We start from the raw sequence: 57,671 nt of genomic DNA, 5'->3' as shown, positions 1-57,671 counted from the left end.
CAGCATGCTTCTCGACATTCACGCTGAGGCCAGGATCTCGGCGGTCTGCAACGCCGAGATCAGGAAAGTGAAAAGCCTCAGACAATACTTCACCTGTGGCGATGTCGCTTAAAACGACGTGAGTCGCATCGTGAGCGCGTGGGCCGAAGCGATAGGCATAGGTCGTATCGAAGAACGCGCCCAAGAGAGCATTCGAGTTGATTCGCTCGACGCCCCGAGCGGGCAACATCATCTCGCACGAACCGCCCGCCACTTTGACTGCGCCATCGCGCAAGCAATTGAGCACCACACGGGCGCGGATGTCGTGCGCCGTTTCGTTCACGAGATGAAGATCGAGCCCGTCGAGGCCTTCGTCCGTGATTAGCACTTGCACCGGCTGAAGCACGCGAGCGAGGCCATGCAAAGAGCTTTTGGGAACGCCGTTTACATCGATGATTCCCCAACCAGCGCCCGGCCGCACATCCAGCAGATTCCATACGATGCCACCGCCACAGGACGAGCCTTTGCGTCGCCATTCCGAAAAGACTGCGCCCATCACGTCGGCGACAACGGCGCGCGACAACGTTAGATACCGCTCAGGGTCTTCGTACCGCAAACGCGCTACGTCGACGCCGTGGACCGTGCGCAAGTAGTGCTCACGCACGTCGTCGAAGTCCCATGCAGCGCCCGGATCGCGCGGCACGCCGGCCTTCCAACGCGGCTCATGCGGTCGCGAGGCGTTCGGCGCGAGCCGCAACGCGGCGTTATCGGGAACATTGGCGAATGCAAGGCATTCGCTTGCAAAGCGAACATCAGCACGGCGCACATCGTCGAAGGAACGCTGATATGCGCCAACGCCGTAGTAGTGCGTGATGCCGCCGCGCGTGCCGAAGGGCATCGACGACGTATCGCCGGGCGCGGCACTCGGTGAGTTCACCAGGTACGGTACGTCGGGACGCATAGCTGCGACGATCGACGGCAATTGTTCCGTAAAGAGCGGTTGCTGATAGGCGTCGAACGGAAGCCCGAGCATGGCCGCTTGCTGATGCACTTCACTTCCGCCGCATAACACGGCGAGCGACGCAAAGCGCCGTGTGCGCGCAAGGAACTGCTCGGCTTCCTGCTGCACGGCGCGCTTAAAGCGCTCGTCAGTCGGGTAATCGAAATTGGCGAAGGCAAAGTCTTGCCAGACCAGAATGCCGTATTCGTCGGCAAGCTCGTAAAACGTGTCTGACTCATAGAGCGTGGTGCCGCTCACGCGAATGATATTCAGTCCCGCGCGACGACATGCGTCGAAGATGGATGCGAGCTTCTCTCGCGATGCATCCAGTGCAACGATATCGGCGGATGTCCAGCACGCCCCGCGCGCAAAGATCGGCACGCCATTCACGACGAGTCGGAAGCCGGCCTTATCCGCACCACGGTCCACTTCAATCGTGCGAAAGCCGACCTCGCCCAAAGAGACGACGCCTGTCGATGCTCCGACGAGTTGCACTTTATAACGCGCAGGTTGTCCGTGCGTATGAGGCCACCATAAGCGCGCTCGTGAAACGCGCACGCGACCGGTCACGGTATGCGCGTCCTTCCAGATCAGCGTGGCCGACGCCTCGCCGCATTGCAGGCGCATATCATCCGGTGCTTGCGCGTGAAAGAACCGCACCGTTAGATCGACGACGCCATCGCCGTCTTCTACACGCGACGCTAGGTCGACTCGATCAATGGATTCAGGCGACTCGCCGATCAATTCCACGGGGCGCCAAGGCCCAGCAGGTTGCACTGGCGGACACCATCCCGGCATATGGCCGAGCAGGGTCGTACGGATGTTGCGCAGCGTTGCGGGTTGCGCAAGCCTCGGACGCCAGCGAGCTCGCCCGCGTTTCGCGGCAAGCGCAGACGTAATCGACCTAAAGCAAAGGTGGAGCGTGGCACTCCCTGTGAATTCGTAGTCGATGTCATGCGCGATGAACATCGAGTCCGACTCCAATAGCTTGCGGTCGTCGATCCAGACTTCGGCTATGGTGGCAAGTCCATTGAAGCGCAGGCGTCGCTTTCCTTCCGCGTGCAGCGTCAGACGATACCAATGGTCCGAGAGCGCGAATGGTTGGGCGAGTGCTTCGTCGTCCACGCCGGCTGCGCGATGCGCGGAAGCAACCGTGCCCGGCACTGGCGCATCGAGCCACTTCAAGCTAGCGTCGAGCGCCATGGGCGTCGTATATGCGCCCGCAGGCGTGCTGGCGCATTGCCACCCTGCGTCCAGGTGGCGAGGCGCGAGCGGGGAGCCATTCATATCACAGCCTTTGGGGATGAATGAGAACCTGTGCCGCGTCGACGCGCGGCACAGGTTCTAAAGAAGAAGCGAGGCGAGCGGCTCGATCACTTTCTCGTACGCCGCTTCGAGTGAGTCCAGGCAGTCGCTGCATGAGTCCGGACGCGAACGCATGCGTGCCCGCGCGAGCCGGAACTGCATTACCATCGCTTCGCTGGCAATGGCCTGTGCGTTGCTCCGAATGTCCTCTGGAATGGTTACGCCATTCTCACTCAACCAGGTCATATATTTCGACAGCAATTCGAAGTTCGAACCTAGCTGGCGCATGACGTTGAACGTGTACAGATGGTAATAGGCGACGTCGCGTTCGAGGAGTCTCTGCAAATGCTCGGGGAATTCAGTGCGCCATTGCGTGATGGGATTCGCGCCCGGCCGATCTACGAGACGCAGCTTGAGTAGTTCGAGCGAACGTTGCACCAATGCTTGTCCCTCGAGCGGCGGCCTCGCGCGCTTGACGAATTCGACGTACGGAAATAACGCAAGCACATCGCTCGCGAGATCCGGCATCAATCGAAAGACGCCGTCATAGTCCTCGCCCGATAGCGCGAAATAGCCCGCGTTATGAAAATACGTGAGGCGTTTTGCTTGGGCGTCGATCGAGTCGATCGCGATAGTCGTCTTCGAGTGCGTCTGACGATAAGCGGTGGCGCGCGTATCGGGCAGATAGTGCGCGTCGACTTCGGCGACCACTACATGCCCGCGTTTGGTCTGCTCGCAGACGTGTGCTTCGAGCGTATCGTAAATGGCGAGCTCTTGCGCTTGCAGGCCGTAAAGCCTGCCGATATCGTCGAGAGAGAATTTTGGAAACGTGAACTGGTCTCCCTCGAACGCTTGCGTCACCGTGAAGCCGAGCGCCGCGTGCGGATCACAGCCGAAGTGATGCAATAGCTCGATCCACAAATCGACATAGCAATTGGTTTCGAGCCAGACGCGCTCGCCGCGATGCAATGCATGGCGGCTTGCTTCGTCGTCCGCGCCAGTCAACGCTTCTGCAGGCGAGCGCGCGTTCATGCGTCTCGACCCATGTTGGCAAGGCCATTGGAGATGATCGGCGCTGCATCTCCCCAAAGCAATTCACGCACGGGCGCAGGCCATGCCTTGACATCGAGACCGTGATGGCGGAACAGGGCCAGCGTGGTGCGCTCCATGCCGAAGCCGACGCATGCCGTATGCGCGACGGCGTCGTCTGCCTGACGGATGTTCCACAACTCGCCGAAGTGTTCCATGTGATAGTTGAACGACAGGCATGCGGTCGGACGGTCTGGCGTCGCGACAGGAACGAGCAGTTCGAACTTCAATTGCTGCGCGCGCTGGCTATCCGCGACGATCTTGCCGCCGCGCCCGAAGAAAGGATCGTTGGCGAGATCGATTTCGAACGGCAACTGCAAGAGATTCACGAGCAGCGAGCCACGTTCGATCCATTTCTGGCGGAATGCCATGACCTGTTCCGGACTGCCGACGCGAATATATTCGCGCATGCGGAACATTTGCATGCGGCCCGGATCGATGGACGGCTCATGACGGAAGCAGTAGGAGAATGCGTCGAACGTCGCGCCGTCCTTCGCGAGGTTTCCGCGTTTGGCAACGAGCGGATAGATTGGATAGCAGGCGGCCGGGGTGAGTACGAGGCGAGTGGGTTTCTGCTGGTCCATCCATTCGTCGGAGCGTTCCTCCTCTTCGCCGATATGAACGATTTTTTCGAGCGCTTCCAGCAGGCGATGATGCCCGCGATCGCTGCCCTGGAACGAATGAATCGTACCGGCGAGATTCGGGAAGCTCTTCAGATACTCACTGTCTTCAAAGTCGCGGCGGCGCATGGCGGGCGGAAAACGCAGTACTTCTGCGTGCTGGTCCGCGCCCAGCAACGTAATCGCCTGATTCAGTCGTTCGACGATATCTTCGAAAATCGCACTGCGGCCATAGAGTCCGTCTTCGCCGGTATCGATGAGAATGCCCGCTTCGATCAGGCGGTCCCGCAACGTGACGTCCGACTTGTCGTAGTGTGTTTGCGTCGCGTTCGATTGGGTTTGCGCGGTTGCTTCGGCCGGCACGAGCGCGGCTTGTTCCGTCGGCATGTTCATGGTTAAAGGTCCCCGGTTGCGGCGCGCTGCGCGAGCAGCAGATTCGCCGTGTTCAATTCAATGCGGTCGTTGCTGATCATGAGCGGCGCGGAATGCAGGTCGCGCAAGTGCCGCCCCACGCTAAAAGGCGTGTCGTTTTTATAGCCGGCCATTCCACAGATCATCAGCGTCTCTTGCACCACATGCACCGCCGATTGTGAAATCGAGAGCTTGAGCATGTTGAGGTCCGATGCAAGGCCGATGGATGCGGTGAGCGGCGCATCGATGTCGTCTGCATGGCTTGCCTGACGTATCACACGTTCTCGCTGCGATGCTTCCACCGCCGCGAGCGATTCACGCAGGCGCGCCTGCATCATGCGAATGAGCGTGACGGCCTGTGCGAGCCGCGACGCCGACGGCGGCAACGCACCCGGCTTTCCACGCGCCTGATTGCGAAAGAATTGATGCGCGCGATTCACTGCATCCGCTGCAATGCCGATCCATACCGACGACCACAGCGTATGCGATACAGGCAGCATGCTTTCGTCGGCGATCTTTGAAAACGGTACGGGGAGAATCTGCTCTGCAGTCCCGCTTGCGACGAGCCGATGGCCCTCGCTGCATGTGCCGCGCATGCCGAGCGTGTCCCATGTGCCGCGCTGTTCGAGCGTACAGGTCTCGCGCGGCGCGACGATCAGTACCTGATCAGAGGGCGGGGCATCGGGATGACGGCGTGCGGTAACGAGAATGCAGTCGGCGTACTTGCCATATGAGATCGTCGGCGCGAGCTTCTCGATCGTGAACGCGCCATCGACGAGATCGACCGCGCACGCGCTCGTTCGCATATTGCCGCCGATCGTCTCCTCAGAGGTCGCGGAGGCGAGCAGCAATTGCTCGCTCACCATGCGTGTGAGGAAATCGCGCTGCCACTGCACATTCGCGCCGTGATCGACGATGCAGATCACCTGGCTCTGATGCATCGCATAGATCATGGCGGCGGACGCGCAGCCTTGCGCGAGCGTTTCGCACAGGCGAGCGACGCCTGAAAGCGAGAGGCCGTCGCCACCATGAATCACGGGCACCATGGCGGAGAAAAGCCGTTCGTCACGCATCGCGGCGACGGCCTCTGCGGGAAAGCGCGCTTCTTTGTCGACGGCGCTCGCGTGTTTCGCTGCAATCGCGGCGACGCGACGCGCGGCTTCGAGCAACTCAGTCTCGCTACGGGCGCCTGCGCTGCGATCGAGTTCGGCCAATTGCGACGCCTCGGCTTCCTGCGCGGCGGCGTTCATGCTGCCGCCTGCTGACGACGAAGTTCCTCCACGGCGGCCGCGAGCGAATCCACGCTGGAAAAGAGCCGGCGCGTAAGCATGTGGTCCGGGATTTCGACGCCGAACTCATCTTCGATCGCAAGCATCACGTGAACCGTGGCAAGCGAAGAAAGACCGGCGGCATAAAGATCGTCGCTGTCGGAAAGGGTATCGATGGGCACGTCGAGGCGTGCGGATTCGGAAAGGATGCGGCGCAATTCAGTTTTCATTATGTCTGGTCCCTTGTACCTGGCCAACGGTGCGACCGGCCAGTTAGGCGCTCAAGGGCATTCCCCTCAACGAACGCCATTTACGTTATTCAAACCGGGGCGTACGGGCGGCGGTGTATTCGCTCAATGAATGTCATTCGATCCACTGAACCCTCGCACTCGCCATCGAGGTTGTTTGATCGTATTTAACGGATTCCGCGGGGTGTACGTCCGTGCGATGGCGCACGGTGCCTTCGATGAGCGATGTCTTCGTCCTTGCGAAAGCGCTGTCTGTAATCAAACAGAAAGTCAGCGGTCCAAAGGGCGTTGATCAGAAGCATGCTTTGCATACGGGCGAGGGGAACGAGCACGAAACCTGCTCTAGGTCTCTCGGCGGTTCGGAAGGCGGCTCGTCGGCGGGTGTATTTGAACTCGCCACCGGCTCCGTCTTCTATCGCGAATTGCATGATGCGTGCTGCATGCCGCATAAAGAATGCAAAGAATCGACAGAAGCAGGCGCGTGACAATCAACCTCGACAAACGGAGCAAACGAGATGAGAACGAGCAGACTGGCAGGGCTGATCGCGTTGGCGGCCAGCATGGCGCTGGCCTCGGGCAGCGCAATGGCGCAGGCGGGCGGCAATGGCAACGGCGGCTCCGGCGGCGGCAACGCGCACGGGGCTGCGACCGCCGGGCCGACGGTGGGCGGAGACAATACGTCCGCACCGGGAAGCACGCACAAGGGCGGCTTCCATTTCAAGCACAAGAAGAAGGCGAAGCCTGCCGATACGACGCCGCAGTAGCCCCCGGGCCGAGCGCGGCGAGTCAGACCGCCGCGCTTTCGGCGTCGATATCGTCGGTGCCGAGACGCGAGAAGATGTCGCACACGGCACGCATCTCCGCTTCGTCGCGAATGCTGACGATGACTCGCGTCACCGTGCCGAGGCTTTCAGCGTGGCCGGCCACATCGCGATCACGAAAGTCCGGAAGAATGTCGGCGCATGGCGATTCGGCGCCGATCGTGTCGTCCTCGAAATACGGCGCATAACCGGCATGTTCGGCGGTGATCCATTGCGTGGGCGAACTGGCGCTGAGCGCGATCGACATCTGGATCTCCGCGTGGGGCTCCACGCAGGCCACGCGGATACGGTCGCCCGCAATGCCTTCGGCGCGCAGGTCTTCAAGTGCTTCGTCCAGCTTGCGCGGGCCGCAGAACGCCCCGGTTACTTCACGCATCATTGCTCGTCTCCTTGCCGTCCCGTATTGCTGATGCATAGCCCGCCAGATCATAGGAGGGGATGCGGACTGCCGGCCGCCCCGCGATCGCGCTAGTTCGCGCCTTAATGTTGGATGCAATTCACTGCGGCGGCCGAGATCCGCATCTGTCGATAGCTCGCGCGTGCGCGGAAGATGGCGAATCCAACGGATGCGGACATGGGATTCACGAGCCCCGAGAGAAAGCGAACAAGAGATGTGCGGTAGGGTCAGGAGCACATGGCGTTCACTTCATGCAGTACGTGAACTCTACGCCCCAACTTTCGGCATTTCAATGCGTAGTTTCAGACATCCATTACCGTCGTAACGATTGCACTTTGCATACAAGCGCGGCGGCAGAGGGCGCATGGCTGGTGTGCAATAGTCATCGTACAAGCGGGTCTGCGCCCTATAATGGGCCATTGGCCTTTCTACGACCGGTTCACTCATGTCTCCTGCACTCGCGCCTGGCGCGCTTCGCCGTTCCCGCAATCTCACCGAGGAGGTCGTCGCCGAACTGTCCGAGCGGATTCGCAGCGGGGCGCTTCAGCCCGGCGACAAGCTGCCCACTGAATCCGAGATCATGGCGCAGCTCGGCGTGAGCCGCACCGTCGTGCGCGAGTCGATTTCGCGGCTGCAGGCGGCGCGGCTCGTGCAGACGCGGCATGGCATCGGCACGTTCGTGCTGGAGGCGGGCGACCATGACCGATTCCAGATTGAAGCCGCCGGCGACCTGACCATCCGCGACGTGATGGCGATCCTCGAACTGCGCATCAGTCTCGAAGCGGAGGCCGCAGGGCTGGCGGCGATGCGCCGCACAGACGAGAACCTAGCGCAGATGCGTCGCGCGCTGGATGAGTTCGAACGGCACATCGCTTCCGGCACGGAAAACGCCGTTGCAGCGGACGTCGCATTCCATCTCGAACTGGCGAAGGCAACCGGCAACCGCTACTTCCACAGCATCCTGAGCCAGCTCGGCAATACGATCATTCCGCGCACGCGAGTGAATTCGGCCGCGCTCGCGCACAATGATCCGGGCAGTTACCTCGACCGCGTGAATCGCGAGCACGAGGATATCTACGATGCAATCGAGCGCCGCGATCCGGAGGCGGCGCGCGCCGCGATGCGCATGCACCTCTCGAACAGCCGCGAGCGGCTGCGGCGTGCGCAAGAGGTGTCGGCGAAGACTTCAGACGCCGGCTGACACCGAGTACTCCGGCTTTCCTGTCTGTAAGGCGAGACTCTTGCTGTTCGCGTTTTGCATGCTGCATGCCGCATGCATGCGTCTGCATGCAAAAAGCAAAGTATCGACCGAACCTTATCGAAAGGAGAAGCACGGATGCACTGGATCGACCCTGACTGCTTGCCGCAAACGCGCGGTACGGTCACGCGATTTCTGCTCAATCCCCACGGCGAGCTCGACGGATTCATTCTGGACGACTCGCGGCAAATTCATTTCCCGCCGCATCTGTCGAAGCAATTGGCGCGCAACGTGAAGATCGGCGATGCCGTCACGGTGCGCGGCATCAAGCTGCGTGGCGCGGACATGATCGCGGCCGTCGCCGTCATGACGAAGGCGGGCCGCACTATCCTCGACGAAGGCCCGGACTCGGACGGCAAGCATCATCCGCCCGAAGTCGAAATGCGCCAGATGGAAGCGTCGGGCGAAGTGCTGATCGCGCTCCACGGTCCGAAAGGCGAGCTGCGCGGCGCCCTGCTGGACGACGGCACGTCGCTGCGCATGCCGCCGCACGCGGCCGAGGCGCTGTCGGACTATCTGACGCCGGGCGCCCACGTGCATGCGTGGGGATATGGCGTGAAGAACCGGCTCGGCCGGACCATCGAAGTCGACGAGATCGCTCATCTGGTCGACGAAAACGCCGGGGAATAAGCGCCTGGGCGCGATGCGTCAGCGCGCTTCGAGTTCGTCGAACTGGATCTCGCCGCCCTTCATGACCAACGGTATCCGCTCGCCCTGTCCCAGCATGCAGGAAATGTCTTCGAGCGGATTGCCGTCCACCACGATCATGTCGGCCCACGCGCCCGGCGCGATGCAACCGAGCTTCCCGGGCAGGCCGAGCACTTCGGCGGCCGTCGTCGTGGCGGCCGCGAGCGCCGCCGCATTGCCGAGCACGTCGGATCGAATGCGAAATTCATCGCTTTGCAGCCGCTGCGAAGGTCCGAGCAAGTCCGAGCCGAACCCCATCTTCACGCCTGCCTCGCGATAGATTTCGAGCGATCGCAGACCCGCCTCGCGCACATCCTCGATCTTCGCGACGCTTTCCTCGCCGAGACCGTACTGCGCGCCCTCCGACGCCAGCGCTTCGTAGGTGACGAGCGTCGGCACCACGTAGGCGCCGTGTTCGGCCATCAGCTTCGCGGTGGGCGCATCGATCAGGTTGCCGTGCTCGATCGTGCGCACGCCCCAGCGCACGACTCGCGCGATGGCATCCGCCGTGTACGCGTGCGCCATCACATACGTATTGCGGGCGCGCGCTTCCTCGACGATGGCACGCACTTCGTCCTCCGCATAGCCGTATGCGCCGACAGGATCGGTAGGCGATGCCACGCCGCCCGACGCCATGATCTTCAGATGATCGGCGCCCATCTGCAATTCCTCGCGCGCCGCGCGGCGCACCTCGTCCACGCCGTCCGCGACGCGCGCGAGCGCGCCCACGCGCACGCAGCATCCGCACGGCGCGCTGTCGCCCATATAGTCGGACCGGGCGCGCATATCGCCGTGGCCGCCGGTCTGGCTGAGCGCGCGTCCGGCAACGAAAAGGCGCGGTCCCACGGCCAGGCCACTTTCGACCGCGAGTTTGTGCGGGTGGCCCGCGCCGCCGGCATCGCGCACGGTGGTGAAGCCGCGCCGCAACATGCCGCGCATGATCGGCACTGAGCGCAGCGTGACGAGCACATTGGGCATATGGACCTGCTGCGACAGATTCAATTGCACGGCCACGACATGCACGTGCAGGTCGATGAGCCCCGGCATCAACGTCTTGCCCTTGAGATCGATGACGCGCGATGACGCGCTCTTCAGCGGCTTGTCCGATATCTCCTTGACGACGCCGTTCTCGACGAGGACGTGATGCGCGTCGAGCACTTCGGCTCTCGCGGGATCGAGCAGGGCGGCGTTCTGGAAAAGGATGCTTTGCACGGGTGAGTCTCCGGGGAAAACTTGCATTCGGCGTTATGTATTCAATCGAATGTATTCAATACTTGGCGGCGTGCGTGACCGATGCCACGTCTTCCGCCTCGCCCGCTGCAATGTCTTCGAGCGAGCGTCCTCGCGTCGGCACGCCCATCACCACGACCGCCAGCGCGCCGAGCAGCAGCACGACGGTCGTCGCGCCGAACACGCCCGCGAAGCCGGAGATGGGATACAGATAGCCGACGAGAATCGGCGAGACGATTGCGCCGATCCGGCCGATGGCCGACGCCGTGCCCGCGCCGGTCGTCCGCACGGCGGTCGGAAAGACTTCGGCCGTGTATGCATAGACGCCGGCATACGTGCCGTTCATGAAGAACGACAGGCAGATGCCCGCCAGCATGATCTCGCCGTTGGTGCTCGCGAACGCCATGCCGAGCGCGCAGGCACCGCCGCACAGCATGTACGAGGCGATCGTCGCTTGCCGGCCGATGCGTTCGTTCAACCATGCCGCCGTGAAGTAGCCCGGCACTTGCGCGACGTACATCGCGAGCGAATAACCGAAGCTGCGCGTGATGCTCATGCCGTGCTGTACCAGCAGGCCGGGAATCCATGTGAAGAACGCGTAATAGCTGAACGTGATGGAGAGCCACATCAGCCAGGTCTTGACCGTGATGCGCGCCTGCCGTCCTGCCCACAGCGCGCGGAAGTTCGCGACGAGCGTGCCGGTGGGCGCGGGCGGCGCGCCGGTCGGACCGACGGCTGCGGCAGCCGGTAGCGCGATGCCTTGCCGCGCGAAATCCGCTTCGATGTCGGCGAGCACGCGGTCGGCGTCGTCGTGACGCTTGCGGCTTTCGAGCCAGCGCGGCGACTCGGGCAGCGAGCGGCGCCACCACAAGAGCATGACCACGGGAAGCGCCGTGATGAAGAGCACGGTGCGCCAGCCCGAGGGAAACGCCGGAACGACGAAATAGCCGAGCAGCGCGGCCGCGACGAAGCCGAACGAAAAGAAGCCGGCGAGCGCGCCCGTGAAGACGCCGCGATAGCGTTTCGCGACGAACTCCGCGAGATATGGCGCGATGATCGCGCTTTCCGCGCCCGTGCCCATGCCAGCGACGATGCGCGAGGCGAGGAACGTGGGCCACGAATCGGTCATCGCGCTGACGACAGACGCGACGCTGTAGAGCAGTAGCGCATACATCATCACCTTGCGCCGGCCGATCGAATCGCCGAGCGTGCCCGCGAACAGCGCGCCGAAAAAGTAGCCGATAAAGTTGCCGCTGCCGAGGACGCCTGTCTGCACGCTGGTCAGCGCCCAGTCGTGCCGCAGCACCGGGAGCACGAACGCGACCGCTGCGGCGTCCATGGCATCGAAGGCATAGCCGAAGCCGCCCATCATCAAGAGGCGCCAATGAAAGCGTCCGAAAGGAAGACGTTCGATGCGCGCGGATACATTCGACACAGGGCTCTCCAGGCAGGCGACGATCCGCTCATTCTAGGGCGCGTGCATCTTCAACCATATTTATAATCGTGATCCCATCCATTGACGGACTGAATGGTTCATGAGCTTCCGTACGCTTGACCTGAATTTGCTGAAAGTATTCGAAGCATTGATGACCGAAGGCGCGGTCACGCGGGCAGCCACCAAGCTGTCGCTCACGCAGCCGGCCGTCAGCAACGCGCTCGGCCGGTTGCGCGAGGCCTTCGGCGACCCGCTCTTCGTGCGCCACGGCGCGGGCGTCGCGCCGACTCAGCGCGCGATGGCGTTGTGGGGGCCCATCGGGGAGTCGCTCGCCCGCATCCGCGGCGCGCTCGACGAGCAGACCTTCCTTCCATCGCTCGCCGACGTGAACTTCAGCCTGTCGATGTCCGACTACGTCGCGGGCATCGTCATGCCGCGACTCATCACGCGCTTCGGTAAGACTGCGCCCGGCGTGCGTTTTCATACGGTGCCAAACATCCTGCTCGATGCGCCCGCGCTGCTGGAGGGCAATCGCGTGGATTATCTGATCGGCGTCTATGTGAACGAAACGCTGCCGCCGGCGCATATTCGCTCGCGTTCGCTGTGGACCGTGGATTATGGATGCATCATGCGGCGCGATCACCCGCTCGCCGAAGCGGGCAGGCTGACGACGCGACGCTTTCTGAACGCGCGTCACGTCGATGTCAGCCTCGCGGGGCAGACGCAGCCCACGTTCGATACCTTTCTCGCGTCACGCGGACTGCGGCGCAATCTCGTCGCGACGGTGAACCATTACACCGTGGCGTGCGACATGATCCGCGCGAGCGATCTGATCGGCGTACTGCCGAGCGATCTGTGCGAAAGGGCGGCGGCAAGCGGCGAACTGGTCAGCGTGCGCGCGCCGCTGGAGGCGCCGGATCGCGTCATCAGCCTCTTCTGGCATCAGCGCAACGAAACGCTGCCGGCGCACCGTTGGCTGCGCGAGCAACTGGTCGATATGTTCGCCGCGCCGCAACTGGCGGCGCCCGCAAGCGGCGGCCGGCGCAAGACATCGGCGAGACGAAACGGGCGGACTTCCGCACGCCCGGTCGCCTGATGTCTTTGGTCTTTTGCATGCATTGTTCATTATTGCCAGCCAGTCAATTCGTTTCCGGCCGCTTTATCGTCATGCGGGAGATGTCTACATTGGCGACGTGGCGCTTCGACGCGGTGAGCCGAACGCCGACTCCATCTTCATGGTATTCAATATTCCAAGGAAACGATCATGAGCAAGCTCGCAGGCAAAGTGGCTGTCGTCACGGGTGCATCGAAGGGTATCGGCGCTGGCATCGCGAAGGCGCTCGCGGCGGAAGGCGCATCGGTGGTGGTGAACTACGCAAGCAGCCGGAATGGCGCGGACGCGGTCGTGGCCGATATCGTCGCGGCTAACGGAAAGGCCATCGCTGTCGGTGGCGACGTGTCGAATGCAGCGGACGCCAAAGGCGTCGTGAATGCGGCGGTGGAAACCTATGGCCGCCTCGATATCGTCGTAAACAACTCGGGCATCTATGAGTTCTCGCCCATCGAGGAGATCACCGAAGAGCATTTCCATAAGCAGTTCAATGTGAACGTGCTGGGCGTGCTACTCGTGACGCAGGCCGCTTCGAAGCATCTGGGCGAAGGCGCGAGCATCATCAACGTGAGCTCGGTCGTGAGCCGCATCACGCCGCCCGCGAGCGCGGTCTATAGCGGCACCAAAGGCGCCGTCGATGCAATCACGGGCGTGCTGGCGCGCGAACTCGGCGCGAGGAAGATTCGCGTGAACTCGATCAATCCCGGCATGGTCGCGACCGAAGGCACGCACACCGCAGGCATCATCGGCTCGGAGATGGAAACGGGCATCGTCGCTCAGACGCCGCTCGGCCGGCTGGGGAATCCGGACGATATCGCGTCAGTCGCGGTGTTCCTCGCATCGGACGAAGCGCGCTGGCTGACGGGCGAGAGCATCATCGCGAGCGGCGGGCTGCGCTAACACGGCGTCTCGCGCTTCTCCACAGGGAGCAGCGAATCGGCGGCGCAGCGAGCCTTGCGATGCATCGGGCGCCGCCTCAAGTGGCTACTCAGACACGCTGTCCCGAGGATCGGGCACACGCACGAAGCCTTCGAACAGCACGCGCGCGCTGCGGCTCATGATGGCCTTCTTGACTGACCATTCACCGTTCGCTTCGACCGCTTCCGCGCCGACGCGCAACGTCCCGGACGGATGACCGAAGCGCACCGACTGACGCGCGCCACCGCCCGCCGCGAGATTGACGAGCGTGCCGGGAATCGCGGCGGCCGTGCCGATGGCGACAGCGGCGGTGCCCATCATCGCGTGATGTAGCTTGCCCATCGACAACGCACGCACGAGGACATCGATATCTTCCGCGCCGATGCGCTTGCCGCTCGACGCAACGTACTCCGCCGGACGCGCGACGAACGCGATCTTGGGCGTGTGCTGGCGTTGGGCAATCTCATCGAGGCTCTTGATCAGCCCCATGCGCAGCGCGCCGTAGGCGCGAATGGTTTCGAAACGCGTCAATGCCGCGTTGTCGCCGTTGATCGCGTCCTGAAGCTCGGTGCCCTTATAGCCGATGTCTTCTGCATTCACGAAGATGGTCGGGATGCCCGCGTTGATCATCGTTGCCTTGAAGGTGCCGATGCCTGGCACTTCGAGATCATCGACGATATTGCCTGTGGGGAACATTGCGCCTTGCGCGCCTTCTTCCTCCGCTGCGGGATCGACGAATTCGAGTTGTATTTCTGCGGCCGGAAACGTCACGCCGTCCAGTTCGAAGTCGCCCGTTTCCTGCACGGCGCCCTTCGTGATCGGCACATGCGCGATGATCGTCTTGCCGATGTTCGCCTGCCAGATACGCACGATCGCGATGCCGTTGTCCGGCACGCGCTCAGCATCGATAAGGCCGCTCGTGATGGCAAACGGTCCGACTGCCGCCGAGAGATTGCCGCAGTTGCCGCTCCAGTCGACGAACGGCTTGTCGATCGACACTTGCCCGAACAGATAGTCGACATCGTGATCGGGCCGTGTGCTCTTCGAGACGATGACGGTCTTGCTCGTGCTCGACGTCGCGCCGCCCATGCCGTCGATCTGCTTGCCGTACGGGTCGGGGCTGCCGATCACGCGCAACAGCAGCGCATCGCGCGCGGGTCCCGCCACGCGCGCCGCTTCGGGCAGATCGTTCAGGCGAAAGAAAACGCCCTTGCTGGTGCCGCCGCGCATGTAGGTCGCGGCGATCTTGATCTGAGGTGCGTAAGCCATGTGATTCCTTTGTTGGATGCAGCGTGCGCGATCAGGCCGCTGCCTTCGCCGATTCGAGGAAGTCCTGAGCGAAGCGTTGCAACACGCCGCCGGCTTCGTAGATCGAGACTTCTTCCGCGGTATCGAGGCGGCACGTCACCGGCACTTCCACGCGCTCGCCATTCGTGCGATGAATGACGAGCGTGAGATCCGCGCGCGGCGTGCGCTCGCCGATCACGTCATAGGTTTCGGTGCCGTCTATGCCGAACGTCTGCCGATTCATGCCCGGCTTGAATTCGAGCGGCAACACGCCCATGCCGATCAAGTTCGTGCGATGAATGCGCTCGAAGCCTTCGGCGACGATCGCCTCGACGCCCGCGAGCCTCACGCCCTTCGCGGCCCAGTCGCGCGACGAGCCTTGCCCGTAATCCGCACCCGCGATGATGATGAGCGGCTGCTTGCGTTCCATATACGTTTCGATGGCTTCCCACATGCGCGTCACCTTGCCTTCAGGTTCGATGCGAGCAAGCGAGCCTTTCTTTACTTCGCCATTCACAACTGCCATCTCGTTGATGAGCGTGGGGTTCGCAAACGTCGCGCGCAACGCCGTCAGATGATCGCCGCGATGCGTCGCGTATGAATTGAAGTCCTCTTCGGGCAAGCCCATTTTTGCGAGGTATTCACCGGCCGCGCTCGTTGCGAGGATCGCATTGGACGGCGAGAGATGGTCCGTCGTGATGTTGTCGCCGAGCACCGCGAGCGGGCGCATGCCTTTGAGCGTTCGTTCGCCTGCGAGCGCGCCTTCCCAATACGGCGGACGGCGAATATAGGTGCTTTGCGGGCGCCAGTCATAGAGCGAGCTGATTGACTCATTGCTCGCGGCGTTCAGCGCGAACATCGGCTCGTAGATCTTGCGGAACTGCTCGGGCTTCACGCTCTGTCTGACGATATCGTCGATCTCTTCATCGCTCGGCCAGATGTCCTTCAGATAGACAGGCTGCCCGTTCTTGCCGATACCGAGCGCATCGCGTTCGATATCGACGCGTATGGTCCCCGCAATGGCATACGCGACGACGAGCGGCGGCGACGCGAGAAACGCCTGCTTCGCATACGGATGAATACGTCCGTCGAAATTGCGATTGCCGGAGAGCACGGCGGTGGCGTACAGATCGCGATCGACGATCTCTTGCTGAATGACGGGATCGAGCGCGCCGGACATGCCGTTGCACGTCGTGCATGCGAACGCGACGATGCCGAAACCGAGTTGTTCGAGTTCGGGCAACAGGCCGGCTTTGTGCAGATACAGTTCGACCACTTTCGAACCGGGCGCGAGCGATGACTTCACCCACGGCTTGCGCGTGAGCCCTTGCGCATTCGCATTGCGCGCGAGCAGCGCTGCTGCAATCACGTTGCGTGGATTGCTCGTGTTCGTGCAGCTCGTGATCGCCGCGATGATGACCGCGCCGTCCGGCATCTGTCCGGGCGTGTTCTCCCATTCACGCGCGATGCCACGCGCCGCGAGCTCGGAAACGGGCAAGCGTCGATGCGGATTCGACGGACCCGCCATGTTGCGCACGACGGTGGAGAGATCGAAGCGCAGCACGCGTTCATATTGCGCATGCGCGAGCGAATCGGCCCACAGGCCAGTGGTTTTTGCATAGTGCTCGACGAGACTCACTTGCTTCTCGTCGCGGCCGGTCAGGCGCAGATAGTCGATCGTGCGCTCGTCGATATAGAACATCGCCGCCGTCGCGCCGTATTCGGGCGCCATGTTCGAGATTGTCGCGCGGTCGCCGAGCGTGAGGCTCGATGCGCCTTCGCCATAGAACTCGAGGTATGCGCCGACCACTTTCTCCTTGCGAAGGAACTCGGTGAGCGCGAGCACGATATCGGTGGCCGTGATGCCCGGCTGGCGCATGCCGCTCAACTCGACGCCGACGATATCCGGCAGCCGCATCCACGACGCGCGGCCGAGCATGACATTCTCGGCTTCGAGGCCGCCCACGCCGATAGCGATGACGCCGAGCGCATCGACGTGAGGCGTGTGACTGTCGGTGCCCACGAGCGTATCCGGATAGGCGAGGCCATCGACCGCGTGAATCACAGGCGACATCCGCTCCAGATTGATCTGATGCATGATTCCGTTGCCCGGCGGAATCACTTCAACATTTTTGAATGCCTTCTTGGTCCAGTTAATGAAATCGAAGCGATCCTCGTTGCGCCGGTCTTCGATAGCGCGGTTCTTCGCGAAGGCGTCCGGATCGAAGCCGCCGCATTCCACTGCGAGCGAATGATCGACAATCAACTGCACGGGCACCACGGGATTCACTTGCGCGGGATCGCCGCCCTGGTCCGCGATGGCATCGCGCAGGCCCGCGAGATCGACGAGCGCCGTCTGCCCGAGAATGTCGTGACAGACGACGCGCGCGGGAAACCACGGAAAATCGCGTTCGCGCTTTCTTTCGATGAGTTGCATCAGCGATGCATCGAGGATCGCCGGGTCGCAGCGGCGAACCAGATTCTCGGCGAGCACGCGCGACGTGTAGGGCAGCGTGTCATACGCGCCCGGCGCGAGGGCTTCGACGGCTGCACGCGCATCGAAGTAGTCGAGCGAGAGGCCGGGGAGGGGTTTGCGGTTTGCGCTATTCATTGCGGTGTCTCGGTCATTGCATGGTCTTTGACATGCCACGCTCGAAGGGTCATGCAAAAGGGCGACCCTTCATTCGAAGATTCGGGCTATTGTAGGCGCCGCGAGCGCCCGACTCGGTGACGGCATCACCGAATCGAGCGCCGGGCTGAGACGGGGCGTTCAGCGAAGCATCACGAACGCTTTGCCAGCGGCACGAATTCGAGGTTCTCCGGTCCCGTGTAATTCGCGCTTGGCCGGATGATCTTGTTGTCGATGCGTTGCTCGATGATGTGCGCGCTCCAGCCCGACGTACGCGAGATGACGAACAGCGGCGTGAACATCGCGGTCGGCACGCCCATCATGTGATACGACACCGCGCTGAACCAATCGAGATTCGGGAACATCTTCTTCGCGTCCCACATCACCGTTTCCAGGCGTTCCGCGATATCGAAGAGCTTGGTATTGCCCGCTTCTTTCGACAGCGACTTCGCCACTTCCTTGATGACCTTGTTGCGCGGATCGGAGATCGTATAAACCGGATGCCCGAAGCCGATCACGACTTCCTTGTTCTCGACGCGACGCTTGATGTCGGCTTCCGCTTCGTCGGGCGTCTCGTAGCGCGATTGAATTTCGAATGCGACTTCGTTCGCGCCGCCGTGCTTCGGACCGCGCAGCGCGCCGATTGCGCCGGTAATCGCCGAATACATGTCCGAGCCCGTGCCTGCAATCACGCGGCTCGTGAACGTCGACGCGTTGAACTCGTGTTCGGCATACAAATTGAGCGACACGTGCATCGCCTGCACCCACGACTGCGACGGCTCCACGCCGTGCAGCAGATGCAAAAAGTGGCCGCCGATGGAGTCGTCATCGGTTTCGACTTCGATACGCTTGCCGTTGTGCGAATAGTGATACCAGTAGAGCAACATCGAGCCGAGAGAGGCCATCAGCTTGTCGGCGATATCTCTCGCGCCCGCGATGTTGTGGTCCTCTTTCTCCGGCAGAATCGTGCCGAGCACGGAGACGCCGGTGCGCATCACGTCCATCGGATGCGCGGAGGCCGGGATCCATTCGAGCGCGGCTTTCAGGTTCGCGGGCAAGCCGCGCAGCGCCTTCAGCTTCGTCTTGTACGCCTTCAGTTCGGCGACGTTCGGCAGCTTGCCATGCACGAGCAGATACGCGATCTCTTCGAACTCGGACGTGGTCGCCACGTCCAGAATGTCGTAGCCGCGATAGTGCAGATCGTTGCCGGTCTTGCCGACGGTGCACAAAGCGGTATTGCCCGCTGTCACGCCCGACAGCGCGACGGATTTCTTTGGCTTGAATGCGCCTGCGGTTGCAGTGCTGTTATCGGCTTCGCTCATCGTGTTCGTCTCCTTCCAAAGGGTTATTTCTTCGCAGCAAAGAGCTGGTCGAGTTTATCTTCGTAGGCGTGATAGCCCAGGTATTTATAAAGGTCGGCACGCGTCTGCATGGTTTCGACTGCGGCCTTTTGTGTGCCATCGCGCTTCACGGTCTCATAGAAGTTGAGCGCGGCGGCGTTCATCGCGCGATACGCGCCGCAGCAGTACAGCGCGATATCGACATTCGCTTCCTTCAGTTCGTCGACGGTAAAGAACGGCGTCGAGCCGAACTCGGTCAGATTCGCGAGAATCGGCACTTGCACGGCTGCCTTGAATCGGCGGTACTCATCGAGCGTCTTCATCGCTTCGGGGAAGATCATATCCGCGCCCGCTTCGACATACGCCACCGCGCGTTCGATCGCCGCATCGATGCCTTCGGCGGCTGCCGCGTCGGTGCGCGCCATGATGACGAACGCGTCGTCGGTACGCGCATCGACCGCGGCCTTCAGGCGATCCACCATTTCGCCGGTCGGCACGACTTCCTTGCCCGGCCGATGACCGCAGCGCTTTTGCCCGACCTGATCTTCGATATGCACCGCCGCCACGCCCGCCTTGATGAAGGAGCGGATGGTCCGCGCAATGTTGAAGGCGCCGCCCCAACCGGTATCGATGTCGACCAGGAGCGGCAGCGACGACGCGTCGGTGATGCGGCGGGCATCGATCAGCACGTCTTCCATCGTGCTGATGCCGAGATCCGGCATGCCGAGCGAGTTGGCGGCCACGCCGCCGCCCGACATATAAAGCGCTTTGAAGCCGACCGCTTCTGCCATCTTCGCGGCGTAAGCGGTGATCGCGCCGACGACCTGCAATGGCGATTCTTCCTCCACTGCGCGGCGAAATCGCGCCCCTGCGCTGCTTGGCATTTGGCATTCAGAATTCACGTTCGTCTCCTGCTAAGGGTGCGCCTTAAGAGCAACTAGCTTGCCAAGGCGTTCTGAGCGCGTAAGCCATTGATTTTTCGGAACGGGTCCGAGTCATTCACGCACGTCAGTTTCAACCTTGGAATCGACTATTTCAATAACGAAATCGTCGTGCATACTGCATGCTTCACCCCGGCATACAAAACACCATGCAAACCGAAACCACGTCTCGTCCTCGCATCTGGGCGGTGGGGATCAGCCGGCTGAGGGCCTTGTTCATCGATCTCGCGCGCGCTTATGAGGATCGGGCCGAGCTCGAAGTCGTGCCGCTGGCCTATGAAGATGCCGCGCGCAGCATCGAATCCGCGCGCGATGGGCGACCGGATGTCGTCGTGGCGGGCGGCTCCAACGGCGCTTATCTCAAGAGCCGAGTGTCGGTGCCGGTGGTCGTCATCAGCCCGACCGGCTTCGACGTGACGCACGCGCTGACGAAGGCGCGACGCGAGGGCGCGAGCGTCGCGCTCGTCACGCACGGCGAGACGCCCGGTGAGATTCGCCGCTTCCTGGCCGCCTACAGCATCGAGGTAATCTGCGAGTCGTACCGGTCGGCGCAGGATGCGGAGAGCCTCGTGCTGGACCTGCGCGACCGAGGCGTCGACGTGGTAGTCGGTCCGGGGCTCGTCGCGGACCTGGCGGCCGAAGCGGGCATGAATTCCGTGTTCCTGTATTCGCGCACGTCCGTCGTCGCGGCGTTCGAGACCGCGCTCGAAGTCGCGCAGGCGATGCGCGGCGAGGCCGCCCGCCGTAATCGCCTGGACAATCTGTTGCAGCATCTTCGCGATGGCGTCGTCGCGGTCGATGCAGAAGGGCGCATCGAAGCGATGAATCGTCAACTGGCCGCCGCGCTTGGCATTTTGGATGCATCCCGCGTGGTCGGCCGGGCGCTGTTGGATGTCGCGCCAGACCTGCAAGGCGTGTTGCCGGCTGCCGACGGCGACGTGTTCGGCACAGTACGCGGCGTGAGCTACGCGATTCATCGCGGACCGCTCGCGAGCGGCGGCGCATCGGACGGCACCATCTTCACGTTTCAGGAATCGCGAGCGGTCGAGCGCCTCGACCGAAGCCTCCGGTCGCGACGAGGCGCGCAGGAATTCGTCGCGCGCTATCGGCTGGAGGACGTCGTCGGCGAGTCGGAAGCCATCGAGCGGGTCAGGGCGCTCGTGCGCCGCTACGCGAAGTCCGATGCAACCGTGTTGATTCTCGGCGAAAGCGGCACGGGCAAGGAAATGGTCGCGCAAAGCATGCATCGCCTGAGCCGTCGCAAAGACTTCCCGTTCGTCGCGATGAACTGCGGCGCGTTTCCCGAGGCGCTGCTGGAAAGCGAACTGTTCGGCTACGAGGAAGGTGCGTTCACGGGCGCGCGCAAGGGCGGCAAGGCGGGCCTTATCGAGGCGGCGCATCGCGGAACGCTGTTCCTCGACGAAATCGGCGAGATGCCGCCCTCGCTGCAAAGCCGCTTGCTACGGGTGCTGCAAGAGAGAGAGGTCATGCGTCTCGGATCGACGGAACCGACGCGCGTCGACATCCGCGTGATCGCGGCGACGCATCGCACGCTCGTCGAAGGCGTCGCGGATGGCTCGTTTCGCGCCGACCTTTTCTATCGCATCAATATTCTGAGCCTGGCGTTGCCGCCGTTGCGCGCGCGCGCCTCGGATATTGTGCCGTTGGCCATCGACCTGTTGATGCAGGCGGCGCGGCGCGACAAGGCGCTGGCGCAGCGCGTACGCAGCCGCGAAGCGGCGGCGCGTGTTTTCGCGCCGCTCGAACGGGCGTTGACGCGTCACGCGTGGCCCGGCAACGTCCGCGAGTTGCAGAACATCGTGGAACGGATTGCCGTAGAGATATCCGACATGCCGCTCGACGAGGATCGCTCCGTCGCGTTGACGCTCGACGATCTGCAAGTGATCGCGCCCGAGCTGTTCCCCGCGCAAGTCGAGGCTGCGGCGAATCCGTCGCTTCGCGACATGAGCCGCTCCGTCGAAGCGGATCAGATCCGCGCAACGCTCGCTGCGTTCAATGGCGATCGCGACGCGGTCTGCAAGGCGCTCGGCATCAGCAAGACGACGCTGTGGCGCAGGCTCAATGCGAAGCGGTGAAGCGCGGGAGCACCGCGCACGTCGGAATTGTCAGTGACCGGCATCGCGATCGCGAAGCAATCCGCGAATGAACCACACCGGCCGAATCGATACCGGCTGCGCGTCCGGATCGAGCGCGAGGCGAACGAAATAGACCGCGTACGCAGGCACTTCGCGCCAGCTCGAATACACATCCATCGCCCGAAAGCGACGCGGATAGGCGCCCAGCACCACGCGAGCGCCCGCCTTTTCGAACGCAAGCCGCGCTCGCGGCAGGTGGTAGTACTGCGTGATGAGCATGACGCGATGCATGCCGCGCTCACGCATGAAGGCCGTCGCGTTTCGAGCCGAGGCGAGCGTGTTGTCGCCTCGATTGTCGAGCACGATGTCGCCGTCCGCGACGCCGCGCTCGCGCAGCCACGCGCGCATCGCCTGAGCTTCGTCGAGACCGGGTCCGTCGATACTGCCGCTCACGAAAAGCACCGGACATTGCCCCGCGCGGTGACATTGCAATGCCGCTTCGAGGCGCGGCCGCAGAATGGAGGCGGGCGTCCCGTTCCGGTTGAGAGCATTGCCGAACACGACCGCCACATCCGCGCTTTCCTGCGGCATGGCGAGCCCGCTCACGCAAATGCACACGGCCGCCAGCATCCAGCAGCCCAGTACCGCGACGCTGATGCACCCAGCCCATCGAACGAGCCTCGATAACGTCACATCAGCCTCGCAACGGCTTTGCGCCTACTTGCTGCCTCAGCCACTCGACATCGACCTGTTCGATATATCGCTTGATATTGCCCCAGACGGGATGAAAGCCGTATCCGCCATTGAGCAATTCGTCTTCCGCGGCCTCTTTGCTCCATCCCTGATAGACCACGCGATACAGCGCGGACACGAGTCCCGTGCGATCCGCGCCGTGCTGGCAATGAATCAGAATCGGCCCGTCGCGATCCACATCGCGCAGCGCCCTGAGCGCGGCGATCATGTCTTCATCGCGGATATCCCACGTATTCATCGGGATGCGCTGCAACGCGATGCCGCTTCCGGCGAGCAGGTCCTCGTCCGAATGAAACGAGCGAAAGCTCACGATCTTGCGGATGCCGAGCGCGCGCAATTGCGGCAAATCGCTCTCCGAAATCTGCGCGCTGCGATACAGCGAAGGCGTGATGCGATGCAGGTTCTCGATCCGCGTGAACAGCATCGGCTCCGCCCAGTTCAGCGGCCTTGCTGCTGGCGTAAACTTCGCTGGCGTCAACTTCGCTGGCGTCGGTGCGAGCGCGCCGGTCGCCATCGATGCAACGACACTCGACACGACCGTCACGCCTGCCGCATAGAACAGCGCGTTGAAGGCCCTACGCATCGCGCGTCGCTTCCGTAGCCGTATCCGCTCGTCGCGATACGAAGAACAGCACGCATGCCGCCGCGCTCATCGTCCAGTAATCCGTCGGCGCGAACGCGATCCAATGCTTGTGCCAGGGCACATGAAGCGGATCGAAGCGCGTCAGGCCATATGCCGGATTGATCACTAACCACAGGAAGTCTTCGATGAGCCAGAAGGCCATGATGCAGGCGACGATGCGCGCCTCGATGCGCCACGACCATCGGGCAAAGAAGACCGCGGGCAAGTGGAAGCACAGCGCCATGAACGGAAAGACCCAGGCGTGATAGCCGGTCATCGGGCGGCCGCCCCAGAAGATATCGAGCAGCCAGTGGTGCTCGATGCGCCATGTCGGCAGATTCGCGGCCCAGCCCGCGCTGCCTTCGATCTGGATCTCGACGTTGGCGAAGAAGAAGCCCAACAGCGCGACCCATGCGACGAGCGCGAGCGTGCGCGCGCCCGGCAACCAGCGACACGCCGTCATGCCGCCTCCGAAGCCGCAGACGATAACGCATGCAGTACCGTGTCCAGCACGAAGCGTCCAGCGTGCGGCCGCGCGAGCGGCGCGATCCGGCGGCGCATGTCGTCGAGTTGCGAAGGATCGCGCAAGAGAGCGCGGACGCGATATTCGAGCCCGACTGCATCGACGGCCTTGAGCGCCACGCCCTGTTCGAGCAGGAAGTCGGCATTGCGTTCTTCCTGGCCGGGAATCGGCGCATTCAGGATCATCGGCAGATGCATCGCAAGGCACTCGGAAGTCGTCAGTCCGCCGGGCTTCGTGATGACGAGGTCGGAGCAGGCCATCAATCGTTCGACGCTGGGCGTGAAGCCGGACGCGTGCAGGCGTCGCGGATAGCTGCCGCTCAATTCCTGTAGCGCCCGCAGCATCGCCTCGTTGCGGCCGGCAAGGGCGATCAACTGGAAGTCGCCGTCCATGTGCAGCAGGCGCGCGGCGAGCGTATCGATCGCGCCCAAGCCTGCGCCGCCGGACATCATCAAGAGCGTGCGTCGCCCGGGATCGAGACCGACTTCGGCCGCGCATGCCGCCCGGTCGAGCTTCTCGCTGAACGCAGGCATGACGGGGATGCCGCCCACATGAACCGACGCCGCCGGCACGCCGCGCGCGGCCATGCGCCACGCCACTTCTTCGTTAGCGGCGAAATAGCCCTGCATGCCCGGCACCACCCACAGGCGATGCAGATCGAAGTCCGTGACCTGCACCCACACCGGCGTGCGCAGATTTCCTCGCCGGCTCTCACGCGACAACCATTCCGCAGGCAGAAAATGCGTGCAGATGATCGCATCGGCTTGATGGCGCTCGATCTCTGCTAGCAACGCGCGGCAGTTCAGACGTTCGACGGCGCGTCGCAGCCGCTCGCCGAACGATCGCGGCGAGGCATGATCGGTCTTCTGATAGAGATAGCTCCACAGCGCCGGCTGATGCGCCACCAGCTTGATATAGAAATCGGCGTAGAGCGCCTTAAAGCTCGCGGGCACGTAGTCCATGACATCGAGATGCACGGCTTCGACGCCGGCCGGATGGACCGCCGCATACGCGCACAGCGCCTCAGCGGCGCGCACGTGTCCTGCGCCAGCGCTGACGCTCAGAATAAGGAGCTTCGGCATGGGAAACAGCTCAGATGGATTTCGTCAGGATGACGTTGCAATTTCGACCGGGATCATAGCGGTATTGAGGCGTCGCATACCGTGGCGCATCGATTTTCACAATTGGTCGGTGCAGCATGCTTCTTCACTAATCTCTCGCGGCCTGCTTTGCATATGCCGAACGCTTGGTTTGCGTTCGGCGGCTCCCGTTCTATGGTGTCGGCTTGCGCGGATCACGCGGCGGCGCAGCATTCGCACCGCAGGGCGAGGTTCGTCGCGATTTCCTCCAACCGACGAACGCAACGCACGAGAACGGCATCGCATGACAGGCATCAACCGACGACACTTTCTTCTTTCCACGGGCGCCACGCTGGCGTCGGCAAGCCTCTCCTCGCTGTCTTTCGCACAGAGCAAAGACGCCGGGGCGCCGCGGCGCGGCGGCACGCTCAACATGCTGATCAATCCCGAGCCGCCGGTGCTGGTGTCGATCTTTCAGACGACCGGCCCCGCGCTCGTCGCGAGTTCCAAGGTGCTCGAAGGTCTGCTCGCCTATGACTTCGATCTGAAGCCGAAGCCGCAGCTTGCGACCGCATGGAACGTGGCCGACGACGGCCTCAAGTACACGTTCACCCTGCGCGAGAACGTCAAGTGGCACGACGGCCAGCCGTTCACCTCAGCGGATGTCGCGTTCTCGATCGACCTGCTCAAGTCGGTGCATCCGCGTGGCCGCAGCACGTTCGCGAACGTCACGCGAGTCTCGACGCCCGATGCGCGCACGGCCGTCATCGAACTGGCGAAGCCCGCGCCGTACTTGCTGAAGGCGCTGTCGGCGGGCGAGTCGCCTATCGTGCCGAAGCACCTGTACGCATCCGGCGACCCGCTCTCCAATCCTCACAACAACGCGCCCATCGGCACGGGGCCGTTTCGCTTCAAGTCGTGGACGCGCGGGGCGAACATCGTCTACGAGCGCAATCCGGATTACTGGGACGCGGGCAAGCCCTACATCGATTCGCTCGTTCTGAAAGTGATTCCCGATGCGGCCGCGCGCTCGGCCGCGTTCGAAACCGGCGCGCTCGATCTGGGCGGAGAAAATCCGGTGCCGCTCACCGACTTGCCGCGTCTCACGCAACTGCCGCAACTCGCGACGGAGACGCGCGGCTATCGCTTTCTCGAACCGCTGTCGGAAATCGACTTCAATCTCGATCACCCGATTCTGAAGGACCTGCGCGTGCGGCAGGCAATCGCGCATGCGATCAATCCGCAGATCGTGCAGAAGACGATCGCGTACGGATACGCCGACCTCTCGCCCACGCCGATCACGCCGGGCTCGCCGTATCACGATGCCAAGCTCGCGCCGTATGCGTTCGATACCGCCGCCGCCGAAAAGCTGCTCGACGCGGCGGGTTATCCGCGCAAGAACGGCGGCCCGCGCTTTCAACTCACGCACGACTTCCTGCCCTACGGCGACATGTACCGGCGTCAGGCGGACTATGTGAAATCGGCGCTCGCGCGCGTGGGCATCGACGTGACGGTGCGCTCGCAGGACTTGCCGTCGTTCCTCAAACGCGTGTATGCCGACCGCCAGTTCGACTTCACGAGCATCGGCGTCAATACGCTGTTCGATCCGAGCGTGGGCGTGCAGCGGCTCTACTGGTCGAAGAACATCCGGCCCGGCGTGCCGTTCTCCAATGCGCCGCATTACAGCAATCCCGACGTGGACCGGCTGCTCGAATCTGCATCGGTCGAAGCGGACGATAGCAAGCGAGTCGCGCTCTTTCAGCAGTTCCAGCAGATCGTCTACCGCGACTTGCCGATCCTGAATCTCGTCGCGCCGCGCATGGTGACGCTCGCGAACCGGCGCGTGCGCAATCACACGGTATCGGCGCAAGGTCTCGAAGGCAATTTCGCCGACGTGTATCTGAGCGCGTGAGGGCATCGTCATGAATCGCCGTGCGCGCCTCGCCGCGATCGCCCGACGCACCGCGTGGCAGGCGGTGCCGACGGTGTTGGCCATCGTGGTCCTGAACTTCTTCCTGCTGAAGCTGATGCCGGGCGACGCCGCCGACGTGCTCGCGGGCGAATCCGGCTCCGCGACGGCGGAAACGCTCGCGGCGCTGCGAGCGAAGTTCGGGCTGGATCAGCCGCTCCTGCATCAACTCGGCGCGTACCTGTCGCATCTCGCGCATTTCAGTCTCGGCTACTCGCCGCGATACGACGCGCCGGTGATGCAGCTCATTCTCTCCCGCTTGCCGAACACGCTGATCCTGATGGGCAGCGCGCTCGCGTTCGCGATCGTCGCGGGCGTCGTGCTCGGCGCGATCATGGCGCACTGGGCGGGCAAATGGCCCGACCGCGTGCTGTCGGTGCTCGCGTTGCTGCTTTATTCGACGCCGGGCTTCTGGATCGGCCTGCTCGCGATCATCCTGTTCTCGGTGCGACTCGGCTGGCTGCCGAACGGCGGCGACGTCACCGTGGGCGCGAATCTGCACGGGCTCGCGTATGTGGCGGATGTCGCGAAACACGCGCTGCTGCCGGCCGCGACGCTCGGCACGTTCTTCGTCGCGATCTACGCCCGTCTCACGCGCGCCGCGATGCTGGAAGTGCAGCGTCAGGACTTCGTGCGCACCGCCCATGCGAAGGGGCTGCATCCGTTGCGCGTGAGCGTGCGTCACGTGCTGCGCAATGCGCTGATGCCGCTCACGACGATGGTCGGCATCCACTTCGGCACGCTGCTCGGCGGCGCGGCCGTCACCGAAACGGTCTTCAGCTGGCCGGGCCTCGGCCGCCTCGCGCTCGATGCCGTCATGGCGCGCGATTTCAGCGTGCTGCTGGGCGTACTGCTGCTGTCGTCGCTGCTCGTGATGGCAGCCAATCTCGTGATCGATCTGCTGCAGGCGTGGCTCGATCCGCGCATCGCCTAATCCTCTTCTTCTTCGGCTAAAGCATGGCAACCGACTCTTCCGAACTCGTCACGGCGCAAGCATCCGCCGGGTCCGCGTGGCGGCGTCAACTCGCAGGCGCGGTGTTCGGCGCGCGCCGCGCGCAGGCCGACTTGCCACGGGCCACGCGCGGCGTGTGGCGCGCGTTGCTGCGCAATCCGTCGGCGCTCGCGGGCATCGTGCTGCTCGTCCTGCTGCTGGCGCTCGCGCTCGCCGCGCCGCATCTCTTCCCCGGCGATCCGCTCGACATGGTCGCGCCGCCGTTCGAGTGGCCCGGCGCCGATCCGCTTTACACGCTCGGCACCGACTCGCTCGGGCGCGATGTCGCGGCAGGCATCGCGCACGGCACGCGCGTGTCGCTTCTGATCGGCGCGTCGGCGGCCGGCATCGGGCTCGTCATCGGCACGCTCGTCGGCGCGCTGGGCGGCTTCTTCGGCGGCGTCATCGACGATCTGCTCGCGCGCGTCACCGAGGTCTTTCAGACTGTGCCGTCGTTTCTGCTGGTGATCGTCATCGTCGCCATCGGCAAGCCGAGCGTGACGGTCATCGCGCTCGCCATCGGCATTGCGTCGTGGCCGACGGTCGCGCGCATCGTGCGCGCAGAGTTCCGCACGCTGCGTCAGGCCGATTTCGTGCTCGCGGCGCGCAGTCAGGGCTTCTCCGATGCCCGCATCATCTTCGGCGAAATTCTGCCGAACGCGCTGCCGCCGGTGATCGTCACGGCCTCGGTGATGGTCGCGAGCGCGATTCTCATCGAATCGTCGCTGTCGTTCCTCGGCATGGGCGATCCGAACGTCGTCAGTTGGGGCGGCATGATCGGCGCGGGGCGCGATTCGTTGCGCACCGCCTGGTATCTGACGGCGCTGCCGGGCGCGGCCATCGTGATCGCGGTGCTCGCGCTGAATCTTCTCGGCGACGGCCTGAACGACGCGCTCAACCCTCGTCTGCGGGAGCGCGCATGAGCGACGCCAATCTGCTGCAAGTGCGCGACTTGCGCGTGAACTTCGGCGCGCATCAGGCGGTGCGCGGCGTCGATTTCGACATCGCGCAAGGCGAGACGCTGGCGCTCGTCGGCGAATCGGGCTGCGGCAAGTCCGCGACGGCGCTCTCGCTGATGCGGCTCGTGCCGGCGCCGGGCATCGTCACGGGCAGCGTGCGCTTTGCCGGCCGCGAGTTGCTGACGCTCGCGCCGCGCGAGATGCGCGAGATTCGCGGCGCGCAGATTTCGATGATCTTTCAGGAGCCGATGACCTCGCTCAATCCGGTGCTGTCCATCGGCGCGCAGATCGCCGAGACGTTGCGTCAGCACGAAGCGCTTTCGAAGCAGGCGGCGCTGCGCCGTGCCGTCGAATTGCTCGACCTCGTGCATGTGCCGGAACCGCAGCGGCGCGTGTCGGACTATCCGCACGAACTGTCGGGCGGCCAGCGCCAGCGCGTGATGATCGCGATGGCGGTGGCGTGCCGTCCGCGCCTTTTGATCGCCGATGAGCCGACCACCGCGCTCGACGTCACGATTCAGGCGCGCATTCTCGAACTGCTCGACGAACTCAAGCGCGAGTTGTCGATGTCGCTACTGCTGATCACGCACGATCTGGGCGTGGTCGCGCAACACGCGGATCGCGTCGCCGTGATGCTGGCCGGGCAGAAAGTGGAAGAGGCGCGCGTGGAGACGCTTTTCGCCGCGCCGGCTCATGCCTACACGCGCGGTCTCTTGGGCGCGTCGCTGAATCTGTCGGGTGACATTCATTATCGGGACTGGACGCTGCCCGAGATTCGCCACGGCAGCCGCGAGAACGGCGACGCCGCCTTCAACGTGACGCCGCTTGCGCCGCGCACATTCGATGCGGCGACGCCTCCCGCCGATGCGCCGCTCTTGTCGGTGGACCGGCTCACGGTGGACTACGCGCATCGGCACGGCAAGGGCACGCTGCGCGCGGTGGACGGCGTGTCGTTCGATATCGCGGCCGGGGAGACCGTCGGTCTCGTCGGCGAATCAGGATGTGGCAAGTCGACGCTTTCTCGCGCGATTCTGCGGCTCGCGCCGGTCACCGGTGGCTCGATCCGTCTCCAAGGCACCGACCTCGTGCCGCTTACCGAACGTGCGCTGCGCCCGCTCCGGCGACGCGTGCAGATGGTGTTTCAGGACCCGTATGCGTCGCTCAATCCGCGCCGCACCGTCGGCGAGATTCTCGATACGGTGATGGCGGTGAACGGCATCGGTGGCGACGCTCGCTCGCGGCGCGTTCGCGCTTTGGCCATGCTCGATCGCGTCGGCCTGCCCGCCGCCGCGCTCGCTCGCTATCCGCACGAGTTCTCCGGCGGACAGCGGCAGCGCATCGGCATCGCCCGCGCGCTGGTGCTCGAACCGGCGCTCCTGATCTGCGACGAACCGGTGTCGGCGCTCGACGTTTCCATTCAGGCGCAGATTCTCAATCTGCTCGTCGAGCTGAAACGCGATCTCGGGCTCGCTTATCTCTTCATCTCGCACGATCTGTCTGTAGTGCGCTATATCGCCGACCGCGTGCATGTGATGCACGGCGGCAGGATCGTCGAAAGCGGCGGCCATCGCGATATCTGGCGCGCGCCGCGGCACGCCTACACGCGCGCGCTGCTCGATGCGATTCCCGCAGGGCGCCCGAACGCGCACGCGGCCTGACCTCTCTGCACGATTCACCAACAAGGAAGAAAGATGTCGACACTCGCACGAATCCGCACAGAGCCGGATCACGCATTGCAGGACGCGCTCGATGCGCTGCCGGCGCTCGCCCGCGAAATCGGCGAAGAAGCCGCCGCCCGCGAGGCGCGCCGCGAGTTGCCGTTCGAAGCGTTCGCGCGCTTTCGGGCCTCGGGCTTAGGCAAGCTGCGTCTGCCGGTGGAGTGGGGCGGTCTCGGCGGCTCGCTCGAAGACGTGTTCCACGTGATCTCGACGCTCGCCGCGCATGAAAGCAACGTGGCGCATGCGCTGCGCATCCACTTCGATCAGACCGAGGCGCTGCTGCTTTCGCCGCGCACGCCGTTCAACGCGTTGCAGATCGAGCGCATCGTCGATGGCGCGATCTTCGGCGGCGCCTCGACCGAAGCGGGCACGTCGCGCCCGGGCGAGATCACGACGCAACTCACGCGCGACGGCGACCACTATCGCCTGAGCGGGCGCAAGTACTACGCGACGGGCACGGCCTTCGCGGACTATGCGCGGCTCAACGTGCAGGATGATCGCGGCGAACCGGTCGTCGCGATCGTGCCCGTCCGGCGCGAAGGTCTGCATGTGCTCGACGACTGGGACGGCATGGGTCAGCGCATGACGGCAAGCGGCAGTCTCGTGTTCGATTCGTTGCGCGTGGAGGCCGACGAAATCGCGCCGCGCAATCTGACGACGCTTGCCGGCCGCCACGCCGGCGCGCTGCGACAACTGCATCTGGTGGCGGTCGCGGCGGGCATCGTGCGCAACGTGCTCGCCGATGCCAAACGCTACGTCGTGCAACACGGACGCCCCGCGCTGCATAGTCCCGCGCCGACCGCGCGCGAGGATGCGTTCATTCAACAGGTCGTGGGCGATCTGTCGTCGCACAGTCACGCGATCGACGCCCTCGTGCGCGAGAACGCCCGCGCGCTCGACCGCTCGTCGCGCGCGGTGCGCGACGGCGACGCGCGCGCCGATGCGCTCGTGCTCGAAGGCGCGCTCGTCACCGCGCGCACGCAACTGGTCGTGAGCAAGCTCGCGTTGCATGCGGCGGAACGCATGTTCGAAGCGGGCGGGGCGTCGGCCACGTCGCGCGCGCACAACTTCGACCGCCACTGGCGCAACTTACGCACCATCTTCAGCCACAACCCGCTGCTGCATAAATCGCGGGTGATCGGCGATTACGAACTGAACGGCGTGACCACGCACCTGACCGAAGGGCGCGTGTTCTGAGCGCCGCGGCCATCATCATCGAAACGGAGTGACCAGTCATGAGCGCATCTCTTCCGCGCCAGTTGCATCTCAACATCAACGCGCTGCATTCGGGCTTCGTGCCGTCGGCGTGGCGCGTGGCGAAGGCCGATCCGCGCGCGTTCATCGACGTGAATCATTACGTGCGGCTCGCGCAGACCGCCGAGCGCGCCTGCCTCGACGCGATTTTTCTGGCGGACAACGCCGCGATCTCCGATCAGCTCGACATGCGTCCGATCACCGCGCTCGAACCGACGATGCTGCTCACGAGCGTGGCCGCCGCGACCACGCATATCGGACTCATCGCGACCGCTTCGACGAGCTACAACGAGCCGTACAACATCGCGCGCCGGTTCGCGACGCTCGATCTGATCAGCGGCGGCCGCGCCGGCTGGAACATCGTGACGACGGCCGATCTGCCGTCCGCGCGCAACTTCGGTCTCGACGCGGTGCCGCAGCACGCGGAACGCTATGCCCGCGCCGATGAGTTCGCGACGCTCGTGAAATCGCTCTGGAATAGCTGGGAAGACGATGCGCTGGTGGCGGACAAGGCAAGCGGGCGTTTCGTCGATCTGGACAAGCTGCATCCGGCGCAGCATCGCGGGCGTTTCTTCGGCGTGCAGGGCGCGCTCAACCTGCCGCGTTCGGCGCAAGGGCATCCGGTGCTGGTGCAGGCGGGCGCATCGGGCGACGGACGCGAACTGGCCGCGCGTCACGCGGAGGCCGTGTTCTCGGCGTCGCAGTCGTTCGACGAATCGCGCGCCTACCGCGCCGACCTCAACGAGCGGGCGGCGCGCTATGGACGCGGCCCGAACGCCGTGAAGGTGCTCGCCGGACTGACCACGATCATCGGCGCCACAGAAAGCGAGGCGCTGCGCCGTCGCGATGAACTCGTCGATCTGATTCCTTGGCGCTACAGCCTCAACCGCCTTGCCGGAACGCTCGGCGTGCCCGTGGAATCGCTGCAACTCGATGCCCGCCTGCCCGCCGATCTCCCGCTGCCCAACGACGGCAACGGCAATCACACGTTCTTCAACGCGACGCTCGCGCAGGCGCGCACGCACGGCTATACGGTGCGCGAACTGGTGCGCGCGCTGGCGGGCGGCGGCGGGCATCGCGTGATCGTCGGCACGCCCGAACAGGTGGCCGACGACATCACGCACTGGTTCGAAAACGGCGCGGCCGACGGCTTCAATCTGATGCCGGACGTGCTGCCCGACGGTCTCGAAGCGTTCACGGACGGCGTCGTGCCGATCCTTCAGCGGCGCGGCATCTTTCGTCGCGCTTACGAAGGCACGACGCTGCGCGGACACCTCGGTCTCGCAGTACCGGCGGGGCGGGGCGCGCCTGCGGTGGAGCCCGAAGCGCGGGCGGCCTGACGTCGACAGAGGGCGGTACGCCGAAGCCGCCCGTCTCCGCACTTTCCCTATGTTACGATCGTAACAACGTTGCGATAGACTGAGATCAATCTATCAAAAAGCTGTTGTGCGTTGCGCAAGCGCACAGCCTACCGATCTCATGCTGGAAACCGCACCGAAGTCCATCGTCGCGTGGCCCGGAACCGCTCACCCGGCCACGCGCGCGCGCAATCCCGGCGTCCCTTTCGACCTCGCATGGCTCGAAGGACTGCGCGTCAATCAGTCGGCGGTCGCGCGCCGGGCCGCGAGCTTCGGCTTGCGTCGCTCCGTCAAGAAAGACGCGCAAGCGGCGTGGCTCTTGAAGGCGATCACCTGCATCGACCTCACGACGCTAAGCGGCGACGACACCACCGCGCGCGTGCAACGGCTCTGCGCCAAGGCACGCCGCCCGCTGCGCGAGGACTTGCTCGACGCGCTCGGCATGTCGGATCAACCGATCACGACAGGCGCCGTGTGCGTCTATCACCGCTTCGTCAAGACGGCGGTTGAGGCGCTCGCCGATAGCGGCATTCCGGTCGCCGCCGTGTCCACCGGATTCCCCGCCGGCCTGAATCCACATGCGCTCAAGCTGCGCGAGATCGAAGCATCGGTGGCCGACGGCGCGAAGGAAATCGACATCGTCGTGACGCGGGAGCACGTGCTCACCGGAAATTGGCAAGCGCTCTACGACGAGATGCGCGACTTCCGCGCGGCTTGCGGCGATGCGCACGTCAAGGCGATTCTCGGCACCGGCGACATACGCACGCTTTCCAACGTCGCGAAGGCTTCGATGATCTGCATGATGGCCGGCGCCGATTTCATCAAGACATCCACGGGCAAGGAAGGCGTCAATGCGACGCTCGACGTGTCGCTCGTGATGGTGCGCATGATTCGCGAATATCTGACGCGCACGGGCATCGCGATCGGCTTCAAGCCGGCGGGCGGCGTCTCGACCGCGAAATCGGTGCTGAACTATCAGGTTCTCATGAAGGAGGAACTCGGGCGCGAATGGCTCGAAGCGGACTTGTTCCGCATTGGCGCGTCCAGCCTGCTTGCCGATATCGAGCGGCAACTCGAACATCACGTGAGCGGGCGCTATTCGGCGTTCAACCGCCATCCGGTCGCCTGAACCAGCCCAATACAGACACAAGCCTCATGAGCGTAGCCCACTATTTTTCTTCGATGGAATACGGACCCGCACCGGAAGACGATCGCGCCGTGCGCGCATGGCTCGATCAACACGCCGGACGCTTCGGCCATTTCATCGACGGCGCATGGCGAGACGGCGCGGACGAACATCGCTTCGATTCGCGCGAGCCGGCGACGGGCTGCGTGCTCGCGTCGATCGCGCAAGCATCGAGCGGCGACGTGGATGCCGCCGTGCGAGCCGCGCACGACGCGCTGGAAGCATGGCAAGGCATCGGCGGCGCGGGCCGCGCGCGGCACCTGTACGCACTGTCGCGCATGGTGCAGAGGCATAGCCGCCTCTTCGCCGTCCTGGAATCGCTCGATAACGGCAAGCCGATTCGCGAATCGCGCGACATCGATATCCCCCTTGTTTCAAGGCACTTTCTGCATCATGCGGGCTGGGCGCAATTGCAGGATCGCGAGTTCGCGGACTGGGCGCCGCTCGGCGTGATCGGGCAAATCGTGCCGTGGAATTTTCCGCTGCTGATGCTCGCGTGGAAGATTGCGCCCGCGCTTGCGCTCGGCAATTGCGTCGTGTTGAAGCCCGCGGAATACACGTCGCTCACGGCGTTGCTCTTCGCGGAACTCGCGCACCGCGCCGGCTTGCCCAAGGGCGTGCTCAACGTCGTGACCGGAGATGGCCGCACGGGCGCGGCGCTCGTCGAGCATCCGCGCGTCGCGAAGATCGCGTTCACCGGTTCGACCGAAGTCGGCCGCCAGATTCGCGCGACGACGGCGGGCTCGGGCAAATCGCTCACGCTGGAATTGGGCGGCAAGTCGCCGTTCATCGTGTTCGACGACGCCGATATCGACTCGGCCGTCGAAGGTGTCGTCGATGCGATCTGGTTCAACCAAGGCCAGGTGTGCTGCGCGGGTTCGCGTCTGCTGGTGCAGGAAGGCATCGAAGCGCGCTTTATCGACAAGCTCAAGCGCCGCATGGAAACGCTGCGCGTCGGGCCGTCGTTGGACAAGGGCGTCGACATGAGCGCCATTGTCGATGACGTGCAGCTCGAACGCATTCGCGCGCTCGTGGCGAAAGGCGAAAGCGAAGGATGCGAGATTCACCAGCCCTCGCGTCTGGTGCTGCCCGAAGGCGGGGCGTTTTTCGCGCCGACGCTGGTGACGAACGTCGCGCCGGCATCGACGCTCGCGCAAGAGGAAATCTTCGGGCCCGTGCTCGTCTCGATGAGCTTTCGCACGCCCGACGAAGCCGTCGCCCTGGCGAACAACACGCGCTATGGCCTCGCCGCGAGCGTCTGGAGCGAGAACATCAGCCGCGCGCTGGACGTCGCGCCCCGCCTGCAATGCGGTGTCGTATGGATCAACGCGACGAATCTGTTCGATGCGGCAGTGGGCTTCGGCGGCTATCGCGAGTCCGGTTTCGGGCGGGAAGGCGGACGCGAGGGCATATACGAATATCTCAAGCCGCGCGCATGGTCCAAGCTGCCGATGCGCTCCGACACGCAAGCGCCGCCCGTCGAGCCGGACTCGCTGATGGAATCGGCCAACGTCAGCGCGATCGACCGCACGGCGAAGCTCTTCATCGGCGGCAAGCAGGCGCGGCCGGATAGCGGTTACTCGCGGCTCGTTCGCTCGCCTGCGGGCGAGATCGTCGGCGAAGTGGCCGAGGGCAATCGCAAGGACATTCGCAATGCCGTGGCGGCGGCGCGCGGCATGACGAAATGGGCGGCAGCGAGCGCGCACAACCGCGCGCAGGTGTTGTATTACCTCGCGGAGAATCTCAGCGCGCGAGCGGATGAATTCGCGCGCCAACTCGTGACGCGCGCGGGTTCGAGCGAACGCGATGCGAAGCGCGAAGTCGATGCGTCGATTGCCCGCTTGTTCACGTACGCAGCGTGGGCCGACAAGTTCGACGGCGCGGTGCATGCGCCGCCGCTGCACGGCGTCGCGCTGGCGATGCACGAGCCGGTCGGCGTGATCGGCGTCATCTGTCCGGACGAAGCGCCGTTGCTCGGCTTCGTCTCGCTGATCGCGCCCGCGCTCGCGCTGGGCAATACGGTCGTGGCGGTGCCGAGCATGACGTGCCCGCTCATGGCGACAGACTTCTATCAGGTCGCGGATACGTCCGACGTGCCGGGCGGCGCGCTCAACATCGTGACCGGCGACGCGCGCTCGCTTGCGAAAACGCTCGCCCAGCACGATGACGTCGACGCGCTCTGGTGCTTCAATGGCGCGGCGCTTTCGGCGATGGCCGAGCGCGAATCGGTCGGCAATCTGAAGCGAACCTTCGTCGATCACGGACGACTGTTCGACTGGCATGATGCATCGAGTGAAGGTTTGCCCTTCTTGCGCCAAGCCGTGCAAGTCAAGAATATCTGGGTGCCGTATGGAGATTGATCCGCGGCATTCGTAATCCGAGGTTCAACGGCGCAGATCCTGGAACGGGACGCGCCCATGCATGGAGGAGACGCTCTTGCTGAAGAACATTGACCCGCTTCTGAACGCCGACATTCTTTACGCGCTCGCCGCGATGGGACACGGCGATGAAGTCGTCGTTTGCGACGCCAACTTTCCCGGCGATTCGGTCGCGCGGCAGACGGTGCTCGGCAAGCTCTTGCGGATCGACGGCGCGAATGCGCCGCGTGTCGTGCGCGCGGTGCTGTCGGTGATGCCGCTGGACACATTCGTGGACGATCCCGCAGGCCGCATGGAAGTCGTCGGCGACGCGACCGCCTTGCCCGCCGTGCAGCGCGAAGCGCAACGCGAAGTCGATCACGCCGAAGGCCGCGAAGTGGCGTTCGCGCCGATCGAACGCTTCGCGTTCTATGAGCGCGCGAAAAAGGCGTATTGCGTCATCCGCACGGGCGAGACGCGCGGCTATGGCTGTTTCATCTTCAAGAAAGGCGTGCAGCTCGCGCCGGATGCGCCGCAAGGGGACGCGCCATGAGCGGCAGCGTCGTCATCCTCGGCATCTATGTGACGGACCTCGCTTTCCGCGCGCAGCGCATGCCTTTGCTTGGCGAAACGGTGGCGGGCTCCGCGTTTGCGATGGGACCGGGCGGCAAGGGTTCGAATCAGGCCGTGGCCGCCGCCCGCGCGGGCGCGGACGTCATCTTCTGCACGCGCATCGGCAACGATGCGTTCGGCAAGATCGCGCAGGCCACGTGGGCGGCCGAAGGCATTACATCGCGAGCCAGCGTGATAGACGATATCGCGACCGGCGCCGCGCATATCTACGTGGACGAAAACACCGGCGGCAATGCGATCATCGTCGCGGCGGGCGCGGCCGGCACGCTCGGCCCCGCTGACGTGGATGCGATCGAAGCGGACATCGCGAAGGCAGCCGTCTTCGTCACGCAACTGGAGCAGCCCATTCCGGCCGCGAAACGCGGGCTCGAACTCGCCCGGAAGCATGGCGTGACGACCGTCTTCAACCCGGCGCCCGCGCTCGCGCTCGACGACGATATCTATCCGCTTTGCGACTACATCACGCCGAATGAGACCGAGGCGGCGGCATTGACGGGAGTCGCCGTGAAGTCTGTCGACGATGCGCGTCGCGCGGCGGATGTTCTGTTGAGCAAGGGCGCGCGCGCGGCGATCATCACGTTGGGCGAGGCGGGCGCGCTCCTGCATAGCGCGAGCGAATCGGTGCTGGTTCCCGCGTTCGAATGCGGACGCGTGGTCGAAACGGCCGGCGCGGGCGATGGCTTCACCGGCGGTTTCGCGGCGGCGCTCGCGCGCGGCGACAGCGCGCTCGATGCCGTGCGCTTCGGATGCGCGTTGGCGAGCATCTCGGTCACGCGGCCCGGCACCGCGCCTTCGATGCCTCGCCTCGACGAAATCAATGCATTGTTGAGCGAAAGGAGCGTGACGCAATGAAGGCGTCGAAGTGGCTCGCTGACCGGCAGTTCAACTTTCTGATCGGCGTGAATCTGCTGGTGGTGATCGTCGCGACATGGCTTTCGCACGGCCAGTTTCTCGACATCGACAATCTTCAGTCGATGGGCGGCCAATTGCCCGAACTCGGCTTGCTCGCGCTCGGCATCATGTTGTCGATGGTCTCGGGCAATGGCGGCATCGACCTCTCGGGCGTCGGGCTCGCGAACCTCTCGGGCATGGTCGCGGCGATGGCTCTGCCGCACATCGTCTCCGCCGACGATTCGCCCGCGCTCTATACGGCCGTGTTCGTCGGCATCGTCGTCGCGATGGGCGTGGTCGGCGGCCTGCTGAACGGTGTGGTCATTGCCAAGCTCAGGCTGACGCCGATTCTCTGCACGCTCGGCACCCAATTGCTGTTCACGGGCATTGCCGTCGTGTTGAGCAACGGCGCATCGGTGCGAGTCGAATATGTCGATCCGCTATCGAACATCGGCAATGGCACGTTCCTTCAGGTGCCCGTTTCGCTGTGGATCTTCATTGCGGCGGTGCTCGGGCTCGGCTGGGTGCTCAAGCGCACGCCGTTCGGCCTGCGGCTTTACCTGATGGGCACGAATCCCAAAGCCGCCTTCTATGCAGGCATTCCGCGCGCGCGCATGCTGATTCTGACTTACGGCATGTGCGGCGTGCTCGCATCGCTCGCGGGTCTCATCAGCGCAACGCATACGTCCAGCGCGAAGTGGGATTACGGCAACTCTTATCTCTTGATCGCGATTCTGATCGCGGTGATGGGCGGCGTGAATCCGGCGGGCGGCTACGGACGCATTGTCTGCGTGTTTCTCGCGGCAACGGTCCTGCAGTTCCTGTCGAGCCTCTTCAATCTGCTTGGCGTCTCGCAGTTTTTCGGCGATTGCGCGTGGGGCTTCCTGCTGCTCGCGTCGCTCGCCTTCGCGGGTGGCGAACGCGTGCGCGCGATCTTCGGCATCGGCGGCGCCAAGCCCACATCCAAGATTCCACCGCCGCCTGCATCGACGGGACGTTGACCACTCGCTGTGTGATTGCTTCAAAAGACCATCGAACGACATTCGAAACATAAAGGAGACAACACGATGAAGCTCAAGACTTTCGGCACCGCGCTGACCGCCATTGCGCTCGCTGCCGGCGCAGTCATGGCCGCCCAGGCCGCGACGAACGAAACCATCGTCACGGTCGTCAAGGTGACCGGGATCAACTGGTTCAATCGCATGGACGACGGCGTCAAAGAGTTCGGCAAGGCGAACCCGAACATCAATGTGTATCAGACGGGGCCCGGCCGCGCCGACGCCGCGCAGCAATTGAAGATCATCGAGGACTTGATCGCGAAGAAAGTCACTGCGATTGCAGTGGTTCCGTACGATCCGCCGACGCTCGAACCCGCGCTCAAGAAGGCAATGGATCGCGGCATCAAGGTGGTCACGCATGAAGCCGACAACGCAAAGAACACGATGGTCGATATCGAAGCGTTCGACAACACGGCATACGGCGCGGGCCTGAACGAACGTCTCGCGAAGTGCATGGGACAGCAGGGCAAGTGGGCGGTGCTGGTCGGCTCGCTCGGCAGCCGCTCGCAGGTGCAATGGGCGGACGGCGGCATCGGCAACGCAAAGGCCAAGTATCCGAAGATGGATCTCGTCGAGCCGAAGCTCGAAACGAATAACGACGGCGAGCGCGCGTATCAGGTCGCGAAGGAAGTGCTGCGCAAGCATCCGGATTTGACTGGTTTCCAGGGCTCGTCGTCGCTGGATGTGATCGGCATCGGGCGCGCGGTCGAAGAAGCCGGCAAGGTCGGCAAGATTTGCGTGTACGGCACGGGTCTGCCCACTGAAGCGGGCAAGTTCCTCGAAAGCGGCGCCATCAACGGCATCGCCTTCTGGGACCCGAAGCTCGCCGGCATCGCGATGAACAAGGTGGCGCAGATGCTCGTCGACGGCAAGACGGTGGAGAACGGCGCGGACCTCGGCATTACCGGCTATAACAAGGTCACGGTGAGCAAAGGACCGGGCAAGGGCGTGATCGTTCGCGGCACCGGCTGGGTGGACGTGGACAAGACGAACTACAAGCAATACCCGTTCTGATGCGACTGATGTGATGTTAGCGGCGCGCGACGTTCGACGCGCGCGCCGCCCGAATCCATATGCCATGACCCAAGAGACACCGCTCCTCGAAGTCGTCGATATTCATAAACGCTTTACCGGCGTCTATGCGCTGCGTGGCGTGAGCCTCGCGTTTCAGCGCGGGCAGATCTATCACCTGCTCGGCGAAAACGGCTGTGGCAAGAGCACGCTCATCAAGATCATCTCGGGCGCGCAGCCGCCGGACGAAGGCGAGCTCGTGATCGAAGGCGCGCGTCATGCGCGGCTCTCGCCGCTCGAAGCATTGTCGGCCGGCATCGAGACCGTGTATCAGGACTTGTCGCTCCTGCCGAACATGAGCGTTGCCGAGAACGTCGCGCTGACTTCCGAGCTCGCGGAGCACGCGGGCAAGCTCGCGCGCACGTTCGACCGGCGCGCGCTCGCGACGACCGCGGCACGCGCGCTCGAAGCCGTGGGTTTGCCGGGCGATGCCGAGTTCCAGAAGACGCTGATCGAACAATTGCCGCTGGCGACGCGCCAACTCGTTGCCATCGCGCGCGCCATTGCGAGCGAAGCGAAGTTCGTCATCATGGACGAGCCCACGACGTCGCTCACGCAGAAAGAGGTCGACAACCTGATCGCGGTGCTTGCAAGACTGCGCGCGCAAGGCGTCGCCGTGCTGTTCGTGAGCCACAAGCTCGACGAGTGCTACGCGATCGGTGGCGAAGTCATCGTGCTACGCGATGGTCAGAAGATGGCGCAAGGACCGATCGAGCACTACACGAAGGCGCAGATCAGCGAGCTCATGACGGGCAAGCATCTCTCGACCGACCGTTACCGCGAAGAAGGCGAGGCGCGTGCATCGAAAGTCGTGCTCGACGTGAATGAACTCGGCCGCAAGGGTCAGTTTGCCGACGTATCGTTCGCTCTGCATGAAGGCGAGATACTCGGCGTGACGGGACTGCTGGACTCGGGCCGCAATGAACTGGCGCGCGCGCTCGCGGGCGTGGCGCCTGCGGACAGCGGCGTCGTGACGCTCGACGGCATGCGTGTTCGCCTGCAATCGCCCGCGGACGCGAGAACGCAACGCATCGGCTATGTGCCGGAAGACCGCCTGAACGAAGGGCTTTTCCTCGACAAGCCGATCCGCGATAACGTCGTGACCGCGATGATCGCGAGCTTGCGCGACCGCATCGGGCAAATCGATCGCAAGCGCGCGCAAGCGCTGGCCGAGCGCACCGTCAAGGATCTGCAAATCGCCACGCCCGATGTCGACAAGCCGGTGCAGTCGCTTTCCGGCGGCAACCAGCAGCGCGTGCTGATCGGCCGCTGGCTCGCGATCAACCCACGCGTGTTGATTCTGCATGGGCCGACAGTGGGCGTCGATGTAGGCTCGAAGGACATCATTTACCGCATCATGCAGCGGCTGTCGAAAGAGGGCATCGGCATCATTCTCATCAGCGATGATCTGCCCGAACTGCTGCAAAACTGCGATCGCATTCTGATGATGAAGAAAGGCCGCGTCGCCGGCGAATATCGCGCCGATCGTCTGACCGAGGCCGATCTGTATCACGCGCTACTTTCTGAGGCAGCATGAGCATGAGCGAATCCATCCGCGGCGCCGCAAGCGAGACCGTGCCGCAAGCCGTGAGCAATGTCGCGCCGCGCGTGCGCAAGGGCAGTCTCTACGCGCAATTGATGCGCAAGCCGGAGTGGTTCACCGTCGGGCTGATCCTGGTCACCTGTCTGATCGTGGGCAGCCTCAACCCGCGCTTCTTCCAGTTCGCGACGCTCTTCGACATGCTGCATTCCGCGACCACGGTGTCGCTGTTTGCGCTCGGGACGCTCGTCGTGCTCGCGTCGGGCGGTATCGACGTATCGTTCACCGCCATCGCTGCGTTGACGATGTATTCGATCACCAAGGCGGTGTTTGCATGGTGGCCCGAATGTCCGTTCGCGCTGATCGTGTTGACGGGCGCATTGGGCGGCGTGCTGCTCGGCGTGGTCAACGGCATGCTTGTGCATCGGCTGAAAGCGCCTTCGCTGATCGTCACCATCGGCACGCAATACCTGTTTCGCGGCTTGTTGCTGACCTTCGTCGGCACGCAGTTCTTCATGAACATTCCGCACAGCATGGATGTGTTCGGCCGCTTGCCGCTTTTCTATTACCACACGGCGGACGGCTTGCGCGCGGTGCTTCCCGTGTCGGTGCTGGCGCTCGTGATCGCGGCGATCGTCACATGGTGGCTGCTCAATCGAACGATGATGGGCCGCGGCGTCTATGCAATGGGCGGCAGTCTCGCCATTGCGGAACGGCTCGGCTATAACCTGCGCGCGATCCACTTGTTCGTGTTCGGCTACACGGGTTTGCTCGCCGGCGTGGCGGGCATTCTGCATGTATCGACAAACCGGCTCGCCAATCCGTTCGATCTGGTCGGCACGGAACTCGATGTCATCGCTGCGGTGATTCTCGGCGGCGCACGCATTACTGGCGGCACGGGAACGGTGACGGGCACGCTGCTCGGCGTGGTGCTCGTCACGCTTATCAATAGCGTGCTGATTCTCGTGGGTGTACCGAGCACGTGGCAGAAGGTCATCATCGGCGCATTCATTCTCATCGCAGGGACGCTCTTCGCATTGGGTCGCAGGCAATAGCGCAACGCGCGGCGCATTCGGACTTATGGGACTTACGCTTCGGCTATTCGCGTGAGTCCGTGCGCCGTTGTCCTTCCTCGGTGATGACAGAGTCGAAGTCGGAGATCTGCGAGAAGCGCACCGCTTTCACCTTACCGAACTTACTCGCATCGACGACAAGATGCCGCTCGACCGAACTCGCCATGGCCGCTTGCTTGATAGCGACTTCATGAAAGTTCCAGCACGTCACGCCGCGTACTTCATCGACACCGCCGGCCGACATGAATGCCTTGTTGATTCCCATGCGCCGAAGCGTTTCGACGCTTTCATCGCTGGCGAATGATTCAGACGAAGGCACGTACACGCCGCCGAGCAAAATCATGCGGATGTTGGGCTTGCGGCGAAGAATCTCCGCGACGTTGAGCGAATAACACACCACGGTCAAATGCATTTCAGCGGGAATCTGCCGCGCCAGTGTCGTCAACGTCGTGCCGCAGTCGATGAACACAGTCTCGTTGTTCGTGAGCAGGCGCGCGGCATGACTCGACGCAATGGCTTTCGCTTGCGCGAAGTGATCCTTCTCTTCGTCGATGGTATAGCCCGCTGCATTCGGCAAGTCCGCCGCGCTCACGATATAGCCGCCCAGGTAAGTGAACTGCCCGGGGTTGGCCGCAACATCTCTGCGCACCGTCATTTCGGAGACACCGAGAAGGGCGGCGGCATCGCGAAGACGCATCACGTTTTGTTTTTCTAATGCGCTCGAGAGCGTGCGGAGGCGGTCGATCTTGGCCATCGTTTTGCAGTGCTTTCCACGCGTCGCCGAATGTGAGTTTCTGGTCTTACGTTGATAAGATTATAACAACGCAAGGCGCGTCGAATGCGCGCCTTGCGTGAGTTCACGGGTAAATACGGAGCGCGTGCCGCTTATGCGCCTTCGTTCTCTTCGAGCATCACTGCGAGCGTGCCGGCTTCGCTTTGCACGCCGGCATCGAGGTCGATTTCATTGGGCGTCATCTTTGCAATGGCGCGTAAGAGGCGCGGCGAAAACGTTGCGCCGAATAGCGCGATGGCGTCTTCGCGGCGCCGGTCGTCGGCATGCGCGAGCGAGCGCAGTTCGCTGAGCGGAAGTCCGACGAACAAGTCGAGCGGATACGGCGGAGCAGCAAGCGCGGCGGCCGCGGCCGTTGCCGCCGTCGCGCCCGGGGCGCGCACGCGCAAGCCCGGCTGCAAATGTTCCGCGAGTTCCATTGTGATGTCGTAATCCGCCTCAAATTCGAGGGATGTTCGCGCTTCGCTCTGCAGGAAAGGCGCAACGGTTTCCAGACGAGCGAGTTCTTCATCGGTAAGCAGCATGACATTTCTCCTTCGATAAACGCAGACGAGGTTCCCTTTATCGGACACTTAGCTAAATGCTTGCCCGGTAGCCGAACGAACCCCGAACGGCTCTGGCGGAAAAATTGACTCACGCAGTGCGCTGTGCATCGAAGAAGCTTGCGATGGCTTCATTCACTGCTTCGGTTGCGTCGCGGTGAGGCGAATGACGGCAGCCCGGCAGCTTGACGAGATGAGCGTGCGGAACCGCTGCCTTGATCTTGTCGATCTGCTGCATGGACGCGTATTCGTCGTCATAGCCTTGAATGGCGAGCAGAGGCCGGCGGATGGATTCGAGCGTCGTCGTGATATCCCAATGAAGAAACGCGGGATCGAGCCATGCGTCGTTCCAACCATAGAAGGCGGAATCCACATTCTGATGGTAGGGCTCAAGCCGCGAGCGCAATGCGCCGCTCTCATAGGCGCTTCGTGCCTGAGTGATCGCCTGAACGGTCATCGGCTCGACGAATACATGCGGGGCCAGCACGGCGACACCCGCCAACGACTCGGGATAAGCGCTTGCATAAAGCAAGGCGATCGACCCGCCGTCGCTATGCCCGATGATCCGCATGCGCGTGCGTTCGCTCTCGCTTATGCCGATCGCGTCCAGCAGCGCAGGCAGCACGACCTGCGCTTGATGATGCAGGAAATCAGCCGCCCAGTGCTCGTCTGCGCGACGCGGCGTCGAACGTCCATACCCCGGACGCGAATACACGAGTCCGCGGCAACCGAGGCGATCACATAGCGATTGCGGCCAGTCTTTCCATAACGCAATGGAACCCAGTCCTTCGTGCAGGAATACCGCAATTGGCGCGTCTTTGAGCTCCGTGTTGAGCCATTGATATTCGATGGATAGCGGATACAGAACACCGGTCACCTGAGCAAATTGAACAGCGTCGATAGCGCTTGTGGAATCATTCATGGCTTGAAATGTCGCGCGAAGAATCACTCATTGAGGTTCAAGGGTACCAGACGAGTGATCGATGAAACGGTCGGCAGCATCGCCGCATCATGCCGTATGTTTCGTCAGCTTCGCGACGCCCGCCGAATGCGCGAGTTGATCCACTGTCAGGCGAATGGCGTCGATCAGCGCGCGGGCTGCCGGAGAAGGCGTGCTGCCCGCGCGTAACGTGAGCCCGATATCGCGCCGTGTGTTGTGCATCGCGATGTCGAGCACGACGAGTTGCCTCGACTCGCATTCATAGAACAACTGCTGGGCCGATACGACCGCGAGCATATCGGTGTGCGTGAGCAAGCCACGGATCACGGCAAGGTCAGCGGTCTCGACCGTCGGCATCGGCGGTTTCAGTCTGAGCCGCTTGAATTGCGCTTCGAACATGCCGCGTGCGGGCGCGTGACTGCGTGGCAAGACCCATTGCGCGGCGCTCAACTCTTTTAGCGTCAAACCCTCGGCTCTAGCCAGCGGATGATCGCGCCGCGCGATGACCACCATGTCCTCCGACATCAGGCGTTCGTTGGTCAATCCGCTCGATGCATCGTTCGGCCTGAGCGCGCCCAGCACGAAGTCGATATCGCCCGCTCGCAAGCCGGCCACGAGCGGTTCGTAGGCGCTCTCGTCGGTGGCGATGCGCACTCCCGGATAGTGCGAGGCCACGCGCGCGATCGCGCCCGGAAGAATCAGCGTCCTGCCGAGCGGCAGCGCGCCGACGGTCACATAGCCTTGAATGGTGCCGCGCAAAGCCGCGATATCGTCCGGGATGTGGCGCAGTTCGTTGAGCGCGCGACGCACATGGAGCACGAACGTCTCGCCTTCGCTCGTGAGCAACAGGCCGCGCGGGCTGCGATAAAACAATTGCATACCTGCGCCCGTTTCCATGATGCGGATCGCGCTGCTGACTGCGGGCTGACTGATGCCGAGCGTCTGCGCGGCGCTCGGCATGTGTCGATGACGCGCCAATGCCGAGAATAACTGTAGCCGCCGCGTATTGAGCAGGAACGCAGGCAATGTGTTGCCGTTGGCCGAGCGTCGCCGTGACTGCCGTGCGGAGCACCATTTGTCGAGTGCTTCGAGCTCCGCGAAGATCCGTTCGCAACGCAGAAGAACGGCGCGACCCGCAGGTGTCGGCAACATGCCTGACGGGCGACGTTCGAGCAGCGTCTCGCCTACGGCTGCTTCCAGTTCCTGCAGGGAGCGCGTGACAGCGGATTGCGCGCGAAAGAGGGCGGCGGCCGCGCGCGTCGCGCTGCCCGTGTGCGCCACAAGCCTGAACGCGCGCAGATAAGCGAGGTTGAGCAGTTCGCGGTTATCCATGGCTATGCTGAAAGAGTCGTAGCCATCAGTTTAGTTTATCGGCACGCCGGGACGCGAATTCAGTCTTCGATCGCGCCATGCACGCCTTGCTCGCCGCGCTTCCAATAGGCGGAGGCGCGAATGCGGCGCTTGTCGATGCCTCGCTCATTACACAACAGCTGGCGCACCGCGCGCATGAGCGCGGCCTCGCCCGCGGCCCACACGTAACCGTCGCCGTCGGGAAGATACGTTCCGCGCAACGCGAGCAAGAGATCGCCGCCCGGGTACGTGGACTCGCTGCGGTAGCACCACTGCAGATACAGATCGGCGCGTGTATCGAATTCGATTCGCGCGGAGGGATCGGCGACTTCGAGCAGCGCCGCCACGCGCGTGCCCGGCGGAAGTTCCTCCAGGCGACGGGCGATGGCGGGCAGCGCGGTCTCGTCGCCTACCAGCAGATGCCAGTCGAACTGCGTCGGAATGACGAACGAGCCACGCGGCCCGCCGATGCCGAGGTAGTCCCCCGGCGCGGCCTTCGCTGCCCACGCGGTCGCGGGGCCGGCGTCGTGAAGAGCGAATGCAATATCCAATTCGCGCGCCGCCCGATCGAAGCGCCGTGGCGTGAAGTCGCGGGCAATGGGCCGCGGTTTGGCGGGATCGAACACGGGACCGTCCGGGCCTGCCTCCGGCACCACCGGCATGCTTTCGCCCGGCTGCGGGAAGAAGACCTTCACGTGGTCGTCGAACGAGGCGGTCTCGAAGTCGGCGAGCGCCTCCCCCGTGAGCGTGATGCATACAAAATGCGGATTGATCAGCCGAACTCGCTTGACCTGCAACAATCGGAACCTCAGCGCGTGACGCACGCGCGTGACTTCCAGTTCGGCGCGGCCTTGTTGTGCTTCGACGAGTGAATCGCTCATTCTGTCGTTCCTTTTGCCTGCTTCGGCGCATTGTCTTGTTCGATGTCGGCCGTCGCGCGTTCGAGAATCGCGGCGATGCGGCGCTGCTCTTGCGGCGATGCATCGGTGCGCAGGAGTAGCGCCCGCTTCAGCGCGCGTCGTGCTGCGACGAGTTCGGGCACCCAGCCGCCGTCTCCGGCATCCTCGTCGACCTGCTCGCCCGCGTAGGCTCGTCGTACGAGGTCCATCTTGCGTGCAAAATGCAAAAGCTTGGCGAGCATCAGGTCGACGCGTTCCTGATTCGCCGCGAGGTATTCACGGCCCGCATCCGACAGGGCGTAGCGCTTGCGGTTGCCTTCCATCTCGATCGTCGCATAGCCCAGTTCTTCCAGATACGTCAGCGCCGGATACACCATGCCGGGGCTCGGTGCGTAGAAACCGTTGGAGCGATCCGCCAGCGCCTTGATGAGTTCGTAGCCGTGGCGCGGCGCCTCGGCCAGCATGGCGAGCAGCAAGAGTTGCAGGTCTTCGGACGAGAATTTGCGGCCGCGCGGCATGCCGCCCATGTCGTCCGGGCCGCCGCCGAAACCGCCCGCACCGCCGGGACCACCGGCGCCGAAGCCGCCGCCAAAGCGCCCACCGCCGCCGTGCCGATGACGCCCGATCATCGCCCAACCGCGCCATGCAAGGCGATCGAGGCGGTCTAGGGCATCGAATGGGAAGCCGGAACTTAAGCCGCGCGAATCGTCGCGCTTGCCGTGAAAGCAACGTGATCTCATGACTCACTCCGTTATGTCGTAAAACATATCTAACGATATATATCGTAAGAGTGTCTGTCAAGGCGTTCTTTTTCGCACCGGAACGGGGCAACGGGAGCGTTCGCGGCATGAGGCGTCCTTGAAGCCGGTATGCAAAAGACAGCGTGCACCCGCCGGCACGCTAAAAGCTCGGTGCGTGCACGGAGCGTGCTAAAGCACCCGCATCCTTCGACAAATACAACCACCTCTGCATGCCGGCATATCTCGCACTGGCACTGGTATTCATGTTCAACATGGCGGGCACGACGTTGCCCACCGCGATCTATCACGACTACCAGACGACCTACGGCTTCAGTCCCGCGACCATCACGGTCATCTTCGCTGCCTACGCGATCGGCGTGCTCGGCGCGCTGCTGGCGATGGGCAGTTGGTCCGATCAACTCGGGCGCAAGCGCATGCTCATGGCGGGCCTTGCTGCATCCGCCGTCTCCGGGTTGATCTTTCTTGTCGCCAACGGCCTCGTCATGCTCTTGCTCGGACGTCTTGTCTCGGGCATCTCGGCGGGCATCTTCACGTCGACGGCGACGGTCGCGGTGATCGAATCAAGTCCGTCCGACTCGCGCTCGAAGGCGATGCTGGCTGCAACGTCATCGAACATGCTCGGGCTCGGCTTGGGACCTGTCCTCAGCGGAGCGCTTGTCGAGTTCGCGTCGTGGCCTATGCGTCTTTCGTACCTCGCGCATATCGCATTGCTGGTGCTCGCCTTCCTATTGCTACGCGCCGCGCCTGAGACCGTGCGCGTGGCGGATCACCCTAAACTGCACATGCAACGCATCGCACTGCCGCGTGAGGTGCGCGCTGCATTCGTGCCGGCTGCGTTGTCTGGATTCGCGGGCTTTGTCGTTGTCGGATTCTTTACCGCCGTTTCGCCGCAACTCATGCGCACCGTGCTCGGGTATCACAGCGACTTACTGATCGGCCTCGCAGTGTTCTTTATCTTTCTCTGCTCGGCGGTCGGTCAGGCGGTCGAGAAGCGCATTGCGCAAAGATCGCGTCAGCCTACTGGTTCAGTCGCGCTCGTCGTCGGTCTTGCGCTGCTTGCGCAATGCGCATGGCAGCGTTCCTCCACCGCATTCGTCGTCGGAACAATGCTGTGCGGACTCGGGCAGGGCATCAGCTTTCGCGCCGCACTCGGCGAGCTATCGAATCGCAGTCCGACCGAGCGCAAGGCGGAAGTGACAGCGGCGTTCTTCGTCGTGCTGTATGTGGCGATATCGCTGCCCGTCATCGCGATAGGCGTCGCGGTGCAACGCATCGGCATCGCACCCGCGACGATCACGTTTGCCGCGATCACGGTCGTTATCGTGCTTATTTCCCTCGCGTGGCTGCACCGCGTCGAGAAGGCGCAGTCATAGCGACGGACAAATCTGCATAGAGCGATTGATAATATCCGAAGGATTGCCGGAATCCCCTCGATGCATCTCTGCGATGGGGCCTAAACCACACACACTGGCGAATAAGATATGGCAAAGGGTAGCGACAAAGACGAAGTCTTGAATAAGCACGGCGATAAACAGGGAGATGGCCAAAGCATCGGCCGGCCGGCGGACGGCGAACTGGAAGGTAGCGCATATTCACCGTTAGGCAATCCCGGGCTCAAACATTGGCAAGCCAGCCAGATCTCACGCCCTGGACTGGATGACCGCAGCAATATCTTCTTCGCTGCCGTCGAAATGACGCGAATGCCGATGGTCGTAACCGACCCGAATCAACCGGACAACCCGGTCGTTTTCGCCAACCGCGCATTTCTCGACTTAACCGAGTACACCGAGGAGCAGGTTCTCGGACGCAACTGCCGATTCTTGCAAGGCGCCGAAACCGATACGCGCGCTGTGGATGAAATCCGCAATGCTCTGCGTGAGCAGCGTGCGGTCGCAGTTGACGTGCTGAACTACAAAGCGAGCGGCAAGCCCTTCTGGAATGCGTTGTTCATCGGCCCCGTGTTCAATAAGGAAGGGAAATTACTCTACTATTTCTCATCGCAGATGGACATTACTCGCCGCCGGATCTCGGAGCAGTCGTTCCTGCAGGCGCAGAAGATGGAGGCCATCGGGCAGTTGACCGCCGGGCTCGCGCATGACTTCAATAACCTGCTACAGATCATCACGGGGAATCTGGAACTGGCCGCAGCGTCTCTCGACGACAGACAGGCGACCCGCGAAGCAATCGGGCGCGCCATGTCGGCGGGGGAGAAAGCGGGCAAACTCACTCAGCAACTGCTCACGTTCGCTCGAAAGCAACGTCTTGAACCGAAACAACTGAATCTGAATACGCTGGTAGTCGAGTTCAGTGAGATGTTAGTCAGAACGCTCGGCGACAAGATCGACCTGCACCTGGACCTGAAGCCTGGTCTGCCGGCTTGCACCATCGATGCCACGCACATGGAGATGGCATTGCTGAATGTGCTTATCAATGCTCGGGACGCCATGCCCAAGGGAGGAAGGGTCACGGTCGCCACTTCGGTCATCAATGATGCGGAGCGAATCGAGGCGCATAATCTGACACCCGGAATCTACGTCGTGATCTGCGTGATCGATCACGGTGAAGGCATGACGCCGGACGTCCTGAGACGGGCCACCGAGCCATTCTTCACGACCAAGGGGCCGGGCACCGGTCTCGGCCTCGCAATGGTTCATGGCTTCGTCCAACAGTCGCACGGCCGGCTCGAAATAGAGAGCACGCCCGGAGAGGGAACGACGATACGAATGATCTTCCCGGTGGTCAGTCAGGCGGAAACTGATGTCAGCCAGAAAGGCGACAAATCTCTGAACTGGAGCACCGAAGCGATTCTTGGCAAGCATACGGTGCTGGTCGTGGACGACAACCGCGACGTTCGGGAACTCGCGTATGGCCATCTGAAGAATCTCGGCTATCGCGTATTGTCCGCGCAGAGCGGGGAAGAAGCATTGAAAGTGATCGAGCGATATGGCGATGTCGATTTGCTTTTTACTGACATCATCATGCCCGGAGGAATGAATGGGTTGCAACTCGTCGAGCGAGTCAGGGAACGAAAACCAGATATCGCCGTGCTGCTCGCGACGGGATATATGGATCAACTTCCCGCCGCGAACGTATCCGCAGCGCCCCTCACGACACTCACGAAGCCTTATCGAGTGAGCGACCTGGCCGAGCACGTGCGCGCTTCGCTCGAGAAGAAGATCCCGTCACAGGCAGCTGATGATTTTCGCCATGAAGGATGAGAACCGGACAAGGCACGTCCTGATTGTCGATGACGAGGTCGCGATCGCGTACGTTTTTCAGCGCTACTTCGAGTTGCGCGGATTCCGCGTCTCTGCAGCCTACGATGGAAACGCTGCACTTGCCATTGGTCAAAGCGAATCGATCGATGCACTCGTCACCGATTTTCGTATGCCCGGAATGAACGGGCAAGAGCTTATCGAGCGACTCAGGCAGACTGTCCCGCATCTGCCTGCGATCATCGTATCCGGATTCGGTGGGGAAATTGGCGAACGTCCGGCAGGAGTGCGCGTTATCGGCAAGCCTGTCGAGCCGACATACCTCGTCGAGTGCGTCAAAGAAATGCTGGCTGATGCGGAAACCGTTCAGTGGTTGAACCGCCCGAAAGATTAATGGTGAGAAAATGCTCAGCGTGGCAGCGTGAGCTCAGAAATCGTTTATACGAAATTACCGCAAGAACTTCGAAAGCACCATGACATAAGCCGCTGTCACCGCGAGCTGGCACAGCGTGATGGGCAAGCCATAGCGCAGAAACCGGGCGAACGTGACCGGGCGTCCTTCGTTCGCGCAGACGCCCGCGGCGACGATGTTCGCTGCCGATCCGATCAGCGTGGCGTTCCCTCCGAGCGTCGCCCCATACATCATGCCGACGAATACGGGTATCACTGTCTGAGGCCACTCTGTGAATCGATGCCCATCGCCGCTTCAGGGACGAATTCGGCAGTCACGAGATAGGCTTTCAACATCACAATGGAAGCGGCCGCAACTGGCACGTTGGCCAATAGCGACGGCAACAGGCCGATGCCGCTAATCATCGCGAGCGTGACGAGCGTCAGATTAGTCCCGAACCATTCGTGGAACTTCGACGCCATCACTTGAAGCAGGCTGGTTTTGACCATTGCCTGCACGAGACACACGGTCATGTCGATCACGCTGAAGGCGATCACCAGTATGACCGCCGAGAAGACGCCGACTACGAGATAGATTTGCCAGTCGCTCACGATGCGTTCCTCCCCGCTTCATTGCATCGGCGGGTCGCTCGACGTGTCCCGCAGCACGCATACCGTCGCGCCGTTCAGGGAAAAGTCGACATCCATTCCTGTCCAGCGTCCAGACGCATCCTGAGCCGAGAAGCCGGCTATGCCTTCGCTCACGCCGCATCGGAGCACGCCTCTCGCCTCGATCTGAGCGAGCGTCTCTGAACCGGCGGCCAGCGATGCGGTCGGCAACACGAGCATGTGCAGTGCCGCGAGGGCGACCGCGCAGATGCGTTCGGCAGCTCGTTTCATTGCCTTCCCGGTTGATGATCCGAACGCATGGCCGATTTGCTAGACATGGCGCAAGCAACAATGCGTCACGCATGTCTCGTTAGCCCTGAATAAGTTGTAGGCGAATCACTGTTCGTTTCAAACCGCCTATTCCTGGGATTGTGGCCTTCCTCTCTCGCTTCAGCGAGAGAGATGTTGTAAGTGAATGGATAGTCTCTGTTGAGAACGTAAAGCGCCCAAGCTCAATAGTTCGAGTGCTTGAAATTTGTAGCTCCTAACATATCCTTGCAACGTATCGAATGACGAGGCGACCATGAACGATGCTCCTGTCCTAGACGCAGCCTCCCGTCGCGCGTCAGCGACGAATGAGCCCGCCGATAATCCGTTGCAGCACGACATCGTAAGGAACCTGATTTGTCGTCAGGCGCGCTACCCGGACATCGCTACCCGTCAAGACTGGTACATGGCGCTCGCGTTCAGCGTCAGAGACCGAATGCTGGCGCGCTGGGCCGCATCGATGAAAATCTATGCGGCGAAAGACGTGAAGGTCGCGTGCTATCTGTCGGCTGAATTCCTGATCGGTCCGCAACTCGGCAATAACCTGCTCAATCTGGGCATGCAGGGCGAGGCTCGCAATGCGTTGAATGCACTCGGTCAGGACCTCGACGCGCTGCTTTCGGTCGAAGAAGAACCGGGCCTCGGTAATGGCGGACTGGGACGCCTCGCCGCCTGCTACATGGACTCGCTCGCCACTCTCGAGATACCCGCGATCGGTTACGGCATTCGCTATGAGTTCGGCATCTTCGATCAACAGATCCGCAACGGCTGGCAGGTCGAGGTCACGGACAAGTGGCTCGAGAAAGGCAGTCCATGGGAAATCGTGCGACCGGACGTGTGCTATTACGTCGGCTTCGGCGGAAACACGACACAGCGCACCGACGATCAAGGCCGTCTCTGCATTGATTGGAAACCGGCGCAGCAGGTCAAGGGCGTGGCATGCGATTTCCCGGTGCAAGGCTACCGCGTGGACACCTGCAACGTGCTGCGGCTGTGGAAGAGCGAGGCAGTCGAGTCATTCGACTTTCAGGACTTCAATGCCGGCCAATATTACGAGGCGGTGCAGGAGAAAGTCTTGTCGGAAACGCTATCCAAGGTGCTATATCCGAACGACGAACCGGAAGCAGGCAAGCGACTGCGACTCGCGCAGCAGTACTTTTTCGTATCGTGCTCGCTGCAGGACATGTTGCGGCTCATGACAATCAAAGGCACGTCGGTACACCAATTTGCCGATCTTTTTGCTGCCCAACTGAACGATACGCATCCGTCGATAGCGGTAGCCGAATTAATGCGTCTGCTTCTCGACGTGCACGGCCTGCCGTGGGACGAAGCGTGGGACATTACACGGCGCACGTTCGCCTATACCAATCACACCCTGTTGCCTGAAGCGCTCGAAACGTGGGGCCTGCCGCTCTTCCAGAGCATGCTGCCGCGCGCGCTCGAAATCATCTATGAAATAAACAGCCGTTTTCTGGAAGATGTACGGCGCGCCTTTCCGGGCGACGATGCGCGCGTGGCGCGCATGTCGCTCATCGACGAGGCCGGCGACAGAAAGGTGCGCATGGCGCACCTCGCCACGGTCGGCAGTCATGCAGTGAACGGCGTCGCAGCACTGCATTCGGATCTACTGAAGCAGACGGTGATGCGGGACTTCGCCGACATGTTTCCCGAACGGTTCTGCAACGTGACCAACGGCGTGACGCCGCGCCGCTTCTTAATGTTGAGCAATCCCGGACTGACACGTCTGCTCGACACGACCATCGGCGACGGATGTGCCACTGATCTATCGAGGCTCGATGCGCTGACAGCGCTCGCGGATGATCGCGGGTTCCATGACGCGTGGCGTTCCGTGCGGCGCGAGAACAAAGCGGCGCTCGCAGGGCGGATCAGGGATGCCACTGGCATCGTCGTCGATCCCGACGCGCTCTTCGACATACAGGTCAAGCGAATCCATGAATACAAGCGCCAGCATTTGAATGCGCTGTATATCGTGAGTTTGTACCGTCGGTTGTGCGCGAACCCGGACATTTCCTGCGCGCCGCGCTGCTTTATCTTCGGCGGAAAGGCTGCTCCCGGTTATGCGATGGCCAAAATCATTATCCGTTTGATCACGGGCATTGCGGATGTCATCAACAACGACGCCGCTATCAGGGGGCGACTGAAAGTCGTCTTCTATCCGGATTTCAATGTCAAGAACGGACACTGGATCTATCCGGCGGCCGACCTCTCCGAACAAATATCGACGGCGGGAAAGGAGGCGTCGGGCACTGGGAACATGAAGTTCATGATGAACGGGGCGCTCACAATCGGCACGCTGGATGGCGCCAACGTCGAGATTCGTGAGGAAGCGGGCGCCGAGAACTTCTTTCTCTTTGGGCTCACTGCTCAACAGGTCGAGCAGGCAAAGCGCGAAGGATACCGGCCGGCTCAATACATGGAGTCGAATGAAGTTTTGCGCGATGCACTCGAAGACATCGCGCAGGGGCGCTTCTCGGGCGGTGACAAGAACGTATTTCGGCCGCTGGTCGATAACCTCATGCAATCTGACCCGTTCCTTGTGTTGGCCGACTTCGCGGATTACTGCGCATGCCAGGAACGCGTAAGCGCAACATGGGGAGATGGGCAGCAATGGACTCGCATGTCGATCATGAACACCGCGCATTCGGGCAAGTTCTCGTCAGACCGCGCGATCAGCGAATACTGCGAGCGCATCTGGAAAACGTCGGCAGTGAGGATCGATCTTGCTCAGAGCTAATGTCGACAGCGTGCGCAGCTATCGCGTGCAGCCGGGTTCCCGTTTTCCTGTCGGCGCGACAGTTGCGGAGCGTGGCGTCAACTTCTGTCTCTTCTGCCGGCACGCAACAGGCATGGAGCTATTGCTCTACGCATCGACGGAAAGCACCGAGCCGTTCCAGATCGTGTCGCTCGCGCCAGAGGTGAACCGGACGTTCTATTTTTGGCATGTCTTCGTCGAAGATTTACCGGTTCACTGTTGTTATACGTGGCGTGCCTGCGGTCCACATGGCGTACCGCAAATGGATGACGCTGCCGCGAGCCGCAAGGAACTGCTCGATCCGAACGCGCGCGCGATCAGCGACCGTTTCTGGAACCGCCAGCAGGCTTCCGAGGCGCAAGGCGCGCCACACGCATCGTTCAGGGCCATCGTCACGGAACCTGTCGGAACGCGCGACGATGTTGAGATTCGCACGCTGGACGATGCCATCATTTATGAATTGCACGTAGGTGGTTTCACGCGGCATCCGTCGAGCGGAGTCCGATGTCCCGGTACGTTTGCCGGTCTGATAGAAAAAATCCCTTATCTGAAGGAATTGGGCGTCACGCATGTCGAGTTGCTTCCCGTTATGGCGTTCGACGAGCAAGACGTTCCGCCGTCCGCAGCCGCCATAGGACTCACGAACTACTGGGGCTACAGCACGCATAGCTTCTATAGTCCGCATTCGCGCTACTGCGTCGAAGCGACACGAGCGCCGCAGGAATTTCGCGCGCTCATCGACGCCATGCACGCAGCGGGCATTCGCGTGCTGCTGGACGTGGTGTTCAATCACACAGCGGAGGCCGGTGCAAATGGGCCTGTCATCAACTTCAAGGTGCTCGCCAACGAGATCTTCTATCATGCCGATCCGGCCGATGGCGGCCGTTACCGCGACTACACAGGTTGCGGCAACACGATCAACTGCAATCATCCGCTGGTATGCGCGTTCATCTTGCGATGTCTGGAGTATTGGGTACGCGACTTAGGCGTCGATGGTTTCCGTTTCGATCTCGCGAGCGTCTTTACGCGCGGCGAGGGCGGCGCACTGTTGAGCACGCCGCCGTTGCCGTGGGCAATGGAGGCCTCTGAAGTGCTTTCGCGCGTGCCTCTCATTGCGGAAGCATGGGACGCGGCTGGCCTGTATCACGTCGGCGCGTTTCCAGGGATGGCGTGGGCCGAATGGAACGGACGCTATCGCGACGTGATTCGACGCTTCGTGCGTGGCGACGCGGGACTCATCGGGCAAGTATGTACATGCATGGCGGGAAGCGCGGACCTCTATGAGTCGGACGGCAGGCTGCCTGCCAACAGCATCAACTTCGTCACCTGTCACGACGGCTTCACGTTGCTCGATCTCGTCAGCTATCACGCGAAGCACAATGAGGCGAACGGCGAAGACAACCGCGACGGCACCAACGATAACCTGTCGTGGAATTGCGGCGCGGAAGGCGAGACGCGCGATCCGGCGGTAACCGCTCTGCGCCTTAAGCAGGCGCGCAACTTCATGGCGATCCTGCTCTTGAGCCAGGGCGTGCCGATGATTCTCGCGGGTGACGAAGTCCTGCGCAGCCAGCGAGGCAATAACAACGCGTTCTGCCAGGACAATGAACTCTCCTGGCTTGATTGGCGCACATCGCGCGATGCGCTCGACATGTTGCGGTTCGTGCGCGAAATCATCGCACTGCGCAAGCGTCACGCGAGTCTGCGCCGGCGTCGCTTTCTGACGGGACGGCCTGCAAACGGCGACGCTTATCCGGACGTTGCATGGCACGGCGAGCGACTGGGGGAACCGCAGTGGCATGACCCCGGAGCACGTCTCGTTGCCTTCACGCTTGCCGCGCAAGAACCGGGCGAAGCCATGTTGCACGTCGTGATGAACATGTACGACGATGCGCGCGTAGTCGCAGTGCCTGTGGTTAAAAGAGAGAGTTGGCGCCGCATCGTCGATACATCCGCCGCACCGCCACTCG

Annotated in this window: 51 protein-coding genes (2 of these 51 running past the window's edge); 26 read left to right on the top strand and 25 right to left on the bottom strand. The window is 62.8% G+C overall.

Annotated elements, in window-relative coordinates; all coding sequences use genetic code 11:
* The 5 genes in view from JYK05_RS24805 to JYK05_RS24785 are tightly spaced (at most 57 nt apart) and all read right to left on the bottom strand, a layout consistent with a single transcriptional unit that may run on beyond the window.
* A protein-coding gene (locus tag JYK05_RS24805; protein WP_206470895.1) for a glycoside hydrolase family 2 protein crosses the window boundary here: on the bottom strand, positions 1 to 2,266 show its 5' portion. Its footprint begins 212 nt before the window's first position; the window shows 2,266 of its 2,478 coding nt (coding positions 1-2,266); its start codon is at positions 2,264 to 2,266; its stop codon lies beyond the left edge, outside the window.
* A gap of 57 nt (positions 2,267 to 2,323) precedes the next feature.
* On the bottom strand, positions 2,324 to 3,316 hold the full coding sequence (locus JYK05_RS24800) for a DUF1839 family protein (protein ID WP_175946133.1): 993 nt from the start codon (positions 3,314 to 3,316) through the stop codon (positions 2,324 to 2,326).
* On the bottom strand, positions 3,313 to 4,386 hold the full coding sequence (locus JYK05_RS24795; protein WP_175946135.1) for an amino acid--[acyl-carrier-protein] ligase: 1,074 nt from the start codon (positions 4,384 to 4,386) through the stop codon (positions 3,313 to 3,315). Before JYK05_RS24795 ends, JYK05_RS24800 begins: the two co-directional genes overlap by 4 nt.
* A gap of 2 nt (positions 4,387 to 4,388) precedes the next feature.
* Positions 4,389 to 5,654, bottom strand: coding sequence for an acyl-CoA dehydrogenase family protein (locus JYK05_RS24790; RefSeq protein WP_175946137.1), 1,266 nt, complete (start codon positions 5,652 to 5,654; stop codon positions 4,389 to 4,391).
* Positions 5,651 to 5,902, bottom strand: coding sequence for an acyl carrier protein (locus JYK05_RS24785; RefSeq protein WP_206470911.1), 252 nt, complete (start codon positions 5,900 to 5,902; stop codon positions 5,651 to 5,653). Before JYK05_RS24785 ends, JYK05_RS24790 begins: the two co-directional genes overlap by 4 nt.
* Before the next feature lie 236 nt (positions 5,903 to 6,138).
* Here JYK05_RS24785 and JYK05_RS24780 point away from each other — a divergent pair, with 236 nt between their 5' ends.
* Both JYK05_RS24780 and JYK05_RS24775 read left to right on the top strand, forming a co-directional pair.
* A complete protein-coding gene (locus JYK05_RS24780; protein WP_175946139.1) occupies positions 6,139 to 6,405 on the top strand; it encodes a hypothetical protein in 267 nt (88 codons plus the stop codon).
* Between the two features lie 30 nt (positions 6,406 to 6,435).
* Positions 6,436 to 6,684, top strand: a complete 249-nt coding sequence (locus tag JYK05_RS24775; protein ID WP_241270145.1) for a hypothetical protein — start codon at positions 6,436 to 6,438, stop codon at positions 6,682 to 6,684.
* 22 nt (positions 6,685 to 6,706) lie between these two features.
* Here JYK05_RS24775 and JYK05_RS24770 read toward each other — a convergent pair whose 3' ends face one another.
* Positions 6,707 to 7,120 carry a hypothetical protein gene (locus tag JYK05_RS24770; RefSeq protein WP_175946141.1) on the bottom strand — a complete coding sequence of 138 codons (414 nt, stop codon included), beginning with the start codon at positions 7,118 to 7,120 and terminating at the stop codon, positions 6,707 to 6,709.
* A 463-nt stretch (positions 7,121 to 7,583) separates the two neighbouring features.
* Here JYK05_RS24770 and JYK05_RS24765 point away from each other — a divergent pair, with 463 nt between their 5' ends.
* Positions 7,584 to 8,339, top strand: coding sequence for a FadR/GntR family transcriptional regulator (locus JYK05_RS24765; protein WP_175946143.1), 756 nt, complete (start codon positions 7,584 to 7,586; stop codon positions 8,337 to 8,339).
* Positions 8,340 to 8,474: 135 nt separating this feature from the next.
* The gene (locus JYK05_RS24760) at positions 8,475 to 9,026 is read left to right on the top strand and encodes a hypothetical protein (RefSeq protein WP_175946145.1); all 552 of its coding nucleotides are present in this window, start codon (positions 8,475 to 8,477) and stop codon (positions 9,024 to 9,026) included.
* A gap of 18 nt (positions 9,027 to 9,044) precedes the next feature.
* On the opposite strand, the gene JYK05_RS24755 is transcribed toward JYK05_RS24760, so the two are convergent.
* Complete coding sequence (locus JYK05_RS24755) at positions 9,045 to 10,295, bottom strand: amidohydrolase family protein (RefSeq protein ID WP_175946147.1); 1,251 nt, start codon at positions 10,293 to 10,295, stop codon at positions 9,045 to 9,047.
* Positions 10,296 to 10,350: 55 nt separating this feature from the next.
* The gene (locus JYK05_RS24750) at positions 10,351 to 11,748 is read right to left on the bottom strand and encodes an MFS transporter (RefSeq protein ID WP_206470894.1); all 1,398 of its coding nucleotides are present in this window, start codon (positions 11,746 to 11,748) and stop codon (positions 10,351 to 10,353) included.
* A 100-nt stretch (positions 11,749 to 11,848) separates the two neighbouring features.
* Here JYK05_RS24750 and JYK05_RS24745 point away from each other — a divergent pair, with 100 nt between their 5' ends.
* A complete protein-coding gene (locus tag JYK05_RS24745) occupies positions 11,849 to 12,844 on the top strand; it encodes a LysR family transcriptional regulator (protein ID WP_206470893.1) in 996 nt (331 codons plus the stop codon).
* 168 nt (positions 12,845 to 13,012) lie between these two features.
* Positions 13,013 to 13,759, top strand: coding sequence for a glucose 1-dehydrogenase (locus tag JYK05_RS24740; RefSeq protein ID WP_206470892.1), 747 nt, complete (start codon positions 13,013 to 13,015; stop codon positions 13,757 to 13,759).
* An 84-nt stretch (positions 13,760 to 13,843) separates the two neighbouring features.
* Here JYK05_RS24740 and prpF read toward each other — a convergent pair whose 3' ends face one another.
* The 4 genes from prpF to prpB all read right to left on the bottom strand — a co-directional run bounded on the left by prpF (position 13,844) and on the right by prpB (position 19,917).
* A complete protein-coding gene (gene prpF / locus JYK05_RS24735; RefSeq protein ID WP_206470891.1) occupies positions 13,844 to 15,046 on the bottom strand; it encodes a 2-methylaconitate cis-trans isomerase PrpF in 1,203 nt (400 codons plus the stop codon).
* 31 nt (positions 15,047 to 15,077) lie between these two features.
* Positions 15,078 to 17,675: a Fe/S-dependent 2-methylisocitrate dehydratase AcnD gene (acnD, locus tag JYK05_RS24730; protein WP_206470890.1), complete on the bottom strand. Its 2,598-nt coding sequence runs from the start codon at positions 17,673 to 17,675 to the stop codon at positions 15,078 to 15,080.
* A 170-nt stretch (positions 17,676 to 17,845) separates the two neighbouring features.
* Positions 17,846 to 19,015, bottom strand: coding sequence for a 2-methylcitrate synthase (gene prpC, locus JYK05_RS24725; protein ID WP_206470889.1), 1,170 nt, complete (start codon positions 19,013 to 19,015; stop codon positions 17,846 to 17,848).
* 23 nt (positions 19,016 to 19,038) lie between these two features.
* Complete coding sequence (prpB, locus tag JYK05_RS24720; protein WP_371826489.1) at positions 19,039 to 19,917, bottom strand: methylisocitrate lyase; 879 nt, start codon at positions 19,915 to 19,917, stop codon at positions 19,039 to 19,041.
* Positions 19,918 to 20,123: 206 nt separating this feature from the next.
* Here prpB and prpR point away from each other — a divergent pair, with 206 nt between their 5' ends.
* Positions 20,124 to 22,070, top strand: a complete 1,947-nt coding sequence (gene prpR / locus JYK05_RS24715) for a propionate catabolism operon regulatory protein PrpR (protein ID WP_206470887.1) — start codon at positions 20,124 to 20,126, stop codon at positions 22,068 to 22,070.
* 30 nt (positions 22,071 to 22,100) lie between these two features.
* Here the strand turns inward: prpR and JYK05_RS24710 are convergent, their stop codons facing one another.
* Genes JYK05_RS24710 through JYK05_RS24695 form a run of 4 tightly spaced genes read right to left on the bottom strand, consistent with a single transcriptional unit; the run spans position 22,101 to position 25,050 of the window.
* Positions 22,101 to 22,763 (bottom strand): YdcF family protein, encoded by a 663-nt coding sequence (locus tag JYK05_RS24710; RefSeq protein ID WP_241270144.1) that lies wholly within the window; start codon positions 22,761 to 22,763, stop codon positions 22,101 to 22,103.
* 1 nt (position 22,764) lies between these two features.
* Complete coding sequence (locus JYK05_RS24705) at positions 22,765 to 23,406, bottom strand: dual specificity protein phosphatase family protein (protein ID WP_241270143.1); 642 nt, start codon at positions 23,404 to 23,406, stop codon at positions 22,765 to 22,767.
* Positions 23,399 to 23,908, bottom strand: coding sequence for a hypothetical protein (locus JYK05_RS24700; protein ID WP_206470886.1), 510 nt, complete (start codon positions 23,906 to 23,908; stop codon positions 23,399 to 23,401). The genes JYK05_RS24705 and JYK05_RS24700 overlap by 8 nt, the downstream gene beginning before the upstream one ends.
* On the bottom strand, positions 23,905 to 25,050 hold the full coding sequence (locus JYK05_RS24695) for a glycosyltransferase (RefSeq protein ID WP_206470885.1): 1,146 nt from the start codon (positions 25,048 to 25,050) through the stop codon (positions 23,905 to 23,907). The genes JYK05_RS24700 and JYK05_RS24695 overlap by 4 nt, the downstream gene beginning before the upstream one ends.
* A 301-nt stretch (positions 25,051 to 25,351) precedes the next feature.
* Here JYK05_RS24695 and JYK05_RS24690 point away from each other — a divergent pair, with 301 nt between their 5' ends.
* The 14 genes from JYK05_RS24690 (at position 25,352) to JYK05_RS24625 (ending at position 43,087) form a co-directional block, all read left to right on the top strand.
* Positions 25,352 to 26,959, top strand: coding sequence for an ABC transporter substrate-binding protein (locus JYK05_RS24690; RefSeq protein ID WP_206470884.1), 1,608 nt, complete (start codon positions 25,352 to 25,354; stop codon positions 26,957 to 26,959).
* A gap of 10 nt (positions 26,960 to 26,969) precedes the next feature.
* Entirely contained in the window at positions 26,970 to 27,950 is a 981-nt protein-coding gene (locus JYK05_RS24685) for an ABC transporter permease (protein WP_206470883.1), read from the top strand.
* Between the two features lie 23 nt (positions 27,951 to 27,973).
* On the top strand, positions 27,974 to 28,930 hold the full coding sequence (locus JYK05_RS24680; protein WP_206470882.1) for an ABC transporter permease: 957 nt from the start codon (positions 27,974 to 27,976) through the stop codon (positions 28,928 to 28,930).
* Entirely contained in the window at positions 28,927 to 30,624 is a 1,698-nt protein-coding gene (locus tag JYK05_RS24675) for an ABC transporter ATP-binding protein (RefSeq protein ID WP_206470881.1), read from the top strand. Before JYK05_RS24680 ends, JYK05_RS24675 begins: the two co-directional genes overlap by 4 nt.
* A gap of 33 nt (positions 30,625 to 30,657) precedes the next feature.
* Positions 30,658 to 31,881, top strand: a complete 1,224-nt coding sequence (locus JYK05_RS24670) for an acyl-CoA dehydrogenase family protein (RefSeq protein WP_206470880.1) — start codon at positions 30,658 to 30,660, stop codon at positions 31,879 to 31,881.
* A 38-nt stretch (positions 31,882 to 31,919) separates the two neighbouring features.
* Positions 31,920 to 33,278 carry an LLM class flavin-dependent oxidoreductase gene (locus JYK05_RS24665; RefSeq protein ID WP_206470879.1) on the top strand — a complete coding sequence of 453 codons (1,359 nt, stop codon included), beginning with the start codon at positions 31,920 to 31,922 and terminating at the stop codon, positions 33,276 to 33,278.
* 139 nt (positions 33,279 to 33,417) lie between these two features.
* On the top strand, positions 33,418 to 34,425 hold the full coding sequence (gene deoC / locus JYK05_RS24660; protein WP_206470878.1) for a deoxyribose-phosphate aldolase: 1,008 nt from the start codon (positions 33,418 to 33,420) through the stop codon (positions 34,423 to 34,425).
* 26 nt (positions 34,426 to 34,451) lie between these two features.
* Positions 34,452 to 36,842, top strand: coding sequence for an aldehyde dehydrogenase family protein (locus JYK05_RS24655; RefSeq protein ID WP_206470877.1), 2,391 nt, complete (start codon positions 34,452 to 34,454; stop codon positions 36,840 to 36,842).
* 76 nt (positions 36,843 to 36,918) lie between these two features.
* Positions 36,919 to 37,392, top strand: a complete 474-nt coding sequence (locus tag JYK05_RS24650) for an RbsD/FucU family protein (RefSeq protein WP_206470876.1) — start codon at positions 36,919 to 36,921, stop codon at positions 37,390 to 37,392.
* Positions 37,389 to 38,324 carry a ribokinase gene (rbsK, locus tag JYK05_RS24645; RefSeq protein WP_206470875.1) on the top strand — a complete coding sequence of 312 codons (936 nt, stop codon included), beginning with the start codon at positions 37,389 to 37,391 and terminating at the stop codon, positions 38,322 to 38,324. The genes JYK05_RS24650 and rbsK overlap by 4 nt, the downstream gene beginning before the upstream one ends.
* Complete coding sequence (locus JYK05_RS24640; protein ID WP_206470874.1) at positions 38,321 to 39,364, top strand: ABC transporter permease; 1,044 nt, start codon at positions 38,321 to 38,323, stop codon at positions 39,362 to 39,364. The genes rbsK and JYK05_RS24640 overlap by 4 nt, the downstream gene beginning before the upstream one ends.
* 66 nt (positions 39,365 to 39,430) lie before the next feature.
* Positions 39,431 to 40,435 (top strand): autoinducer 2 ABC transporter substrate-binding protein, encoded by a 1,005-nt coding sequence (locus tag JYK05_RS24635; protein WP_175945355.1) that lies wholly within the window; start codon positions 39,431 to 39,433, stop codon positions 40,433 to 40,435.
* Positions 40,436 to 40,499: 64 nt separating this feature from the next.
* A complete protein-coding gene (locus tag JYK05_RS24630) occupies positions 40,500 to 42,029 on the top strand; it encodes a sugar ABC transporter ATP-binding protein (protein WP_206470873.1) in 1,530 nt (509 codons plus the stop codon).
* Positions 42,026 to 43,087, top strand: coding sequence for an ABC transporter permease (locus JYK05_RS24625; RefSeq protein ID WP_371747498.1), 1,062 nt, complete (start codon positions 42,026 to 42,028; stop codon positions 43,085 to 43,087). Before JYK05_RS24630 ends, JYK05_RS24625 begins: the two co-directional genes overlap by 4 nt.
* A gap of 43 nt (positions 43,088 to 43,130) precedes the next feature.
* On the opposite strand, the gene JYK05_RS24620 is transcribed toward JYK05_RS24625, so the two are convergent.
* From JYK05_RS24620 to JYK05_RS24595, 6 genes are all read right to left on the bottom strand, one after another.
* A complete protein-coding gene (locus JYK05_RS24620) occupies positions 43,131 to 43,859 on the bottom strand; it encodes a DeoR/GlpR family DNA-binding transcription regulator (RefSeq protein WP_206470872.1) in 729 nt (242 codons plus the stop codon).
* A 131-nt stretch (positions 43,860 to 43,990) separates the two neighbouring features.
* Positions 43,991 to 44,419: a hypothetical protein gene (locus tag JYK05_RS24615; protein WP_206470871.1), complete on the bottom strand. Its 429-nt coding sequence runs from the start codon at positions 44,417 to 44,419 to the stop codon at positions 43,991 to 43,993.
* 109 nt (positions 44,420 to 44,528) lie between these two features.
* A complete protein-coding gene (locus tag JYK05_RS24610; RefSeq protein WP_206470908.1) occupies positions 44,529 to 45,359 on the bottom strand; it encodes an alpha/beta fold hydrolase in 831 nt (276 codons plus the stop codon).
* A gap of 87 nt (positions 45,360 to 45,446) precedes the next feature.
* The gene (locus JYK05_RS24605) at positions 45,447 to 46,709 is read right to left on the bottom strand and encodes a LysR family transcriptional regulator (protein ID WP_206470870.1); all 1,263 of its coding nucleotides are present in this window, start codon (positions 46,707 to 46,709) and stop codon (positions 45,447 to 45,449) included.
* A gap of 59 nt (positions 46,710 to 46,768) precedes the next feature.
* Entirely contained in the window at positions 46,769 to 47,608 is an 840-nt protein-coding gene (locus tag JYK05_RS24600) for a siderophore-interacting protein (protein WP_206470869.1), read from the bottom strand.
* Complete coding sequence (locus JYK05_RS24595) at positions 47,605 to 48,366, bottom strand: PadR family transcriptional regulator (RefSeq protein WP_241270142.1); 762 nt, start codon at positions 48,364 to 48,366, stop codon at positions 47,605 to 47,607. Before JYK05_RS24595 ends, JYK05_RS24600 begins: the two co-directional genes overlap by 4 nt.
* A gap of 230 nt (positions 48,367 to 48,596) precedes the next feature.
* Between JYK05_RS24595 and JYK05_RS24590 the strand changes: the two genes are divergently transcribed.
* From JYK05_RS24590 to JYK05_RS24580, 3 genes are all read left to right on the top strand, one after another.
* Positions 48,597 to 49,760 (top strand): MFS transporter, encoded by a 1,164-nt coding sequence (locus tag JYK05_RS24590; protein ID WP_206470868.1) that lies wholly within the window; start codon positions 48,597 to 48,599, stop codon positions 49,758 to 49,760.
* A gap of 108 nt (positions 49,761 to 49,868) precedes the next feature.
* Entirely contained in the window at positions 49,869 to 51,605 is a 1,737-nt protein-coding gene (locus JYK05_RS24585; protein WP_206470867.1) for a histidine kinase famiy protein, read from the top strand.
* On the top strand, positions 51,595 to 51,996 hold the full coding sequence (locus JYK05_RS24580; protein ID WP_206470866.1) for a response regulator: 402 nt from the start codon (positions 51,595 to 51,597) through the stop codon (positions 51,994 to 51,996). Before JYK05_RS24585 ends, JYK05_RS24580 begins: the two co-directional genes overlap by 11 nt.
* A 54-nt stretch (positions 51,997 to 52,050) precedes the next feature.
* Here JYK05_RS24580 and JYK05_RS26500 read toward each other — a convergent pair whose 3' ends face one another.
* Genes JYK05_RS26500 through JYK05_RS26775 form a run of 3 tightly spaced genes read right to left on the bottom strand, consistent with a single transcriptional unit; the run spans position 52,051 to position 52,892 of the window.
* A complete protein-coding gene (locus JYK05_RS26500; protein WP_241270141.1) occupies positions 52,051 to 52,269 on the bottom strand; it encodes a hypothetical protein in 219 nt (72 codons plus the stop codon).
* Positions 52,266 to 52,604 carry a hypothetical protein gene (locus tag JYK05_RS26495; protein WP_241270140.1) on the bottom strand — a complete coding sequence of 113 codons (339 nt, stop codon included), beginning with the start codon at positions 52,602 to 52,604 and terminating at the stop codon, positions 52,266 to 52,268. The genes JYK05_RS26500 and JYK05_RS26495 overlap by 4 nt, the downstream gene beginning before the upstream one ends.
* A gap of 18 nt (positions 52,605 to 52,622) precedes the next feature.
* On the bottom strand, positions 52,623 to 52,892 hold the full coding sequence (locus JYK05_RS26775) for a hypothetical protein (protein ID WP_371826488.1): 270 nt from the start codon (positions 52,890 to 52,892) through the stop codon (positions 52,623 to 52,625).
* A gap of 292 nt (positions 52,893 to 53,184) precedes the next feature.
* Between JYK05_RS26775 and JYK05_RS24565 the strand changes: the two genes are divergently transcribed.
* Complete coding sequence (locus tag JYK05_RS24565; protein WP_206470865.1) at positions 53,185 to 55,683, top strand: glycogen/starch/alpha-glucan phosphorylase; 2,499 nt, start codon at positions 53,185 to 53,187, stop codon at positions 55,681 to 55,683.
* Positions 55,670 to 57,671, top strand: partial view of a glycogen-debranching protein gene (locus JYK05_RS24560; protein ID WP_206470864.1) — the 5' portion only. It continues 89 nt past the right edge of the window; the window shows 2,002 of its 2,091 coding nt (coding positions 1-2,002); it begins with the start codon at positions 55,670 to 55,672; its stop codon lies off the right edge, out of view. Before JYK05_RS24565 ends, JYK05_RS24560 begins: the two co-directional genes overlap by 14 nt.

The sequence above is a fragment of the Caballeronia sp. M1242 genome, from assembly GCF_017220215.1.
Classification (GTDB): Bacteria; Pseudomonadota; Gammaproteobacteria; order Burkholderiales; family Burkholderiaceae; genus Caballeronia.
Note: the sequence above shows the minus strand (reverse complement) of the source record. Positions and strands in the feature narration are given on the sequence as shown.

Coding starts and splice junctions, on each gene's coding strand:
- prpF (WP_206470891.1), bottom strand. CDS start 15,046: ATGGCTTACGCACCTCAGATCAAGATCGCCGCGACCTACATGCGCGGC.
- JYK05_RS24780 (WP_175946139.1), top strand. CDS start 6,139: ATGAGCGATGTCTTCGTCCTTGCGAAAGCGCTGTCTGTAATCAAACAG.
- JYK05_RS24790 (WP_175946137.1), bottom strand. CDS start 5,654: ATGAACGCCGCCGCGCAGGAAGCCGAGGCGTCGCAATTGGCCGAACTC.
- prpB (WP_371826489.1), bottom strand. CDS start 19,917: ATGCCAAGCAGCGCAGGGGCGCGATTTCGCCGCGCAGTGGAGGAAGAA.
- JYK05_RS24740 (WP_206470892.1), top strand. CDS start 13,013: ATGAGCAAGCTCGCAGGCAAAGTGGCTGTCGTCACGGGTGCATCGAAG.
- JYK05_RS24590 (WP_206470868.1), top strand. CDS start 48,597: ATGCCGGCATATCTCGCACTGGCACTGGTATTCATGTTCAACATGGCG.
- JYK05_RS24580 (WP_206470866.1), top strand. CDS start 51,595: ATGAAGGATGAGAACCGGACAAGGCACGTCCTGATTGTCGATGACGAG.
- JYK05_RS24675 (WP_206470881.1), top strand. CDS start 28,927: ATGAGCGACGCCAATCTGCTGCAAGTGCGCGACTTGCGCGTGAACTTC.
- JYK05_RS24610 (WP_206470908.1), bottom strand. CDS start 45,359: ATGAATGATTCCACAAGCGCTATCGACGCTGTTCAATTTGCTCAGGTG.
- JYK05_RS24630 (WP_206470873.1), top strand. CDS start 40,500: ATGACCCAAGAGACACCGCTCCTCGAAGTCGTCGATATTCATAAACGC.
- JYK05_RS24745 (WP_206470893.1), top strand. CDS start 11,849: ATGAGCTTCCGTACGCTTGACCTGAATTTGCTGAAAGTATTCGAAGCA.
- JYK05_RS24695 (WP_206470885.1), bottom strand. CDS start 25,050: ATGCCGAAGCTCCTTATTCTGAGCGTCAGCGCTGGCGCAGGACACGTG.
- deoC (WP_206470878.1), top strand. CDS start 33,418: ATGCTGGAAACCGCACCGAAGTCCATCGTCGCGTGGCCCGGAACCGCT.
- JYK05_RS24785 (WP_206470911.1), bottom strand. CDS start 5,902: ATGAAAACTGAATTGCGCCGCATCCTTTCCGAATCCGCACGCCTCGAC.
- JYK05_RS24765 (WP_175946143.1), top strand. CDS start 7,584: ATGTCTCCTGCACTCGCGCCTGGCGCGCTTCGCCGTTCCCGCAATCTC.
- JYK05_RS24585 (WP_206470867.1), top strand. CDS start 49,869: ATGGCAAAGGGTAGCGACAAAGACGAAGTCTTGAATAAGCACGGCGAT.
- JYK05_RS24640 (WP_206470874.1), top strand. CDS start 38,321: ATGAAGGCGTCGAAGTGGCTCGCTGACCGGCAGTTCAACTTTCTGATC.
- JYK05_RS24620 (WP_206470872.1), bottom strand. CDS start 43,859: ATGGCCAAGATCGACCGCCTCCGCACGCTCTCGAGCGCATTAGAAAAA.
- JYK05_RS24615 (WP_206470871.1), bottom strand. CDS start 44,419: ATGCTGCTTACCGATGAAGAACTCGCTCGTCTGGAAACCGTTGCGCCT.
- JYK05_RS24600 (WP_206470869.1), bottom strand. CDS start 47,608: ATGAGCGATTCACTCGTCGAAGCACAACAAGGCCGCGCCGAACTGGAA.
- JYK05_RS24800 (WP_175946133.1), bottom strand. CDS start 3,316: ATGAACGCGCGCTCGCCTGCAGAAGCGTTGACTGGCGCGGACGACGAA.
- JYK05_RS24595 (WP_241270142.1), bottom strand. CDS start 48,366: ATGAGATCACGTTGCTTTCACGGCAAGCGCGACGATTCGCGCGGCTTA.
- JYK05_RS26775 (WP_371826488.1), bottom strand. CDS start 52,892: ATGAAACGAGCTGCCGAACGCATCTGCGCGGTCGCCCTCGCGGCACTG.
- JYK05_RS24665 (WP_206470879.1), top strand. CDS start 31,920: ATGAGCGCATCTCTTCCGCGCCAGTTGCATCTCAACATCAACGCGCTG.
- prpR (WP_206470887.1), top strand. CDS start 20,124: ATGCAAACCGAAACCACGTCTCGTCCTCGCATCTGGGCGGTGGGGATC.
- JYK05_RS24705 (WP_241270143.1), bottom strand. CDS start 23,406: ATGCGTAGGGCCTTCAACGCGCTGTTCTATGCGGCAGGCGTGACGGTC.
- JYK05_RS24635 (WP_175945355.1), top strand. CDS start 39,431: ATGAAGCTCAAGACTTTCGGCACCGCGCTGACCGCCATTGCGCTCGCT.
- rbsK (WP_206470875.1), top strand. CDS start 37,389: ATGAGCGGCAGCGTCGTCATCCTCGGCATCTATGTGACGGACCTCGCT.
- JYK05_RS24795 (WP_175946135.1), bottom strand. CDS start 4,386: ATGAACATGCCGACGGAACAAGCCGCGCTCGTGCCGGCCGAAGCAACC.
- JYK05_RS24700 (WP_206470886.1), bottom strand. CDS start 23,908: ATGACGGCGTGTCGCTGGTTGCCGGGCGCGCGCACGCTCGCGCTCGTC.
- JYK05_RS24680 (WP_206470882.1), top strand. CDS start 27,974: ATGGCAACCGACTCTTCCGAACTCGTCACGGCGCAAGCATCCGCCGGG.
- JYK05_RS24625 (WP_371747498.1), top strand. CDS start 42,026: ATGAGCATGAGCGAATCCATCCGCGGCGCCGCAAGCGAGACCGTGCCG.
- JYK05_RS24670 (WP_206470880.1), top strand. CDS start 30,658: ATGTCGACACTCGCACGAATCCGCACAGAGCCGGATCACGCATTGCAG.
- JYK05_RS24770 (WP_175946141.1), bottom strand. CDS start 7,120: ATGATGCGTGAAGTAACCGGGGCGTTCTGCGGCCCGCGCAAGCTGGAC.
- JYK05_RS24775 (WP_241270145.1), top strand. CDS start 6,436: ATGAGAACGAGCAGACTGGCAGGGCTGATCGCGTTGGCGGCCAGCATG.
- JYK05_RS24685 (WP_206470883.1), top strand. CDS start 26,970: ATGAATCGCCGTGCGCGCCTCGCCGCGATCGCCCGACGCACCGCGTGG.
- JYK05_RS24760 (WP_175946145.1), top strand. CDS start 8,475: ATGCACTGGATCGACCCTGACTGCTTGCCGCAAACGCGCGGTACGGTC.
- JYK05_RS24655 (WP_206470877.1), top strand. CDS start 34,452: ATGAGCGTAGCCCACTATTTTTCTTCGATGGAATACGGACCCGCACCG.
- prpC (WP_206470889.1), bottom strand. CDS start 19,015: ATGAGCGAAGCCGATAACAGCACTGCAACCGCAGGCGCATTCAAGCCA.
- JYK05_RS24565 (WP_206470865.1), top strand. CDS start 53,185: ATGAACGATGCTCCTGTCCTAGACGCAGCCTCCCGTCGCGCGTCAGCG.
- JYK05_RS24605 (WP_206470870.1), bottom strand. CDS start 46,709: ATGGATAACCGCGAACTGCTCAACCTCGCTTATCTGCGCGCGTTCAGG.
- JYK05_RS24690 (WP_206470884.1), top strand. CDS start 25,352: ATGACAGGCATCAACCGACGACACTTTCTTCTTTCCACGGGCGCCACG.
- acnD (WP_206470890.1), bottom strand. CDS start 17,675: ATGAATAGCGCAAACCGCAAACCCCTCCCCGGCCTCTCGCTCGACTAC.